This window comes from Kitasatospora sp. NPDC058965 (assembly GCF_042741245.1).
In the GTDB taxonomy this organism is placed as follows: Bacteria; Actinomycetota; Actinomycetes; order Streptomycetales; family Streptomycetaceae; genus Kitasatospora.
In genome coordinates, this window is record NZ_JBHYKG010000024.1 from 1 (window position 1) to 46,512 (window position 46,512).

Here is a 46,512-nt window from a genome sequence, read left to right on the forward strand (position 1 = left end):
CGCCGGGGGGCCCCCCCCGCGCCCGGCCCGCGGGCGGCCCCGACGGGGTGTCACCAGCCGCGCTCGCGCCACTCGGCCAGGTGCGGGCGCTCGGCCCCGAGCGTGGTGTCCTTGCCGTGGCCCGGGTAGACCCAGGACTCGTCCGGCAGCACGTCGAACAGCTTGGTGGTCACGTCGTCCAGCAGACTGGCGAAGGCGGCCGGGTCCTTCCAGGTGTTGCCGACCCCGCCCGGGAACAGGCAGTCGCCGGTGAAGACGTGCGGGTGGCCCTCCGGGTCGTCGTAGACCAGCGCGATCGAGCCGGGGGTGTGGCCGACCAGGTGGCGGGCGGTCAGCCCGACCTCGCCCACCCGGAGGGTGTCGCCGTCGGCCAGCGGCAGGTCGGTGGGGACCGGGATGCCCTCGGCGTCGAACCGCCCGGCCGCGGTGCGGGCGCCGGTGGCCGCCACCACCTCGGCCAGCGCGCCCCAGTGGTCCGGGTGGCGGTGGGTGGTGACCACGGTGGCCAGCCGCTCGCCGACCGTCTCCAGCAGCACCGGGGCGTCGGCGGCCGCGTCGATCAGCAGCTGCTCGTCGGTGGCGCGGCAGCGCAGCAGGTAGGCGTTGTTGTTCATCGGGCCGACCGCGACCTTGGTGATGATCAGATGGGCGAGTTCGCGCACATCGGGCCGGCCGCCGACGTGGACGTCTCCGTGGTAGCTCAAGACCTAACTCCTCACAAGCGGGTGGATACAGCGGAACGGACCGGGGGACACCCGGACATGATCCTCCGTCAGCCCATCGGGGGCAGTGCGGGCAGGGCGGCGCGCGGGTCGGTCAGCAGCCGGCCGTCCCGGTGCACCTGCAGCCCGTCGCCGTCGGCGCGCCCGGAGAGCCAGGCGAGCAGCGCCCGGACCGGGCCCTCCACCCGCAGCTGGAACGGGGCGTCGGCGGCCGCGCCGGTGCCCAGCAGGGCCCGGTCGCCGGTGTCCTCGGCGACCAGCTCGACGGCGGGCAGCCCGTCCAGGGTGGCGAACCGGCCGGCCAGCTTGCGGAACTCCGCGGTGGCGAAGCCGGCCGACCAGTGCGCGGGGGTGTACCCGGCGGCCAGGTCGACGTGGTGGTACTCCAGCTCGGCCAGCCGCTTCCAGGGCAGCTCGCAGGCGGGGAAGGTGTAGCCGTGCCGGTGCTTCAGCTCGGCCGACCAGGCGGCGGCGGGCAGTTCGGCGGCCGCCCCGGCCAGTCGGCCGGCGCTGGCCCGCAGGTCGTCCAGCTGCTCGGCCAGCGGGCGCGCGGCGCCCTGCTGGATGCCGTCCTCGCGGGCCTGCTCGCTGGCGTACTGCGGGACGTCCTCGCCGGTGCGGGCCGACCGGAGCAGGTTGACCAGCGAGTCGGCGTTGCGGGAGAGGTGGGCGAGCAGGTGGCCGCGGGTCCAGCCGGGCAGCGCGCAGGGCTCGGCCAGGGCCGCCGGGTCCAGCGCGGCGACGGTGTGCAGCAGGCGTTCGGTGGCCTCGTCCACCTCGCGCAGGGTGGTGGCGGCGGTCTCGGCGGGGGTGGTCATCAGATGGGCCTCCGGGTGGGCGTTGCCTTGCAGGGCCGGGCTCGTTGGACAGCCGAAGGCTATCGCCGGGCGCGCGGCCGGGCGGGCCCACGGGGGCGGTGCGGGCGGGTCCGGCCGGGGTGGCCGGGGCCGCGGTGGCCCGATTGTCAGTGGCATCCGGTTGACTCGGCGGGGCGTTCACTCGTCCGGGTGAGGTCCGTTGGACAAGCTCGATAATCGAACGCCTGAGCTATACGCTGATCGGCGACACTGGAGAAGCTGTCTTGTTTCCCGATCCCGGAGAAAGGCGCCAGTAGCAGTGGCCGACCGCCTCATCGTCCGCGGTGCTCGCGAGCACAACCTCAAGAACGTCTCGCTCGACCTCCCGCGGGACTCCCTGATCGTTTTCACGGGGCTCTCCGGCTCGGGCAAGTCCTCGCTGGCGTTCGACACGATCTTCGCCGAGGGCCAGCGCCGCTACGTCGAGTCGCTGTCCTCGTACGCCCGCCAGTTCCTCGGCCAGATGGACAAGCCGGACGTGGACTTCATCGAGGGCCTCTCGCCGGCCGTCTCGATCGACCAGAAGTCCACCAACCGCAACCCCCGCTCCACCGTGGGCACCATCACCGAGGTCTACGACTACCTGCGGCTGCTCTTCGCCCGGGTGGGCAAGCCGCACTGCCCGCACTGCGGGCGGCCGATCGCCAAGCAGTCCCCGCAGGCCATCGTCGACCAGGTGCTGAAGCTGACCGAGGGCACCAGGTTCCAGGTGCTCAGCCCGGTGGTGCGCGAGCGCAAGGGCGAGTTCGTCGACCTCTTCGCCGACCTGCAGTCCAAGGGCTACGCCCGGGCCCGGGTGGACGGCGAAACGGTCCAGCTGACCGACCCGCCCAAGCTGAAGAAGCAGGAGAAGCACACCGTCGAGGTGGTGATCGACCGCCTCACCGTGAAGGAGGGCGCCAAGCGCCGGCTGACCGACTCGGTGGAGACGGCGCTGAAGCTCTCCGGCGGCATGGTGGTGCTCGACTTCGTGGACCTCGACGCCGAGGACCCGGAGCGCGAGCGGATGTACTCCGAGCACCTCTACTGCCCGTACGACGACGTCTCCTTCGAGGAGCTGGAGCCGCGCTCGTTCTCCTTCAACTCCCCGTTCGGCGCCTGCCCCGAGTGCACCGGGCTCGGCAGCCGGATGGAGGTGGACCCGGAGCTGGTCGTCCCCGACGAGGAGAAGTCGCTGGACGAGGGGGCGATCCACCCCTGGACCGGCGGCCACATGAAGGAGTACTTCGGCCGGCTGATCGACGCGCTCGCCGGCGAGCTGGGCTTCCGCACCGACATCCCGTGGGCCGGCCTGCCGGCCCGGGCCAAGAAGGCGCTGCTCTACGGCCACAAGGCCAAGGTCGAGGTCCGCTACAACAACCGCTACGGCCGCGAGCGCTCCTACGTCACCGGCTTCGAGGGCGTGATCCCGTTCGTCCAGCGCCGGCACACCGAGGCCGAGACCGACTCGGGCCGGGAGCGGTTCGAGGGCTACATGCGCGAGGTCCCCTGCCCGGCCTGCGAGGGCACCCGGCTCAAGCCGGTGGTGCTCGCGGTCACCGTGCAGGGCAGGTCGATCGCCGAGGTCTCGGGGATGTCGATCAGCGACTGCGCCGACTTCCTGGGCGCGATGAAGCTGACCGCCCGGGACAAGAAGATCGCCGAGCGGGTCCTCAAGGAGGTCAACGAGCGGCTGCGCTTCCTGGTCGACGTCGGTCTGGACTACCTCTCGCTCAACCGTGCGGCCGGCACCCTGTCCGGCGGCGAGGCGCAGCGGATCCGGCTGGCCACCCAGATCGGCTCCGGCCTGGTCGGTGTCCTCTACGTGCTGGACGAGCCCTCGATCGGCCTGCACCAGCGCGACAACCACCGCCTGATCGAGACCCTGGTCCGGCTGCGCGACATCGGCAACACGCTGATCGTGGTCGAGCACGACGAGGACACCATCAAGACCGCGGACTGGGTGGTGGACATCGGCCCCGGCGCCGGCGAGCACGGCGGCACGGTGGTGCACTCCGGCGCGCTCAAGGAACTGCTGGACAACGCCGAATCGCTGACCGGCCAGTACCTCTCCGGCAAGCGCTCGATCCCGATCCCGGCGGTGCGCCGCCCGCGGGACAAGAAGCGCCAGATCACCGTGCACGGCGCCCGCGAGCACAACCTCAGGGACGTCACGGTCGGGTTCCCGCTGGGCACCTTCACCGCGATCACCGGTGTCTCGGGCTCCGGCAAGTCGACCCTGGTCAACGACATCCTCTACACCCACCTGGCCCGCGAGCTGAACGGCGCGCGCAGCGTGCCCGGCCGGCACACCCGGATCACCGGCACCGACCAGGTGGACAAGGTGGTGCACGTGGACCAGTCGCCGATCGGCCGCACCCCGCGCTCCAACCCGGCCACCTACACCGGCGTCTTCGACCACGTCCGCAAGCTCTTCGCGGAGACCACCGAGGCGAAGGTGCGCGGCTACCTGCAGGGCCGGTTCTCGTTCAACGTCAAGGGCGGCCGCTGCGAGAACTGCTCCGGCGACGGCACCATCAAGATCGAGATGAACTTCCTGCCGGACGTCTACGTCCCCTGCGAGGTCTGCCACGGGGCGCGGTACAACCGGGAGACGCTGGAGGTGCACTACAAGGGCAAGTCCATCGCCGAGGTGCTGGACATGCCGATCGAGGAGGCGCTGCACTTCTTCGAGGCGGTGCCCGCCATCGCCCGCCACCTGCGGACGCTGAACGACGTCGGCCTCGGCTACGTCCGGCTCGGCCAGAGCGCGCCCACGCTGTCCGGCGGCGAGGCGCAGCGCGTCAAGCTCGCCTCCGAACTGCAGAAGCGCTCCACCGGCCGGACCGTCTACGTGCTGGACGAGCCCACCACCGGTCTGCACTTCGAGGACATCAGCAAGCTGATCAAGGTGCTCTCCGGGCTGGTCGAGAAGGGCAACACGGTGATCGTCATCGAGCACAACCTCGATGTGATCAAGACCGCCGACTGGGTCGTGGACATGGGCCCGGAGGGCGGCAGCGGCGGCGGCACCGTGGTGGCCGAGGGCACCCCGGAGGAGATCGCCCGGGTGACGGCCAGTCACACCGGCAAGTTCCTGCGGGACATCCTCGGCGACCGGGTCACCGACGAGGCGCCGGTGCCCGCCCCGCGCAACGCGCGCAAGCGGGCCGCGGCCAAGAAGTAGCGGCGTCCGGCGGCCGGGACGGCGCGGATTAGACTGCCGCCGTTCCCAGCCGCCGTCCGTCGAGGAGAGCACACCATGTCCGAGGCCGCCGAGATGTCCACCACCTCCCGCCGCACCCTGCTCTGCTGCGGTGCGGCCGTGCTGGCGGGCGGCTCCGCCCTCGGCGTGGCGGGCTGCTCCTCCAGCTCGTCGGGCAGCACCACCACCGACGGCGCCGGCTCCGCCCCGTCCAAGAGCGCCGCCCCCGTCGAGGTGGGCGCCGCGGCGGACGTGCCGGTCGGCGGCGGCAAGGTCTTCCGCGACCAGCTGGTGGTGGTGACCCAGCCCACCGCCGGCCAGTACAAGGCGTTCAGCGCCCGCTGCACGCACGCCGGCTGCATCGTGGACCAGGTCAAGGACAACCAGATCCAGTGCCCCTGCCACGGCAGCCGGTTCAGCGTCACCGACGGCTCGGTGCAGGACGGTCCGGCCCCCAAGCCGCTGCCCTCCTACCCGGTCAGCGCGGAGAACGGCCGACTGGTGGTCCAGAAGTAGGGTTTCGATTGTCGGCAGCGCAGCACGAGGGGGACCGAAGATGGCTGACCCGTCCACCTACCGACCGGCGCCGGGGGCGATTCCGACCTCCCCCGGGGTCTACCGGTTCCGGGACGAGCACGGCCGGGTGATCTACGTGGGCAAGGCCAAGAGCCTGCGCCCACGGCTCTCCTCCTACTTCCAGGACCTGGCCAACCTGCACCCGCGCACCGCCACCATGGTCACCACGGCGGCCTCGGTGGAGTGGACCGTGGTCGGCACCGAGGTCGAGGCGCTCCAGCTGGAGTACTCCTGGATCAAGGAGTTCGACCCGCGGTTCAACGTCAAGTACCGCGACGACAAGAGCTACCCCGAACTCGCCGTCACGCTGAACGAGGAGTTCCCCCGGGTCCAGGTGATGCGCGGGGCGCACCGCAAGGGCGTGCGCTACTTCGGTCCCTACGGCCACGCCTGGGCGATCCGCGAGACGGTCGACCTGCTGCTGCGGGTCTTCCCGGTGCGCACCTGCTCCAACGGCGTCTTCAAGCGCGCCCAGCAGGTCGGCCGGCCCTGCCTGCTCGGCTACATCGGCAAGTGCGCGGCCCCCTGCGTGGGCCGGGTCTCCGCCGCCGACCACCGCGACCTGGCCGAGGAGTTCTGCGACTTCATGGCCGGCCGGACCGGCAACCACCTGCGGCGGCTGGAGCAGCAGATGCAGGAGGCCGCCGCCGAGCTGGAGTACGAGAAGGCCGCCCGGCTGCGCGACGACATCGAGGCGCTCAAGCGCGCGATGGAGAAGAACGCCGTGGTGCTGGCCGACGGCACCGACGCGGACCTGCTCGCCCTCGCCGAGGACGAGTTGGAGGCCGCGGTGCAGATCTTCCACGTCCGCGGCGGCCGGGTGCGCGGCCAGCGCGGCTGGGTCACCGACAAGGTGGAGGACGTGGACACCGCGGCCCTGGTGGAGCACGCGCTGCAGCAGCTCTACGGCGGCGACACCGCCCCCGTGCCGCGCGAGGTGCTGGTGCCGGCGCTGCCCGACCCGGTGGCCCCGGCCCAGGAGTGGCTCACCGGACTGCGCGGCGCCCAGGTGGACCTGCGGGTGCCGCAGCGCGGCGACAAGAAGGACCTGATGGAGACGGTCGCCCGCAACGCCCAGCAGGCGCTGGCGCTGCACAAGACCAGGCGGGCCTCCGACCTGACCACCCGCAGCCGCGCCCTGCAGGAGATCGCCGACGCGCTGGAGCTGGACTCGGTCCCGCTGCGGATCGAGTGCTTCGACATCTCCCACCTGCAGGGCGAGGACGTGGTCGCCTCCATGGTGGTCTTCGAGGACGGCCTGGCCCGCAAGAGCGAGTACCGCCGGTTCCAGATCAAGGGCTTCAGCGGCCAGGACGACGTCCGCTCGATGCACGAGGTGATCAGCCGCCGGTTCCGCCGCTACCTCCAGGAGCGCGAGCAGACGGGGGAGTGGGCGGTGCCCGAGGCCGAAGGCGAGGAGGACGGCCCGCGCACCGACGACGGCCGCCCCCGGCGGTTCGCCTACCCGCCCCAGCTGCTGGTGGTGGACGGCGGCCAGCCCCAGGTGGCCGCCGCCCGGCGCGCGCTGGACGAGCTGGGCATCGACGACGTCGCGCTGTGCGGCCTGGCCAAGCGGCTGGAGGAGGTCTGGCTGCCCGACCAGGACGACCCGGTGGTGCTGCCGCGCAGCAGCGAGGGCCTCTACCTGCTGCAGCGGGTGCGCGACGAGGCGCACCGGTTCGCCATCACCTACCAGCGTGGCAAGCGGGCCAAGCGGTTGACCGCCGGCGGCCTGGACGCGGTCCCGGGCCTGGGCGAGACCAGGCGCACCGCGCTGCTCAAGCACTTCGGCTCGGTGAAGAAGCTGCGGGCCGCCACGGTCGAGGAGATCTGCGAGGTCCCCGGGATCGGGCGGCGCACCGCGGAGACTGTTGTCGCGGCGTTGGCCTCCCGGACACCCACTGCCTTCGCGGTGAACACCGCGACAGGCGAGATCATGGACGACGACGCAGTGCACCAGGGAACGCAGAACACCGAGAGCGGGGAACCGAAGTGACAGTTTCCGACGAAGGGCGCGCCGCCCGGCCCGAGGCCGGCGACGAGACCGCCCCGGAGCTGGTGATCATCTCAGGAATGTCCGGGGCCGGCCGCAGCACGGCGGCCAAGTGCCTCGAGGACCTCGGCTGGTTCGTGGTCGACAACCTGCCGCCGGCGCTGATCCCGACCATGGTCGACCTGGGCGCCCGCTCCCAGGGCGCGGTGGCCCGGATCGGCGTGGTGATCGACGTCCGCGGCCGCCAGTTCTTCGACGACCTGCGCGCCTCGCTGGAGGAGCTGGACAAGCGCGGCACCCGGATGCGGATCGTCTACCTGGAGTCCAGCGACGACGTGCTGGTCCGCCGGTTCGAGTCGGTGCGCCGCCCGCACCCGCTGCAGGGCGACGCGCGGCTGGTGGACGGCATCGCCCGCGAGCGCGACCTGCTGCGCGAGCTGCGCGGCGAGGCCGACCTGGTGATCGACACCACCGACCTCAACGTGCACCAGCTGCGGGCCAAGCTGGACGCCCAGTTCGCCGACCACGACGAGCCCGAGCTGCGCTGCACCGTGATGAGTTTCGGGTTCAAGTACGGCCTGCCGGTCGACGCCGACCTGGTGGTCGACTGCCGCTTCCTGCCCAACCCGCACTGGGTCCCCGAGCTGCGCGCCAACACCGGCACGGACTCGGCGGTGGCCGACTACGTCTTCGCCCAGCCCGGCGCCCAGGAGTTCCTGGACGGTTACACCGATCTCCTGCGTATTGTCACCGAGGGTTATCGGCGGGAAGGTAAGCGCCACATGACCCTTGCCGTAGGCTGCACCGGTGGCAAGCATCGCAGCGTGGCCATGTCGGAGCGGCTGACGAAGCGTCTGATCGCCGAGGGCGTGGAAACGGTGCTGGTGCACCGCGACATGGGACGGGAGTAGCGGCGGTCCCCCAGCACCGCCGACCGGACAGGAACGTGGGGTAGGTGTGACGGGATACTCGCCAGGGCGGCAGATCCAGCACAAAGCCGCTGAGCGGGGATCCCCCGGCGCATCGAGAGCACCGCGGGGCACCGCGCCCCGGATCACCGCACTGGGCGGCGGCCAGGGGCTGTCCGCCTCGCTCTCGGCGCTGCGCCGGCTCACCTCCGACCTGACCGCGGTGGTCACCGTGGCCGACGACGGCGGCTCCAGCGGTCGGCTGCGCGCCGAGCTCGGCGTGCTGCCGCCCGGCGACCTGCGCAAGGCGCTGGCCGCGCTCTGCGGGGACGACGAGTGGGGCCGCACCTGGTCCGAGGTGATCCAGCAGCGCTTCTCCGGCACCGGCGAGCTCGGCGGCCACGCGGTCGGCAACCTGCTGATCGTGGCGCTGTGGGAGAAGCTCGGCGACCCGGTGCTGGCCCTGCAGTGGGTCGGCCGGCTGCTCAACGTGCAGGGCCGGGTGCTGCCGATGTCGGCAGTCCCGCTGGACATCGAGGCCCAGGTGCGCGGCCACGACCCGGCCCGGCCCGCCGCGGTCTCCGCGGTGCGCGGCCAGGCGAGCGTGGCCGTCACCCCGGGCACCGTGCAGTCGGTGCGGCTGCTGCCCGAGGAGCCGCCGGCGGTGCCGGAGGCGGTGAGCGCGGTGCTGGAGGCGGACTGGGTGGTGCTCGGTCCCGGCTCCTGGTTCACCAGCGTGCTGCCGCACCTGCTGGTGCCGGAGCTGGCCAAGGCCCTGGTGGAGACCAAGGCGCGCCGGCTGCTCTGCCTCAACCTGGCCCCGCAGCCGGGCGAGACCGAGGGCTTCACCCCGCAGCGTCACCTGGAGGTGATCGCCGACCACGCACCGGAGCTGGGCGTGGATGCGATCCTGGTGGACGAGCGAGCGGTCACCGGCGGCGCCTTCGGCGTCGCCGACCTGGCCGGGCTGCGCAGTGCCGCCGAACGGATGGGTGCGGCGCTGGTGCTCGACACGGTGGCCGCCAAGGACGGCAGCCCGCGACACGACCCGGAGCTTCTGGCCGCCGCGTACGACCGGATTTTCCGGACACATGGAAGGATCGGCCCATGGCGATGACGGCAGCGGTGAAGGACGAAATCTCGCGGCTCCCTGTCACCCGGGCCTGCTGTCGCAAGGCTGAGGTGTCGGCGATCCTGCGATTCGCGGGCGGACTGCACATTGTGAGCGGTCGGATCGTGATCGAGGCGGAGCTGGACACCGGCATTGCGGCCCGGCGGCTGCGCAAGGACCTGCTGGAGATCTTCGGCCACGCGTCCGAACTGGTGGTGATGGCCCCGAGCGGGCTGCGGCGCGGCAGCCGGTACGTGGTCCGGGTGATCAAGGACGGTGAGCTGCTGGCCCGGCAGACCGGGCTGGTGGACGGGCGGGGCCGGCCGATCCGGGGCCTGCCCCCGGCGGTGGTGTCCGGTGCGACGTGCGACGCCGAGGCGGCGTGGCGCGGGGCCTTCCTGGCCCACGGCTCGCTCACCGAGCCGGGCCGGTCCTCCTCGCTGGAGATCACCTGCCCCGGCTCCGAGGCGGCGCTGGCCCTGGTCGGTGCGGCCCGCCGGCTCGGCATCCCGGCCAAGGCCCGCGAGGTGCGCGGTGCGGACCGGGTGGTGATCCGGGACGGCGACGCGATCGGCGCGCTGCTCACCCGGCTCGGCGCGCACGAGTCGGTGCTGGCGTGGGAGGAGCGCCGGCTGCGCCGCGAGGTGCGGGCCACCGCCAACCGGCTGGCCAACTTCGACGACGCCAACCTGCGCCGCTCGGCCCGCGCGGCGGTGGCCGCCGGGGCCCGGGTGCAGCGGGCGCTGGAGATCCTGGGCGAGGAGGTGCCCGAGCACCTGGCCGCGGCCGGCCAGCTGCGGATGCAGCACAAGCAGGCCTCGCTGGAGGAGTTGGGCGCGCTCGCCGATCCGCCGCTGACCAAGGACGCGGTGGCCGGCCGGATCCGCCGCCTGCTGGCGATGGCCGACAAGCGCGCGATGGAGCTGGGACTGCCCAACACCGAGGCGAACCTGACGGAGGAAATGGCGCTCAACTGACCTCTGTGCCTGGCGTGGCGGTTGTGCCGCAATGTGGCCTACAACGCCACGCCAGGGGCTTGACCTGAGGGGGTGATGTGCTCTGGAACACCTCCGGGAGGTAGGGTCGTGGGTGGTCGGGGACATCCCATTTCCACCCCGTCGGCATAGCCCGGCGTACCTCAGAGGAGATCGGTAAGTGACGATCCGGGTAGGCATCAACGGATTCGGCCGCATCGGCCGGAATTTCTTCCGTGCGGTCAAGGCTCAGGGCGCGGACATCGAGATCGTGGGTGTCAACGACCTCACCGACACCAAGACCCTGGCTCACCTGCTCAAGTACGACTCCATCCTCGGCACCCTGCAGGCGGAGGTCAGCCACACCGCTGACTCCATCACCGTCGACGGCCACACCTTCAAGGTGATCGCCGAGCGCGACCCGGCCAACCTGCCCTGGGGCGAGCTCGCCGTGGACATCGTGATCGAGTCCACCGGCATCTTCACCAAGGCCGCCGACGCGAAGAAGCACGTCGCCGCCGGCGCCAAGAAGGTCATCATCTCCGCCCCGGCGACCGACGAAGACGTCACCATCGTCATGGGCGTGAACGACGACAAGTACGACGCCGCGAACCACACGGTCATCTCCAACGCCTCCTGCACCACCAACTGCGTGGCGCCGATGGCCAAGGTGCTGAACGAGAACTTCGGCATCGTCAAGGGCCTGATGACGACGGTGCACGCCTACACCAACGACCAGGTCACCCTGGACTTCCCGCACAAGGACCTGCGCCGCGCCCGCGCCGCCGCCCTGAACATCATCCCGACCTCCACCGGTGCCGCCAAGGCCACCGCGCTGGTGCTGCCGGAGCTGAAGGGCAAGCTGGACGGCACCTCGCTGCGCGTCCCGGTCCCGACCGGTTCGATCACCGACCTGGTGGTCACCCTGGAGCGCGACGTCACCATCGAGGAGGTCAACGCGGCCTTCCAGAAGGCGGCCGAGGGCGAGCTCAAGGGCATCCTGCAGTACACCGAGGACCCGATCGTCTCCTCCGACATCGTGAACTCGCCGTTCTCCACCATCTTCGACTCCCAGCTGACCATGGTCCAGGGCAACCAGGTCAAGGTCCTCGGCTGGTACGACAACGAGTGGGGCTACTCGAACCGGCTGGTCAACCTGACCTCCCTGGTCGGCAGCCAGCTCTGACGCAGCGACAGCTGACGTGAAGTGAGGTGTCAGGGCCCGGACGGCGGAACACCCGCCGTCCGGGCCCTGTCCCTGCGCGCACCCTCACCTCGCCCCTTCCCCCCCCCGGCGGCCCGGCGCTGTGCCGCCTGTTCAGCGCCACTCTCTCCCAGGAGACCGTAGACCGTGAAGACCATCGACGACCTCGAGGTGGCAGGCCAGCGGGTGTTCGTCCGCGCCGACCTCAACGTCCCGCTGAGCGGCGACACCATCACCGACGACGGCCGGATCCGCGCCGTCGCGCCGACCATCGCCGCGCTCCTGGAGCGCGGTGCCAAGGTGATCGTCGCCTCCCACCTCGGCCGCCCCAAGGGCGAGCCGGACCCCCAGTACTCGCTCGCGCCGGTCGCCGTGCGGCTGGGCGAGATCCTCGGCACGCCGGTGGCCTTCGCCACCGACACCGTGGGTGACAGCGCGAAGGCCACCGTCGCCGCCCTCGGCGACGGCGAGGTCACGCTGCTGGAGAACCTGCGCTTCAACGCCGGCGAGACCAGCAAGGACGAGGCCGAGCGCGGCGCGTTCGCCGACCGGCTGGCCGAGCTCGCCGACCTGTACGTCGGCGACGGCTTCGGCGCGGTGCACCGCAAGCACGCGTCGGTCTTCGACCTGCCGGCCCGGCTGCCGCACGCGGCCGGCCTGCTGATCGAGAAGGAGCTGGGCGTCCTCAAGCGCCTGACCGAGGACGTGGCGCGCCCCTACGTGGTGGTGCTCGGCGGCTCGAAGGTCTCCGACAAGGTCGGCGTGATCGACAACCTGCTGGGCAAGGCCGACCGGATCCTGATCGGCGGCGGCATGATGTTCACCTTCCTCAAGGCCCAGGGCCACGAGGTGGGCGCCTCGCTGCTGCAGGAGGACCAGATCCCGGTCGCCCAGGAGTACCTGGCGCGGGCCGCGGCCAACGGCGTCGAGTTCGTCATCCCGGTGGACACCGCGGTCAGCGGCGGGTTCCCGGACGTGAAGAACCGGGCGCCGGTCGAGGACTTCGCGGTGGTCGACGCGGACGCGATCCCGGCCGGCGCGCTCGGCCTGGACATCGGCCCGAAGACCGCGCAGCTGTTCGCCGAGAAGCTGGCCGACGCCAGGACCGTCTTCTGGAACGGCCCGATGGGCGTCTTCGAGCACCCGGCCTTCGCCGACGGCACCCGCGCGGTGGCCCAGGCGCTGCTGGACTCGGAGGCCTTCACCGTGGTCGGCGGCGGCGACTCGGCCGCGGCCGTGCGCATCCTCGGCTTCGACGAGACCAAGTTCGGACACATTTCGACCGGCGGCGGCGCGAGCCTGGAGTACCTGGAGGGCAAGACCCTTCCCGGTATCGCCGCACTGGAGGCCTGATCGCATGACTGAGCGTCTCCCGCTGATGGCGGGCAACTGGAAGATGAACCTCAACCACCTCGAGGCCATCCAGCACACCCAGAAGCTGGCGTTCGCGCTGGCCGACAAGGACTACGAGGCGGTCGAGGTCGCGGTGCTGACCCCGTTCACCGACCTGCGCTCGGTGCAGACCCTGGTGGACGGCGACAAGCTGAGGATCAAGTACGGCTCGCAGGACATCTCGGCGCACGACTCCGGTGCCTACACCGGCGAGATCTCCGGCCCGATGCTGTCCAAGCTGAAGTGCACCTACGCGGTGATCGGCCACTCGGAGCGGCGCCAGTACCACGGCGAGAACGAGGAGATCGTCAACGCCAAGGTGAAGGCGGCCTACCGCAGCGGGATCACCCCGATCCTGTGCGTGGGCGAGCCGCTGGAGATCCGCCGGGCCGGCACCCACGTCGAGTACACGCTGGCCCAGCTGGACGGCGCGCTGTCCGGGCTGCCGGCCGCGGACGCCGAGTCGATCGTCGTCGCCTACGAGCCGGTCTGGGCGATCGGCACCGGCGAGGTGGCCACCCCGGAGGACGCGCAGGAGGTCTGCGCCGCGATCCGGGTCCGGCTGGCCGAGCTGTACGACGCCGAGCTGGCCGGCAAGGTCCGCGTGCTGTACGGCGGTTCGATGAAGGCCGGGAACGTGGCCGGGCTGATGGCCAAGGCCGACATCGACGGCGGCCTGATCGGCGGCGCCTCGCTGGACGCCGACGAGTTCGTCAAGATCGTGCGCTACCGCGAGCAGGCGGTAGGCTAACGCGCCCCTGGCAACGTAGTCTTTGGGCCGGACCACCTCCCGGAGGTCCGGCCCTTCGCCTCCTGACCCAAACAGTACGAGAGAGTTGGTCCCGTCGTGGTTCTCGGGTTCTCGATTGCCCTGATCATCTTCAGCCTGCTGATGGTCCTCCTGGTGCTGCTGCACAAGGGTAAGGGCGGCGGTCTGTCCGACATGTTCGGTGGCGGCTCGATGTCCGCCGGCGGCGGTTCGGCGGTGGCCGAGCGCAACCTGGACCGGATCACCGTGATCGTCGGCCTGGGCTGGTTCGCCTGCATCGTCGTCCTCGGCCTGCTCATCAAGGTCAAGGGCTGATCCGGTCTCAGTTCCGCCAGCGGTGCGGACAGATCCTTATCAGCTCCGTACACTAGGACAACTTGCCACTGTCCGCAGCCGGCGGCCGGTTGGCAGCGCCTGGGCACATCCAGGCGGTTCTAAGGGCACGCAGGGAGTCAGACCGTGGCAAGTGGCAACGCCATCCGTGGCAGCAGGGTCGGGGCAGGCCCGATGGGCGAGGCGGAGCGCGGTGAGTCCGCTCCGCGCACCCGGATCTCCTTCTGGTGCGCCAACAAGCACGAGACGCGCCCCAGCTTCGCCGCCGAGGCCGTCATCCCGGACACCTGGGACTGCCCGCGCTGCGGGTTCCCGGCCGGGCAGGACGAGCACAACCCGCCGGCGCCGTCGCGCAACGAGCCGTACAAGACGCACCTGGCGTACGTCCGCGAGCGGCGCAGCGACGCGGACGGCGAGGCGATCCTGGCCGAGGCGCTGGCCAAGCTGCGCGGCGAGATCTGAGCGCGGCTCCGTCCTGAGGAGGTTTATGGGGTGGTGCACCGTTCGGTGCACCACCCCTTCGTGCTGCCGTTGACCGGCCGTCAGGCGGAGGCCGGCGGGTAGAGCTGCGGCGGCAGCTTGGCGGCCGCCGCGCGGTCCAGCAGCCACAGGGTGCGGGCCGTGCCGTAGGCGCCGGAGGCCGGGGCGAGCAGCTCGCCCGGGCCGGACAGCGCCAGCGCCACCGCGTCCGCCTTGTCCTCGCCGGCCGCCAGCAGCCAGACCTCGCGGGCCGCGCGGATGGCCGGCAGGGTCAGCGAGATCCGGGTCGGCGGCGGCTTCGGTGCCCCGCGCACCCCGACCACCGTGCGCGCGCTCTCCCGCACGCCCGGGTGCTCGGGGAAGAGCGAGGCCACGTGGGTGTCCGGTCCGACGCCGAGCAGCAGCACGTCGAAGGCGGGTACGCCGAAGCGGTCCTGCGGCCGTGCGGCCTTGGCCAGCTCCTCGGCGTACCGCTCGGCGGCGGCCTCCACGTCGGCGCCGTCCACCCCGTCCGAGGCGGGCATGAAGTGCACCCGCGCCGGGTCCAGCGGGACCCGCCCGAGCAGCTCGTCGGTGGCCTGCACCGCATTGCGCTCGGGGTCGGCCGACGGGACGAACCGCTCGTCGCCCCACCACAGGTCCAGCCGCGACCAGTCCACCGCGTCCCGGGCCGGGGACGCGGCGATCGCGGCCATCAGGGCGTTGCCGTTGCGCCCGCCGGTGAGCACCACGGAGGCGGTGCCCCGGGCGGCCTGGGCGTCGACGATCCGGGTGATCAGTCGCGCCGCGGCCGCCTGGGCCATCAGCTCCTTGTCGCGGTGCACCACCAGCTGCGGGACCGCGGCGGTCATGCCTTGGTCCGCTTCCGGTTGGCGGTCTTCTTCGGCTCCTCCGCCTGCTCCTGCGGGTCGGCCCCGACCTCGTCGGGGATCCCGGCCGGAGCCGGGGCGGCGGCCCGCTCGACCAGCTTGCTGACACCGGTGCGCACCGCGGCGGCGTAGATGTCGTCCGGGTCGAGCCGGCGCAGCTCCTCGGCGATCAGCTCGGCGGTCTCGCGGCGCTTGAGCGCCACGATCCGGTCCGGCGCGCCGGGGATGGACAGGGTGCCCATCAGTCCGTCCGGCCGGTCCAGCACGATGTCGCCGTCCTTGGTGCGCATCCGCACCGCGGTGATGCCGGGGCCGTCGGTGACCACCCGCTCCACCGGGACCTTGAGCCGGTCGTGCAGCCACAGGCCGAGCAGCTCGACGCTGGGGTTGTACGACTCGCCCTCGACCACCGCGGAGGTCACCTTGGTCGGCCGCTGGTCCAGCGCGGCGGCCAGCATCGAGCGCCAGCCGGTGATCCGGGTCCAGGCCAGGTCGGTGTCACCGGGGTTGTAGCTCTCGGCGCGCACCGCGAGCTGCTCCACCGGCGACTCGGCGGTGACCGCGTCGGTGATCCGGCGCTGGGCGATCGCACCCAGCGGGTCCTGCGCGGCGTGCAGCGGCGCGTTCTCCGGCCACCAGACCACCACCGGGGCGTCCGGCAGCAGCAGCGGCAGCACCACGGACTGCGCGTGCGAGACCAGCTCGCCGTGCATCCGCAGCACCACCGTCTCGCCGGAGCCGGCGTCCGAGCCGACCAGGATCTCGGCGTCCAGCCTGGTCCCGGCGCGGGCCCGGGGGGACCGCCCGGCCCGCTTGACCACCGCGAGGATCCGCGAGGGGTGCTCGCGGGACGCGTCGTTCGCCGCCCGCAGGGCGTCGTAGGCGCTGCCCTCGTCGGTCACGATGACCAGGGTCAGGACCATCCCGGCGGCGGTGGCACCGCTGGCCCGCCGGGCGTCCATCAGGGCGTTGTTGATCTTGCTGGACGTGGTGTTCGTCAGGTCGATCTTCATGGCCGGCGCCAGCTCCTGCCGTCTCGTGCGAGCATCTCGTCCGCCTCGGCCGGGCCCCAGGTGCCGGCCGGGTACTGCGCGGGCTTGCCGTGCTGATCCCAGTACTTCTCGATCGGGTCGAGGATCTCCCAGGAGAGCTCGACCTCCTGGTGGCGCGGGAACAGGTTCGCGTCACCCAGCAGCACGTCCAGGATCAGCCGCTCGTAGGCCTCCGGGCTGGACTCGGTGAACGACTCGCCGTAGGCGAAGTCCATCGTCACGTCCCGCACCTCGAACGAGGTGCCCGGCACCTTGGAGCCGAACCGCACGGTGACGCCCTCGTCCGGCTGCACCCGGATGACCAGGGCGTTCTGCCCCAGCTCCTCGGTCGCGTAGGAGTCGAACGGCAGGTACGGCGCGCGCTGGAAGACCACCGCGATCTCGGTGACCCGGCGGCCCAGCCGCTTGCCGGTGCGCAGGTAGAACGGCACCCCGGCCCAGCGGCGGTTGTTGATCTCCAGCTTGATCGCCGCGTAGGTGTCGGTCTTGGACTCGGGGTTGATGCCGTCCTCGTCCAGGTAGCCGACCACCTCCTCGCCGCCCTGCCAGCCGCTCGCGTACTGGCCGCGGACGGTGTGCTTGCCGAGGTCCTTGGGCAGCTGCACGGCGCTGAGCACCTTGAGCTTCTCCGCCACCAGGGCCTTGGGGTGGAACGAGGCGGGCTCCTCGATGGCGGTCAGCGCCATCAGCTGGAGCAGGTGGTTCTGGATCACGTCACGGGCCGAGCCGATGCCGTCGTAGTACCCGGCCCGGCCGCCGATGCCGATGTCCTCGGCCATGGTGATCTGCACGTGGTCCACGTAGGACCGGTTCCAGATCGGCTCGAACATCTGGTTGGCGAAGCGCAGCGCCAGGATGTTCTGGACCGTCTCCTTGCCCAGGTAGTGGTCGATCCGGAACACCTCGTCCCGGGGGAAGACCTCGTGCACGACCTTGTTCAGCTCCTGGGCGCTGGCCAGGTCGTGGCCGAACGGCTTCTCGATCACCGCGCGGCGCCAGGAGCCCTCCGGCGGGTCGGCCAGGCCGTGCTTCTTCAGCTGCTGGACGACCGTCGGGAAGAACTTCGGCGGCACCGACAGGTAGAAGGCGAAGTTGCCGCTGGTGCCCTGGGCCTTGTCCAGGTCCTCGATGGTCTGGCGCAGGGTCTCGAAGGCCTCGTCGTCGTCGAAGGTGCCCTGGACGAACCGCATGCCCTTGGCGAGCTGCTCCCAGACCTCCTCGCGGAAGGGGGTGCGGGCGTGCTCCTTGACGGCGTCGTGCACCTCCTTCGCGAAGTCCTCGTGCTCCCACTCGCGGCGGGCGAAGCCCACCAGCGAGAAACCCGGCGGCAGCAGACCGCGGTTGGCCAGGTCGTAGATGGCCGGCATCAGCTTCTTGCGGGACAGGTCCCCGGTGACGCCGAAGATGACCAGGCCGGACGGGCCGGCGATGCGCGGCAGTCGGCGGTCGGCCGGGTCGCGCAGCGGGTTGGCCGGGTGCTGCGGGGTCGTGCCCTGCACCTCGGTCCCCTCAAGGTCGGGAAATGCCTGTGGATTGCTCACTGCTGGCTCCGCTTCCAGATCCGTAGAGCAGGGGTCACTTACCGGCGGCGAACGAGGCGAGCGAGGCGGTCACCGTGTCGAGGAGCTCCTGCCAGGAGACCTCGAACTTGCTGACGCCCTCGTCCTCCAGGACCTGCACCACGTCGTCGTAGTCGACGCCCACCGCGGCCAGCGCGTCGAGCACGCCCTGCGCGTCGGCGTAGGCGCCGGTGATGGTGTCGCCGGTCACCGTGCCGTGGTCGCCGGTGGCGTCCAGGGTGGCCTCGGGCATCGTGTTGACGGTGCCGGGCGCGACCAGCTCGGTCACGTACAGGGTGTCCGGCAGGGCCGGGTCCTTGACCCCGGTGGAGGCCCAGAGCGGGCGCTGCGGCTTGGCGCCGGCCGCCTCCAGGGCCTTCCAGCGGTCGGAGGCCGGCGTCTTGCCGTCCACCGAGCCGAAGACCTCCTCGTACGCCTGGTAGGCGAGGCGGGCGTTGGCGAGGGCGGCCTTGGAGCGCAGCGCCTTGGCCTCGTCGGTGCCGATCGCGTCCAGGCGCTTGTCGATCTCGGTGTCCACCCGGGAGACGAAGAACGAGGCGACCGACTCGATCGAGGACAGGTCGATGCCCTTGCCCTTGGCCTGCTCCAGGCCGGTCAGGAAGGCGTCGATGACGGCCTTGTAGCGGTCGAGGGAGAAGATCAGCGTGACGTTGACGCTGATGCCCCGGCCGATCACCTCGCTGATCGCGGGCAGGCCGGCCCTGGTGGCCGGGATCTTGATGAACACGTTGGGGCGGTCGACCAGCCACCACAGCTGCTTGGCCTCGGCCACGGTGGGAGCGGTCTGGTGGGCCAGGCGCGGGTCGACCTCGATCGAGACCCGGCCGTCGCGGCCGTTGCTGGCGTCGTAGACCGGGCGCAGCACGTCGGCCGCGTCCCGCACGTCGGAGGTGGTGATCATGCGGATCGCCTCGTCGGTGGTGACCTGGCGGACCGCCAGGTCGCGCAGCTGGCCGTCGTAGGAGGTGTCGCCGCTGCCGGCGATGGCCTTCTGGAAGATGGTCGGGTTGGTGGTGACCCCGACGACGTGCTTGCTCTGGACGAGCTCGGCCAGGTTGCCGGTGTTCAGCCGGGTCCGGCTCAGGTCGTCCAGCCAGATCGCCACGCCTTCGTCGCTGAGGCGCTTCAGTGCGTCAGTCATGCTCAGTCAGTCCTTCGAATTCTGTCGGTGCTTCGACGGGCGGGCGGGTTCAGCGGGTGACGGCTTCGAGCGAGCGCAGCGACTTGTGCGCGGCGTGCGCCACGGCCTCGGCGGTGATGCCGAACTCGCGGTAGAGCACCTGGTAGTCCGCGGAGGCGCCGAAGTGCTCCAGGCTGACGATCCGGCCGTGGTCGCCGACCAGTTCGCGCCAGCCCTGGGCGATGCCGGCCTCGACCGAGACGCGGGCCTTGACCGCCGGGGGCAGCACCTGGTCGCGGTAGGCCTGGTCCTGCTCGTTGAACCACTCCACCGAGGGCATCGAGACCACGCGGGTGGCGATGCCCTCCGCCTCCAGGGTCTCGCGCGCCTGCATGGCGAGCTGCACCTCGGAGCCGGTGCCGATCAGGATCACCTGCGGCACGCCGTCGGAGGCGTCGGCCAGCACGTAGCCGCCCTTGGCCGCGCCGTCGGCCGAGCCGTAGACCTCGCGGTCCCAGGTCGGCACGCCCTGGCGGGTCAGCGCCAGGCCGACCGGGCCGGGGTGGGTGGTGTGGCGCTCCAGCACGGTGCGCCACACGACGGCGGTCTCGTTGGCGTCGGCCGGGCGGACCACGGACAGGCCCGGGATCGCGCGCAGCGCGGCCAGGTGCTCCACCGGCTGGTGGGTCGGGCCGTCCTCGCCCAGGCCGATCGAGTCGTGCGTCCAGACGTAGGTGACCGGCAGTTTCATCAGCGCGGCCAGGCGCACCGCCGGGCGCATGTAGTCGGAGAAGACCAGGAAGGTGCCGCCGTACACGCGGGTCCGGCCGTGCAGCGCGATGCCGTTCATGGTCGAGCCCATGGCGTGCTCGCGGATGCCGAAGTGGATGGTCCGCCCGTACGGGTGGGCGCCCTTGAGCGCGTTGCCCACCGGCAGGAAGGAGCTCTCCTCGTCGATGGTGGTCAGGTTCGACTCGGCCAGGTCGGCCGAGCCGCCCCACAGCTCGGGGATCGCCGCGCCGAACGCCTTGAGGGTGTCGCCGCTGGCCTTGCGGGTCGCCACGTCCTTGCCGGCCGGGAAGACCGGCAGCAGCTTCTTCCACCCGTTGGGCAGCTCGCCGGCCTGGATCCGGTCGAACTCCGCGGCCCGGGTCGGGTTCGCCTCGCGCCAGGCCAGGTAGGACTTCTCCCACTCGGCACGGGCGGCCTTGCCGCGCTGGATCACCTGGCGGGCGTGCGAGAGGACCTCCTCGCCGACCTCGAAGGTGCGCTCGGGGTCGAAGCCCAGCACCTTCTTGGTGGCGGCGATCTCGGCGGCGCCCAGCGCCGAGCCGTGCGCCTTGGCGGTGTTCTGCGCGTCCGGGGCCGGCCAGGCGATGATGGTGCGCATCGCGATCAGCGACGGGCGCCCGGTCTCGGCCTTGGCGGCGGCCAGCGCGGCGGCCAGCTCCTGCACGTCCACGTCGCCGTTGGGCTTCTGCTCGATCCGCTGCACGTGCCAGCCGTAGGCGGCGTAGCGGGCCAGCACGTCCTCGGAGAACGCGGTCTGGGTGCTGCCCTCGATCGAGATGTGGTTGTCGTCGTAGAGCGCGACCAGGTTGCCCAGCTTCTGGTGGCCGGCCAGCGAGGAGGCCTCGGCGGAGATGCCCTCCTCCAGGTCGCCGTCGGAGACGATCGCCCAGATCGTGTGGTCGAACGGCGAGGCGCCGGCCGGCGCCTCGGGGTCGAACAGGCCGCGCTCGTAGCGGGCCGCCATCGCCATGCCGACCGCGTTCGCGATGCCCTGGCCGAGCGGACCGGTGGTGGTCTCCACGCCCGCGGTGTGGCCGTGCTCGGGGTGGCCCGGGGTGCGGCTGCCGGCCACCCGGAACGACTTCAGGTCGTCCAGCTCCAGGCCGTAGCCGGAGAAGAACAGCTGGGTGTACAGCGTCATGCTGGTGTGCCCCGGGGACAGCACGAAGCGGTCCCGGCCTGCCCAGTTGGGGTCGGTGGGGTCGTGGCGCAGGAAGCGCTGGAAGATCACGTAGGCGGCCGGAGCCAGCGCCATGGCGGTGCCGGGGTGCCCGTTTCCGACCTTCTGCACCGCGTCCATGGCCAGGACTCGTGCGGTGTCCACAGTGCGCTCGTCGAGAGCGGTCCACTCGAATGCGTTCGTCGGCGTCGTGCTCACCCTTCTCAGGGCTCCTTCCGTATTGAGGTATGACCCCGTGAAGGGACCGGGTCCGGCCACGTCGCTGTGGTCCTGACGCTAGATCGTGCCCGGTCACGGAGGGTTGATCCCGCTTCGAGGCCGAGCCTACCGTCAGAGCCGGGGCGCGCCTTCCGTACGGGGACAATCGGGAGTTTCGTCCCCGGTATTCCTTCCGTACTGTGCGGAGTGCGCCGGGCAGGCGCCACCCGCCGTCACGGGCGCCCCCGGTACCCACCTTGGCAAGGTTCGGAGCGGGTCGCTTGTCGGCGAACTGGGCGGTTGACCCAGCGGGGTGCCCGCGGCCCCGTCAGGCCACCCCGGAGCCGATCGGCGGATCGGAACCGTCTAAGGTGGCGTGGTACGCGCAGCGTGAACGGATTCACGAGCTCATCGGAACCGGGACGCCTGCGAAGATTCATCTTCAGTTGGGGTGTTCGTGACCGCCGTCGAATCCCGCCCCGCGGGCGTAGTCGGGTCGACCCCCGGCCGCCGGCCGCTCGGGGCCCGTGTCGGGGCATTCGTCGCACTGACCAAGCCGCGGATCATCGAGCTGCTGCTGATGAGCACGGTGCCGGTGATGTTCCTGGCCCAGCGCGGGGTGCCGAACCTGGTCACGGTGCTGGAGGTGGTGGTCGGCGGCTACCTGTCGGCGGGCGGGGCCAACGCACTCAACATGTACATCGACCGCGACATCGACGCGGTGATGAGCCGCACCGAGCGGCGCCCGCTCGTGACCGGGATGGTCGCGCCGGGCGAGGCGGTCGTCTTCGGCATCGTGCTGGGCGTGGTCTCCACGCTCTGGCTGGGCCTGCTGGTGAACTGGCTGGCCGCCGCACTGGCGCTGGCCGGCTACCTCTTCTACGTCTTCGTCTACACCCTGGGCCTGAAGCGGCGCACCGCCCAGAACATCGTCTGGGGCGGGATCGCCGGCTGCATGCCGGTGCTGGTCGGCTGGGCCGCGGTGAAGGACTCGCTGGACTGGGCACCGTTCGTGCTCTTCCTGGTGGTCTTCTTCTGGACCCCGCCGCACTACTGGCCGCTGTCCATGAAGGTCCGCGAGGACTACGCCAAGGCCGGTGTGCCGATGCTGCCGGTGACCGCGGGGAACCTCGCGGTGGCCCGACAGATCGTCATCTACAGCTGGGTCATGGTGGCCGTCTCGCTCGCGCTGTGGCCGTTGGGGCACACCAGCTGGCTCTACCCGGCGTCGGCGGTGCTGCTGGGCGGGTTCTGGCTCAAGGAGGCGCACGCGCTGCACTCCCGGGCCAAGGCCGGCATCACCGGGGCCAAGCTCAAGGAGATGCGGCTGTTCCACTGGTCGATCACCTACCTGACGCTGCTGATGGTGGCGATCGCGGTGGACCCGTTCATCGGCTGACCACCCGTCAGCGCGGTGCTTCCTGGCTCGGCCCCACCCGGTGGCCGAGCCAGTCCTGCAAGGGGCGGGCGCCGCGCAGGAAGGCGAGCAGCCGGTCGGCCGCCCCGTGGGTGCTCAACCACGGCTCGACCTCCCACTCCTGCCAGGCGATCAGGCCCTTGTGGCGCAGCAGCTCGATCCGCGGGTGGTCCTTCGGGTAGCCGCGCGGCGCGGTCTTCAGCGAGTCCCGGCCGACCACCGGGATGCCGTCCGCGGCCAGCGCGGCGATCACCCGCTCCAGCTCGCGGCCGGTCACCTCCTCGGCCACGGCGGTGCGGTAGCGGGCCAGCTGGTCGGCGGCCAGGTGGTACATGCCCAGGCCCGAGGCCAGTCCGCGGGCGGAGAGCTGGACGTAGCCGCCGTGCTCGAAGAAGAGTCCGAGGTGGGTCTTGTAGGGCGACTTGTCGGCGCTGAACCGCAGGTCGCGGTTGGGGCGGAAGATCTTGCCGTCGCCCAGCTCCGGCTCCAGCTCGGCCAGCAGCAGTTCGGCGGGGGCCAGCACCGCCTCCTCGTAGAGCGCCTTGTGCGCGTTCCAGTACGTGCGGGAGTTGTCGGCCTCGAGGCCCTCGTAGAAGTCCAGCGCCTCGATCGGCCAGCCGTGGAAGGTCATGGGACCAGCCTAGGAGCCGTTGGAGGGCGTGTGGCCCGTGGCACACGCCCCTGCCGTCGCCAGCGTCCGTACCCGTGGGTAGCATGCCGACATGAGCAGCGCAGAGACCCTCGCCCCCGCCGCGGACGCCCGTGCCGAGCGCCGCGCCAAGCGGATCGCCAAGAACCTGACCGCGTTCAGCAAGCAGCACGGCGGCAGCGCCGACGGCGTGGTGGAGTACGTCGGCCGGGCGGCCACCCGCATCGTGCTGGTCGGTGCGGACGGCTCCTGGGGCGACCAGGTGGCGCCCAGCTACGCCGTCGGCAAGCGCGCGGCGGAGCTGGCCGGCGTGACGCTGCACGAGTCCTTCGAGGGCGAGCTGGCGCTGAAGGTGCGCACCGGCCCCTACGAGTGGAAGCGGATGGCCGGCATCCAGATCTGATCGGCCCTCAGCCGCGCCGATCGGTCCCGAGACTGCGAGCGGCCCCGACCCCCGGGTGCGGAGTGGGGTCGGGGCCGCTCGCTGTGCGCACTGCGCGGGGGGTCAGACCGCCGCGGCCTGCGGCTGCTGCTGGGCGGGCACCGCCTGGTCGGACGACTCGTCCGCGCGCACCCGCAGCGCCAGCGGGATCCGCAGCGCGGCGATCCAGGTGAGCGAGGCGCCCAGCATGTGCAGGCCGACCAGCACCTCGGGGACGTCGGTGAAGTACTGGACGTAGCCGATGACGCCCTGCAGCAGCAGCACCAGGAACAGCTCCCGGGCCCGGGCCCGGGCCGCCGGCGGCGCCTTGACCGCGGCCAGCGCGAAGATGACGGCCAGCGACAGGCCGACCGTGACGAACGCGAAGTCCGCGTGGAACTGGGCCAGCCGGTCGTAGTCGATCGGGATCCGGGGCACGTCCGAGGAGTCGCCCGGGTGGTGCCCGGCGCCGGTCACCAGGGTGCCGGCCACCACCAGCGCGCCGGTCACGCCGACCAGCACCTGGCTCAGCCGGCGCAGCGGCTCGGCCACCACCGGCACCGCCGGTCCGTCGCCCTCCTTGGACCGCTCCCAGGTCAGCACCGCGACCCAGACCAGCGCCAGCGCGGCCAGCATGTGGGCGGCCACCACGTACGGGTTGAGGCCGGCCAGCACCGTGATGCCGCCGAGCACCGCGTTGCTCATCACCACCCAGAACTGCGCCCAGCCGAGCCGGGTCAGGCTGCGGCGCCAGGACGGCGCGCAGCGGGCCGCCAGGATCGCCCAGCCGACCGCCGCGCACAGCACGTAGGTCAGCGTCCGGTTGGTGAACTCGATGATCCCGTGCACGCCCATCGCCGGCGTCGGCGTGAGGCTCTCCGCCGTGCAGGTCGGCCAGGTGCTGCAGCCCAGGCCGGATCCGGTCAGGCGGACCGCGCCGCCGGTCACCACGATGACCACGCTCATCGCCAGGGCGGTCAGCGCCGCCACCCGGACCTGGGCGGCGGACGGGTGCCAGCGCTCGGCGAGCAGGGAGAAGGGGGTACGCACGGATTCATCGTAAGGGTCGGTTTGGGCGATCTTGTGACGGGGGCCGGGGTGGCGGACCGGCGGGGGAGGACGGCCGGAAAGCCGGAGGTTCGCGGGCAAGCCGGACATTGGTCTTGACCAATGGGCGAGCCGCGCTGGAGAGTGCGCCCAGACCCACTCGTCCCGCACCCACAGCGGAGTTCCAGTACATGCGCATATCCGTGTCCGCCGCAGCGCTCGCGCTCGGCGGTTCGTTCGTCCTGGGCGCGTTCGCCGCGCCCGCCGCCGTGGCGGCGCCGCAGGACTGCCAGACGCTCGGTGTCGCCGGCCAGTACGGCGAGTTCATCGAGGGGAACGACACCCACTCACCCGACGCCGAGGGAGCGGTCGCGGTGGGGGGCAACGCCGACTTCAGCCACGGCTTCAGCGTCGGCCAGGAGTTGACCGCCGCCGAGGTGCAGGCGCTGCCGGGCGGGAACGCACTGGTGGTGGCCGGGGACATCACCGTCGGCGGCGGCAACACCGAGGTCATGAAGGGCAACGGCGTCTACGGCGGGCGCACGATCGGCGGCGGCCGGCTGGAGGCCCACGCGGGGACGGTGGTGCACGGCGCCTCGCCGATCGACTTCGCGGCCGAGTTCGCCAAGCTGCGCGCGCTCTCCACCGCACTGGCCGCCCAGGGCGCGAGCGCCGGAACCGGCGTCGCGGTGTCCGGAGACACCGTCACGCTGACCGGTACCGACCCGGACCGCGACAGCTTCGTGGTGGACGCGGCCCAGCTGCAGTCGGCCACCACCATCCGGCTCAAGGTGCCGGCCGGGGCCGTCACCGTGGTCAACGTGACCGGCAGCGGCTACGACTCCCGCGCGGCGCGGACCACCTCGATCTGGCTCTGGGACCACACCAAGCAGGCCTACGTCGAGGACGACAAGCTGCAGAGCGCCGACGGCGGCGCGGTGCGGGCCGCGCTGCTGTGGAACTTCCCGACCGCGACCAAGGTGGTCAAGAACAGCCCGCTGGCCTGGGCCGGCAGCATCCTGGCGCCGAACGCCGACTTCGACCTCGGCGACGGCGGGCCGGTCAACGGCTCCGTCATCGCGCACTCGCTCACCGGCAGCGGCGGCGCCGAGACGCACCACTACCCCTTCACGGCCTGCCTGCCGGTGCCGCCGGTCGTCCCGCCGGGCGTCCCGAGCGGCCCCGGCAGCACCCCGAGCGCCCCGACCGGCACCAGCAGCCACCCCGCGGGCGCGACGCCCACCGCCACGCCCACCGCCACGCACTCCGGTCCGGCCGCTCCCGGTCCGAGCACGCCGAGCACCTCCGCAACCCCCGGCACGCCCAGTGCGAGCCCGACCGCCCCGGGGCACGGCGGACTGGCGTTCACCGGCGCGGACGGCATCGTGCCGCTGACCGTCGGCGGCGTGCTGGTGCTCGCGGCCGGTGGCGGGATCGTGCTGGCCACCAAGCGGCGGGCGGCCAAGAAGTCCTGACGTGACCTCGGAAAGCAGCAGGACGGCCCCGGGCGATCGACCGCGATCGCCCGGGGCGGCCGGATCCGGGTCACGGCGGCGGGCCGGGCACCAGATCGGATCCGGTCGTTCTGTTTCCCGGGTGCGCCGCCCCGGTGGGCGGTAGAGTCGCCGGACACCAGGTGTAGCCGGCCGCCTACCGCTCCTCCAACGTCCGTGCTGCACGCGACCCTTGGAAGGGATCACGAGAATGGCGCGACAAGGGCGGATATCGGGCCGGACGTTGGCCGGGGCCACGGTCCTCGCCGTGGTCGGCGTGGGCGTGCTGAGCGGCACGGCCTGGGCCCACAAGCAGGCAGTGACCAGCACCTGCACCTCGGCGACGGTCGACCTCACCGACTACAACGGCGACGTCACCAACACGGTGACCGTGATCATCGACGGCAAGACGCTGGTCGACAAGCAGACCTTCGGCACCACCTTCAAGCAGACCTTCCAGGTCGCGGCACACGACAAGCCGCTGACCGGCGAGGTGGACGTACTGGCCGGGGACGACCTCAAGGGCCACAACGGCTGGACCGGCACCTGGCCGATCACGATCCCGGTCTGCCCGCCGCCGCCCTCGCCGTCCCCCAGCCCGACCCCCACCAAGCCGGCCCCGTCGCCGACGCCGACCCCCACGCCGACGCCGACCACGGCGCCGCCGACCGTCAAGCCCACCAGCAAGGCGCCCAGCCCCTCACCGACCGGTCCGCAGCTCGCCTCCACCGGCGGCGGCAGCAACGCCGGCCTGATCGCCGGGATCGGCGTCGGGGTGCTGGTCGTGGGCGGCGGCCTGGTCTTCGTCAGCCGCCGGCGGCCGAACCGTCACTGACGGAGCGTCACCGGGCGGAAAACCGAGGGGCGCGCACCGATCCGGTACGCGCCCCTCGGCCGCTGCGGGCCGGCTCACTCCCAGCGGAAGAACCGCGCCGCCGCGCCCAGACCCAGGACCGCCCAGGCCGCCAGGATCCCCAGGTCGCCCCACGGCACCCCGGCGCCGGTCTGCAGCACCGCGCGCAGGCCGTCGGAGAGCGCGCTGATCGGCAGCGCCTCCAGCACCGGGCGCACCGCGTCGGGGAACCTGCCCAGCGGTACGACCACGCCGCCGCCGAGCAGCAGCAGGACGAAGACCAGGTTGGCCGCCGCCAGCGTGGCCTCCGCCCTGAGCGTGCCGGCCATCAGCAGCCCGAGTCCGGAGAACGCCGCGGTGCCCAGCACCAGCAGCAGGAGCACCGCCACCGGACTGCCCTGCGGCGACCAGCCCAGCGCCAGCGCGATCACCGAGAGCAGCGCCACCTGCAGCGCCTCGGTGACCAGCACGCAGCCGGTCTTCGCGGTGAGCAGCGCCCAGCGCGGCAGCGGGCTGGCCCCGAGCCGCTTGAGCACGCCGTAGCGGCGCTCGAAGCCGGTGGCGATGGCCTGTCCGGTGAAGGCGGTGGACATCACCGCGAGCGCCAGCAGGCCGGGGGCGAGGAAGTCCACCCGCTTGCCGGGGCCGGCCACCGCGACCACGTCCACCGCGCTGAACAGCACCAGCAGGACGGTCGGGATCACCACGGTGAGCAGCAGCTGCTCGCCGTTGCGCAGCAGCATCCGGGTCTCGAGCGAGGTCTGCGCCAGCAGCATCCGGCCCACGGGGGCGGCGCCCGGCGCGGGGGAGTGGTCCACGGTGGTCACGAGCGCAGCTCCCTGCCGGTCAGTTCGAGGAACACGTCTTCGAGGCCGCGCCGCTGCACGGTCAGCTTCTCGGGCAGCACGCCGACCCCGGCGCACCAGGCGGTGACCGCGGCGACCAGCTGCGGGTCGAGCGGGGTGGCGTCGACCCGGTAGGAGCCGGGGGCGAGTTCGACGGCCGAGCTGCCGTCCGGCAGCACCTTGGTGAGCGCGCCCAGGTCCAGTCCGGCCGGGCCGGTGAAGTGCAGGCTGGACTCGGCGCCGCCGCGGCAGAGCTGCTCGGGGCTGCCCTGGGCGATCACCCTGCCGTGGTCCACGATCGCCACCGCGTCGGCCAGCTGCTCGGCCTCGTCCATGTAGTGGGTGGTGACCACCACGGTCACCCCGGCCCGCCGCAGGTCGCGCACCAGGTCCCAGGTGGCCCGGCGGGCCTGCGGGTCCAGGCCGGCGGTGGGCTCGTCCAGGAAGACCAGCTCGGGGCGGCCCACCACGGCCATCGCCAGGGCGAGCCGCTGCTGCTGGCCGCCGGAGAGCCGACGGTAGGCCGTACGGCCGCAGGAGCCCAGTCCGAGCCGCTCGACCAGCGCGTCCACGTCCAGCGGGTCGGCGTGCAGCTTGGCGGTGTGCCGCAGCATCTCCACGGCGCGCGCGCCGGCGTACACCCCGCCCGACTGGAGCATGACGCCGATCCGGGGGCGCAGCTCGGCCGCCTGGCGCACCGGGTCCAGGCCGAGCACCCGCACGGTGCCGGCGTCCGGGCGCCGGTAGCCCTCGCAGGTCTCGATGGTGGTGGTCTTGCCGGCGCCGTTGGGGCCGAGCACCGCGGTGACGGTGCCGCGGTCGATCCGCAGGTCGAGGCCGTCCACCGCGGTCTTCGCGCCGTAGCGCTTGACCAGCCCGGCGATCTCGACGGCGGGGTGTGCATCCATACCGGCGAGTGTAAGAGTGCGCCACCCGGGCGCCCCGCGGCGGGCCCCGAAGATCGTTCGTGCAGGTCAGGTAAGGCTTACCTTCCGTGATGGAAGCCACCGCTGAGGCGTGGATCACGGCTTGTTCGTCCGGGCGGAATTACGCAACAATGGTGTTGTGAAAAACGTCCGGGAGCAGCTGCCGCAGCAGGAGGCCGAGTCGGCCCCCGGCTGCCCGGTGCCCGAGACCTCGGCCGAGGTCCTGCTGGACGGCCACCGGGCGACCCGTGACCGGGTCGCCCGTTCGATCCTGGACCACGGCCCCTCCTCGGCGGCCGACCTGGCCGGCCGGCTGGGTCTGACCGCCGCGGCGGTCCGCCGCCACCTGGAGGGCCTGGCCGCCGCCGGCCTGGTGGAGTCCCGCGAGCAGCGGGTCTACGGCAGCCGCGGCCGCGGCCGCCCGGCGAAGGTCTTCGCCCTCACCGAGTCCGGCCGGGACGCCTTCTACCAGGCCTACGACCAGCTCGCCGCCGACGCGCTGCGCTGGATCGCCGAGTCGGTGGGCGGCGGCGAGGCCGGCGAGGAGGCGGTCGCCGCCTTCGCCCGGGCCCGGTTCGGCAAGCAGGGCCAGAAGTACCGGGGCGCGGTGCTCGACGCCGCGCCCGAGGAGCGGGCCGAGGCGCTGGCCCAGGCCTTGAGCGCCGACGGGTACGCTGCCACGGTGCGGCGGGTCCCCAGCGCCACGGCCGCCAAGGCGCCGGCCGGAGCCCAGCTCTGCCAGCACCACTGCCCGGTGGCGCACATCGCCGAGCAGTTCCCCCAGCTCTGCGAGGCGGAGACCGAGGTCTTCTCCCAGTTGCTGGGCACCCACGTGCAACGGCTGGCCACCATCGCCCACGGCGACGGGGTCTGCACCACCTATGTGCCGGCACCCGGTGCCGCACCGTCGCCCCGTCCGGGTCCCGGTGCAGCGCCGACTGCCGGTACGTCGACCGAAACACCCGCTACGTCCGCGCGGAGGAGTCCCGCATGACTGACACCGTTTCCCACCCGGAGCTCGAGGGTCTGGGCACCTACGAATACGGCTGGTCGGACTCCGACGAAGCCGGCTCGGTGGCCAAGCGCGGCCTGAGCGAGGAGGTCGTCCGCGACATCTCGGGGAAGAAGTCCGAGTCGGAGTGGATGCTCAACCTGCGGCTCAAGGGCCTGAAGCTGTTCGAGAAGAAGCCCATGCCGACCTGGGGCTCCGACCTCACCGGCATCGACTTCGACAACATCAAGTACTTCGTGCGCTCGACCGAGAAGCAGGCGGAGTCCTGGGAGGACCTGCCCGCCGACATCAAGGCGACCTACGACAAGCTGGGCATCCCGGAGGCCGAGAAGCAGCGCCTGGTGGCCGGCGTCGCGGCGCAGTACGAGTCCGAGGTGGTCTACCACCAGATCCGCGAGGACCTGGAGCAGCAGGGCGTCATCTTCCTGGACACCGACACCGCGCTCAAGGAGCACCCGGAGCTCTTCCACGAGTACTTCGGCACCGTGATCCCGGCCGGCGACAACAAGTTCGCCGCGCTGAACACCGCGGTCTGGTCCGGCGGGTCGTTCATCTACGTGCCGAAGGGCGTGCACGTGGACATCCCGCTGCAGGCCTACTTCCGGATCAACACCGAGAACATGGGCCAGTTCGAGCGGACGCTGATCATCGTCGACGAGGACGCCTACGTCCACTACGTCGAGGGCTGCACCGCGCCGATCTACTCCTCGGACTCGCTGCACAGCGCCGTGGTGGAGATCATCGTGAAGAAGGGCGGCCGCTGCCGCTACACGACCATCCAGAACTGGTCGAACAACGTCTACAACCTGGTCACCAAGCGCGCCGTGGCGTACGAGGGCGCGACCATGGAGTGGGTCGACGGCAACATCGGCTCCAAGGTCACCATGAAGTACCCGGCCGTCTACCTGATGGGCGAGCACGCCAAGGGCGAGACCCTGTCGATCGCCTTCGCGGGCGAGGGCCAGCACCAGGACGCCGGCGCCAAGATGGTGCACCTGGCGCCGAACACCTCCTCCAACATCGTCTCCAAGTCGGTGGCGCGCGGCGGCGGCCGCACCTCCTACCGCGGCCTGATCGAGATCGGCGAGGGCTCCAAGGGCGCCAAGTCCAACGTGCTCTGCGACGCGCTGCTGGTCGACACGATCTCCCGGTCGGACACCTACCCGTACGTGGACGTCCGCGAGGACGACGTCTCGATGGGCCACGAGGCGACCGTCTCCAAGGTCAGCGAGGACCAGCTCTTCTACCTGATGAGCCGCGGCATGACCGAGTTCGAGGCGATGGCGATGATCGTCCGCGGGTTCGTCGAGCCGATCGCCCGCGAGCTGCCGATGGAGTACGCGCTGGAGCTGAACCGGCTGATCGAGCTGCAGATGGAGGGTTCGGTCGGCTGACGCCCAGTCAGCAGTCCGGATCCGCCCACACTTTCAGGAAGAGAGCAACACGAACAGCCATGGCTGAGCAGAACACCTCGGGCTCCACCACCGCCGGGTCGATCGAGGTCGGCACCGCCGGCGCCGGCGCGCAGCTGGCCGGCCCCGGCACCGGCCGGGCCACGGTCCAGCAGCCGATCGACGCCCGCGTCGCGGTCAAGCCCTCGTACGACGTCAACGACTTCCCGGTGCCCACCGGCCGCGAGGAGGACTGGCGGTTCACCCCGCTGCACCGCCTCGCGGGGCTGCACGACGGCACCGCCGTCGCTGCCGAGAAGGGCGAGGACAAGGTCGAGTTCAGCCTGCCGGCCGGCGTCACCGCCGACCTGGTCGGCCGGGACGACGCCCGGATCGGCAAGGCCGGCAAGCCGGTCGACCGGGTCGCCGCGCAGGCGTTCAGCGCCTTCGAGCAGGCGCTGGTGGTCACCGTCCCCAAGGACGCGGTGCTGACCGAGCCGGTCAAGGTCGACGTGCACGGCGAGGGCGGCGTCCGCTTCGCCCACGTGGTGATCGACGTCCAGCCGTTCGCCGAGGCCGTGGTGGTGCTCAACCACACCGGCTCCGGCACCCGGGCGGCCAACGTCGAGCTGCTGGTCGGCGACGGCGCCAAGCTGACCTTCGTCTCGGTCCAGGACTGGGAGCGGGACGCGGTGCACGCCGCGCAGCAGACCGCGCTGGTCGGCCGGGACGCCTCGCTCAAGTCGGTCGTGGTGACCTTCGGCGGCGACCTGGTGCGCATCCACCCGCGGGTCACCTACGCGGCCCCCGGCGGCGAGGCCGAGCTGTTCGGCCTCTACTTCGCCGACGCCGGCCAGCACCTGGAGCACCGCCTGCAGATCGACCACGACACCCCGCACTGCCGGTCCAACGTGGTCTACAAGGGCGCGCTGCAGGGCCAGGACGCGCACGCGGTCTGGGTCGGCGACGTGCTGATCCGCGCCGCCGCCGAGGGCACCGACACCTACGAGCACAACCGCAACCTGGTGCTCACCGACGGCGCCCGGGTGGACTCGATCCCCAACCTGGAGATCGAGACCGGCGAGATCGTCGGCGCCGGCCACGCCTCCGCGACCGGCCGCTTCGACGACGAGCAGCTGTTCTACCTGCAGGCCCGCGGCATCCCGGAGGAGGAGGCCCGCCGCCTGGTGGTGCGCGGCTTCTTCGCCGAGCTGGTCCAGCAGATCGGCGTGGCCGAGATCCACGACCAGCTGATGGAGAAGATCGAGGCCGAACTGGCTGGTGTCGCGTGAGCTTCCTGCGCGTCTGTTCGTTGAGCGAGCTGGCCGAGGACACCCCCAAGCGGGTCACGGTCGACGGCATCGCGGTCTCCGTGGTGCACACCGACGGCGAGGTGTTCGCGATCAACGACACCTGCTCGCACGCGAACGTCTCGCTCTCCGAGGGCGAGGTCGAGGACTGCCGGATCGAGTGCTGGCTGCACGGCTCCAGCTTCGACCTGCGCACCGGGAAGCCCTCCGGACTGCCCGCGACCAAGCCGGTCCCCGTTTACCCCGTAAAGATCGAAGGGGACGACGTGCTCGTCTCCGTCACCCAGGAGTCCTGAGCACCATGGCTACCCTTGAAATCCGTGACCTGCACGTCTCCGTCGAGGCGGAGAACGGCCCGCGCGAGATCCTCCGTGGCGTCGACCTGACGGTCAAGCAGGGCGAGACCCACGCCATCATGGGTCCGAACGGCTCCGGCAAGTCCACCCTGGCCTACTCGCTGGCCGGCCACCCGAAGTACACCGTCACCGGTGGCGAGGTGCTGCTGGACGGCGAGGACGTGCTGGCCATGTCGGTGGACGAGCGCGCCCGCGCCGGCGTCTTCCTGGCCATGCAGTACCCGGTCGAGGTCCCCGGCGTCTCGGTCTCCAACTTCCTGCGCACCGCGGCCACCGCCGTGCGCGGCGAGGCCCCGAAGCTGCGCACCTGGGTGAAGGAGGTCAAGGAGGCCATGGCGGCGCTCCAGATGGACCCGGCCTTCGCCGAGCGCAACGTCAACGAGGGCTTCTCCGGCGGTGAGAAGAAGCGCCACGAGATCCTGCAGCTGGAGCTGCTCAAGCCGAAGATCGCGATCCTCGACGAGACCGACTCCGGCCTCGACGTCGACGCGCTGCGGATCGTCTCCGAGGGCATCAACCGGGTCCGCGCCACCGGCGAGGTGGGCACCCTGCTGGTCACCCACTACACCCGCATCCTGCGGTACATCAAGCCCGACCACGTCCACGTGTTCGCGGCCGGCCGGATCGTCGAGTCCGGCGGTGCCGAGCTGGCCGACAAGCTGGAGAACGAGGGCTACGAGTCCTACGTGAAGGGCGGCGCTTCCGAGTGACGAACCAGACTCTGCCGGGGCTGCTGGACACCGACGCGATCCGCAAGGACTTCCCGGTCCTGCAGCGCCTGCTGCACGGGGACAAGCCCCTGGTCTACCTGGACAACGCGGCGACCTCGCAGAAGCCCCGGCAGGTGCTGGACGCGCTGGCGGCCTACTACGAGCAGCACAACGCCAACGTGCACCGCGGCGTGCACGTGCTCGCCGAGGAGGCCACCGCGCTGTACGAGGGCGCCCGGGACAAGGTGGCGGCCTTCGTCAACGCGCCCAGCCGGGACGAGGTGATCTTCACCAAGAACGCCTCGGAGTCGCTCAACCTCGTGGCCAACATGCTCGGTTGGGCCGACGAGCCGTACAAGGTGGACGCCGACTCGGAGATCGTGATCACCGAGATGGAGCACCACTCCAACATCGTGCCGTGGCAGCTGCTCTCGCAGCGCACCGGCGCGAAGCTCAAGTGGTTCGGGCTGACCGACGAGGGCCGGCTCGACCTGTCCAACATCGACGAGCTGATCACCGAGAAGACGAAGATCGTCTCGTTCACGCTGGTCTCCAACCTGCTGGGCACCGTCAACCCGGTCGAGGCGATCGTCCGCCGCGCCCAGGACGTCGGCGCCCTGGTGCTGATCGACGCCTCCCAGGCGGCCCCGCACATGGTGCTGGACGTGCAGGCGCTGGAGGCCGACTTCGTCGCCTTCACCGGGCACAAGATGCTGGCGCCGACCGGCATCGGCGTGCTCTGGGGCCGGCAGGAGCTGCTGGAGGACCTGCCGCCGTTCCTGGGCGGCGGCGAGATGATCGAGACCGTCACCATGGGCTCGTCCACCTACGCCCCCGCGCCGCACAAGTTCGAGGCCGGCACCCCGCCGATCGCCCAGGCGGTCGGGCTCGGCGCGGCCATCGACTACCTGAGCAACGTGGGCATGGAGCGGATCGCCGCGCACGAGCACGCGATCACCGAGTACGCGGTCAACCGCCTGCAGGAGGTGCCGGACCTGCGGATCATCGGTCCGCGCACCGCCGTGGACCGGGGCGCCGCGATCTCCTTCGTGCTGGGCGACATCCACCCGCACGACGTGGGCCAGGTGCTCGACGAGCAGGGCATCGCCGTCCGGGTCGGCCACCACTGCGCCCGCCCCGTCTGCCTGCGGTACGGAATTCCGGCGACCACCAGAGCGTCGTTCTATCTGTACTCGACGCCGGGCGAGGTCGACTCGTTGATCGACGGGCTGCACCACGTCCGAAACTTCTTCGGCTGAAGGGTGACGGCTCCATGAAGCTCGACTCCATGTACCAGGAGATCATCCTGGACCACTACCGCAACCCGCACGGCAAGGGGCTGCGGGCGGGCGACGCCGAAGTGCACCACGTCAACCCCACCTGCGGCGACGAGATCACCCTGCGGGTGAAGCTCGACGGTGCCGTGGTGGCGGACATCTCGTACGAGTCCCAGGGCTGTTCGATCAGCCAGGCCAGCGCCTCGGTGCTGAACGACCTGGTGGTCGGCAAGACCGTGGGCGACGCCCAGGCGATCCAGGAGGCCTTCCTGGAGCTGATGCAGAGCAAGGGCCAGGCCGAGGGCGACGAGGAGCTGCTGGAGGACGCGGTCGCGTTCGCCGGCGTCTCCAAGTACCCGGCCCGGGTCAAGTGCGCACTGCTCAGCTGGATGGCCTGGAAGGACGCCACCGCCCAGGCGCTGGCCGCGCACCCGGCCTGACCAACGACGGACAAGGAACGGAACCCATGAGTGACACCGAGGCCACCCCGGCCCCCGAGGGACCGGTCGCCATCGTCGGCACCACGGCCGGCACCGTCTCGATCGAGGACCTCACCGAGGCCCTGATGGACGTGGTCGACCCCGAGCTGGGCATCGACGTGGTCAACCTGGGCCTGATCTACGGCATCCACGTCGACGAGGACGACGTGGCCACCGTGGACATGACCCTCACCTCGGCGGCCTGCCCGCTGACCGACGTGATCGAGGACCAGGCCAGGACCGCCACCGACGGCCTGGTCAAGGACCTGCGGATCAACTGGGTCTGGATGCCGCCGTGGGGCCCGGACAAGATCACCGACGACGGCCGCGAGCAGCTGCGCGCGCTCGGCTTCAACGTCTGAGCCGACCGCACCGGCTGAGCCCCCGTCACCACCGCGCTGCCGCGCGACCTCCCCGCCGCGGGGAGGTCGGGCGGCAGTGGCATGCTGTGGGCAGTTCGACGGGGGGAACACACATGCGCACGACGATGTCGGCCGAGGCGGTGCCGGCGGTGGAGCGGTTCGACTGGTTCGCGGACCTGGTCTCGACGACCCTCTCGCCGGCGGAGCTGCACTGCGAGCGGCCCGCGGAGTTCGAGGCCGGGGTGTCCATGCTGGACCTCGGCGAGGGGCAGGTCTCCAGCTTCCACTACTCACCGCTGCGCTCGCGCCGGACCCCGGCACTGATCAGGCGCTGCGACCCGGAGCAGTACCAGCTGGGCCTGGTCACCGGGCACCCGATGTGGATCAGCCAGCACCGCAACGACTCCGGGGCGCTGAGCGGCGACCTGGTGCTCTGGGACACCTCCCGGCCCTACCGCGCGGGTGCCCCGCAGGCGCCGGCCGGCAGCGGCGCGGTGCAGGTGGTGGTGCTGCAACTGCCGCGCGCGGCGCTGCCGCTGCGCTCCGACCGGCTGGACCGGCTGCTGGCCCGCCGGATCCCCGGCGGCACCGGGATGGCCGCGGTGCTGGCCCAGTACCTCGCCTCGCTGAGCGAGCACGCCGGGGACTGCACCGCACAGGAGCGCGAGCGGCTGGGTCGGGTCGCGGTGGACCTGGCCGCCGCCTGCCTGGCCCAGCAGCTGGACGCCTACGCCGAGCTGCCGGTGGCGACCCGCGAGCAGGTGCTGCGGGAGCGGGTGCACGCCTTCATCGAGCACAACCTGGGCGACCCGGGACTGACCCCGCAGGTGATCGCCGACCGGCACCACCTCTCGGTGCGCGGCCTGCACCTGCTCTTCCGGGGCGAGCCGCGCAGCGTCGCGGCCACCGTCCGCGCCCGCCGGCTGGAGCGCTGCCACGCCGACCTCGGCCGGCCCGACCTGCTGGACCGCCCGATCCACGCCGTCGCCGCCCGCTGGGGCTTCACCAGCCCGGCCGTCTTCAGCCGCGCCTTCCGCGAGGCCTACGGCCTGAGCCCGACCGAACTGCGCGAACGCACCCGCCAGCAGCCCTGCCCGGATCGTCAACGACCCCTGCGCCTGGTGCAAAGCCCGCCCGACCGGCCCGCCCTAGGCTCAGTCCCGTTCCGGCCCCGCCCGGAGCACGGCTGAGGCCGGGTGCCCCTGCTTCCCCAAGCCACACGGGGCACCCGGCTCCGTCGTCGTCCCGCCCGGCGGTCAGCGCCGGCGCAGCACCGAGCCGGCCAGGCCCAGGCAGGCGGTGGCGGCGACCAGGGCGAAGCCGCTGACGGCGGGGAGCAGGCCGTAGCCGCGGGCCAGGGCGCCGACCGCGACGATCGGGGCCGAGCTGCCCAGGTAGACGATCACCCAGAGGGTGGACATCTGCGAGGCGCGCAGGGCCGGGTCCATCGCGGCGACGGCGGTGGTGAACAGCGACCGGAAGGCGATGCCCTGGCAGGCGCCGCCGAGCACGCTGCCCAGGAAGAGCAGGGCCGGCAGGTGCGCGTAGGCGGCGACCACCACCAGGGCCAGGCCGAGCGCCAGCCCGGTCATGCCCAGCGCGGTCAGCGCCCGGCTGCGGGTGGGCGGCACCAGCAGCTGGGCGGTGGCCGAGGAGCCGAGCAGCAGCGCCGCGACCACGGCGCCGACCATCGGTGCGCGGGTGTGCAGCAGGGTGGCCGAGAAGGCCGGCGCGAGGCTCAGGTAGACGCCGAAGACCGCGTAGGAGACGAAGCCGGCCCCGGCCGCGCGCAGGAAGTCGCCGCGGCCGCGGGCGGGCAGCACCAGCCGGCGCGGCTTGAGGTGGAACGCGGTGGTGATCCGCGGCGGGGTGCCGGCCGGTCGGTTGGCGCCGGGCATCCGCGGGTGCACCAGGGCCAGCGGGACGCAGAGCGCCAGCAGCGCCAGCGCGTGCGCCAGGAACGGGGTGAGCAGCGGGTGGCCGCCGCCGGCCAGCGCGGCGCCGACGATCGGGCCGAGCGCCACTCCGCCGGCGGAGCAGGCCAGGGTGAGCTTGGCGGCCAGCGTCGGGCGGTCGGGCAGCAGGTCGCCCAACGCGGCGCCCGCCGCGCCGGTGGCCAGCGCCACCGCGACGCCCTGGATCGCCCGGCCGGCGGCCAGCTGGCCGAAGGAGGCGGCGGTGGCGAAGATCGCGTCACCACTGGCGGCCAGTCCGACGGCCGGCAGGATCAGCGCCCGGCGGCCCAGCAGGTCGGACCAGTGCCCGACCGCGGCCAGCACCGGGACCAGCGCGAAGACGTAGACGGTGAAGAGCAGGGTGGTGTCGAAGGCGGTCAGGCCCATGTGCTGCTGGATCAGCGGGTAGACCGGGGTGGCCAGGTTGGCCCCGATCAGCAGCAGCAGCAGGGCGCCGGCCACCAGGCCGACCCGTACGCCGCGCAGCGCGTTCCAGCGACTGACGGCGGCGAGCTGGAGCTGGGCCCGGGGGGCGAGCTCCACGGGGAGCAGGGCCTCCGAGAGCCGGGCACCGGTCAACTGCCGGGTGGGCAGGCCGGAGCCGGCGGGGGAGAGGTCCGCCATGACAGGGGTCTCCTGGTGTGGCCGGGCGCGCTCGGGTGCCGGCGGGGTGGGCCGGTGGCCGGAGGGCGCGGTACGTGCAAGGGGGGCCGGGCTTCGTTGCCCGGGCAGGACCGCGCGCGGGGTGGGCACGGGGTCACCCCAAAGGATAAGGGGTGGTGCACCGACGGCGTGCGCAGGTGGCACGCGCCCCCCGTCGGACGGGCGCCCTGACGGCATCGGCCGATACGCTGACAGCAGTGCTGCCCCGCCCCTTAGAGGAGACCGCCCGCGATGGCCGGACGACGCCGCAAGAACACTGACCGCCCGTCGGCCGACACGCCGGGCGAGCCGGGGTCGGAGAGCCTGCTGCCCGCCGACTTCGAGCTGGCCGACCTGTACGGCGCGCACGGCAGCGACGCGGAGGAGGACCTGGACGACCTGTCGGTGCTGGTCCCGCCGGTCCGACTGCTGCCCGAGGCGGAGCTGGCCGCGGCGGCGCTGGCCGTCCCGCTGCTGCAGCGCGCGATCAGACTGGCCCGGTGGAGCGCCCCGACCCGTCCGGTGGACGAGCTGGGCGACCTGCTGGAGGCCGACCGCGAGGCGGCCGCCCGGTTCCTGGAGCTGGCCCCGGCCACCGGCGAGGTGGCCGAGGAGTCGGTGCTGGAGGCGATGCGGGCCTGGTCGCTCGCCTGCGACCTGGAGCTGGTGGTGCTCGCGCACGACGCCGACGGCAACCGGGCCGGCGGCCCCAGCCAGGAGCTGGCGCCGGTGGAGGCGGGCGAGCCGGAGTCGGTGCTGGAGCTGTGGCTCTCGGCGGCCGACGTGATCGCCGAGCTGGCGGCCGAGATCGAGCCGCTGGACGCCGAGCCGGACGCCGGCGAGCAGGCCGACGAGGAGCGCGCCGAGGAGCTGCTGGCCCAGTACGAGGAGGTCCAGGAGGAGGCCGCCGAGCTGCTGGACGAGGCGTTGCAGGTGCTCTACGAGACCACCGCCTTCGCCGAGCCGGGCCAGGAGACCATGCCGCTGGGCGTGCTGGCCGCGCTGCTGGTGGTGCCCGAGGGCGAGGAGCCGGACGAGGAGATGCTCGGCGACATCACGGACGTGATGGTCGCGCTGGACCCGATGCTGGCCGACCTGGCCGAGATCGGGCTGCTGGAGTACCAGCCGATCGACCCGGAGCTGTTCGACGAGGAGGAGGCCGAGGACGGCGCCGCCCCCGCCGCCCCCGCCGACGAACTGGACGAGGCCGAGGCGGCCCGGTTCGGCCTGGTCCGGCTCACCCCGCTGGGCCAGTACGGCATCCGCCAGTGGCTGCTGGACGACGGCTTCGAGGCCCCGCTGATCGGCGAGTACGCCACCGGCGACGCGGCCGCGCTGCTGCAGGGCGTCGCCGAGGCCGGCAACGTGCTGCCCGAGCAGGAGATCCGGGTCTGGCTGACCGACCGGGAGCCGCTGGGCGCCGCCCGCGAGCTGCTGGCCGCCGCCCGGGGCAGCGACCCCAGCGCGCCGCTGCGCCGGATGCTGGCCCAGCTGGCGCTCGGCGAGCTGGGGCCGCAGGTGGAGCCGGCGGTGCGCGAGGTGCTCACCGACCCGGAACTGGGCGGCGCGGCCCGGGCCTGGCTGGTCGCCCAGGGCGCGGCGGACGTGCCGGCGCCGGAGCGGACGATGGTGCTGTGGACCACGGTGGACACCTTCGCGGCCCAGCTGCTGGACAGCGAGGGCGACGCCGGGGTGCTGCGCCAGCTGATCTCCGAGCTGCCGCTCACCGACAACCCGGCCAGCTTCTTCGGCGAGCTGTGGCGGGTCGACCACCCCTACACCGCGCAGGTGCTGGAGGCGGTCGGCGAGCTGCACCTGGACCGCACCGTGGCCAAGGAGGCCCGCAAGGCCGCCTTCAAGGCCCGCTCGAAGAACTAGTGCCGCGTCAGGCAACCTTCGCCCGTCAAGGAGCGGCGTCCGGTGCGGCGAGAGTGCGTGCCTGGGGGCACCTCCCGGCCGAAGGCTGGGGGCGCGTCGCGACGGGGCGAAGGTTGCCGGACGCACTAGCCGCCGGGGCCCCGGGCCAGCAGTCGGCGCAGCCCGCGCTCGCCGGCACGCATCATCAGCGCGTGGTTGGCCAGGAAGAGCGGCCGCCCGGGCAGCGCCAGCCGGCGCATCAGCGCCTTGCCCGGGCGGACCTCCTCCTCGAAGACCGCCACGGCGGCGCCCGCGCCGGCCGGGTGCACCGTCCACCGGGACCAGCCGACCAAGTCCCCGGTCAGCTCCGCCTCCAGCACCCCGGCCGGGGGCTGGGGGTCCCTCCGGCCGGGGCTGGGGTGGGGGTCCCCCCGGCCGGGGCTGGAGTGGGGGTCCCCCCGGCCGGGGCTGGGGTGGGGGTCCCCCCGGCCGAAGGCTGGGGGCGGGTCCTGGCGCCGCTCGTGCGCGGTGACCAGCAGCTGGTAGGGGAGCAGCGAGCGGATCCGCAGCTGCCCGGTCCGCTCGTCCAGCGGGACCACCTGGCGCACCTGCGGCCACCAGTGCGGGTACCCGGGCACGTCGCGCAGCGTGCGGTAGACCCGCTCCGGCGGCGCGGGCAGTCGCCACGTGCTGGTCAGCCGGTAGTGGTTGGCGTCCACCCGGGAACTATGGCAGGTCCAGCTGCCCCTCGGCGGTGAACGGGAAGAAGGGGTTGTGGGCCAGCTCCCACAGGTGGCCGTCCGGGTCCTCGAAGTACCCGGAGTAGCCGCCCCAGTCGGTGGCGGCCGGCGGCTTGACGATCTCGGCGCCGGCCCGGACCGCCACCGCCAGCGCCGCGTCCACCGCCTCGGGCGACTCCAGGTTGATCGCCAGGGTGACCCCGCGGAAGGCCGGTTCGCCGGCGCCCGGGGGCAGTCCGGCGTCGGCCGCCAACTCGTCGGTCGGGAAGAGCCCGAGCGCGGAGTCGGCGGTGCGGAACCAGACGATCTCCGGACTGGAGGCGGCGGAGCGCTGCCAGCCGAGCGCCGCGTAGAACTCGCTGCTGCGGGCCAGGTCGGTCACGCCGAGGGTGACGATGCTGATCCGGGCGGGCAGTGATGTTTGGGAGGCCCCGTGAAGGTCTGTCATACGCCCCACGGTAGGCAGCCGCACCGACAACGATAGGGCCGACAGGCGGGCGACGGGCCGCAAGCGGCGATCTGCCAACCGTACGAGGGAAGCTGATGGCCCAGCAGGTCCCGCGCCCGTATCGTGGGCGAACGCGGCCCGGCCCCACCCGGCCCCATCCGGTACCCGGCCGCGCTTCGAACGACGGCGAGCCCCGGGGGTGCGGCGAAGGTGACCATCAGCAGCGACAGCTGGGCCGCGGAACCCGAGGACGACTGCCTCGCGGTGGACGAGGGCCGGCTGGAGGACCAGGAGCGGATGATCCGTCAGGTCTTCGCCGACCTGGACTTCGCGGTCTTCGGGGTGGACCGGTCCGGCCGCGGCGCCCGGGGCGTGGCCCCGGTGCCCGGGCGGTCGGGCGCGCGCGGCGGCGGGGTGGACAGTGACGCGCTGGGCGACTACGAGCTGCTCGGCGGCGAACTCTCCTGGTTCGAGGTGCGCTCCGGCGACTGGAGCTCGTTGGACGGCCCCTACGTCACGGTCCGCACCTACCAGCCGGGCATCGAGCGCCAGCTCGCGCTGCCCGAGCTGGAGGAGGTGATCGAGCACGAGCGGGACCGGGTCTACGAGCAGCTCGGGGTGGACGAGGGGCACAGCCCCGGCCGGGTGCGCACGCTGCGCGAGTGGATCACGGTGGACGGCGAGCCGGTGCCGGTGCAGCTGCACGAGGAGCTCGGCGGCGGCCCGGGCAGCCGGACGGTCTGGGCCGGGCGGCTGCTGGTGCACGGCTCGGTGCTGCTGCTCTGCGGCCGCGGGATCGAACCGGCCGACGTGGAGCTGCGGCACCTGAACGGGCGCGACCACGACCGCTTCATCACCGGACGCACCGAGCTGCTGCGCCAGGTGGAGCTGGCCCGGCTGCACCGCCGGGCCCGGGCCCGGCGCGGCCAGGCGGCGCTCACCGGGCTGGACGCGCACCGGCTGCTGGTCGAGGCCAGCGTGGAGCGGGCGCTGGCCGAGCGGGCGCACCGCAGCTCGGCCGGCCGGGTCAAGCTGCCGCGCCGGCTGCGTGCCGGGCAGCCCGAGGAGCAGTGGACGGTGGTGGTCCGCCAGCAGATGCGGTACGCCTCGGAGAGCCGGCCGGAGGCGGCCACCGCGGTGCAGTTGATGGTGGCCCAGCTGTGCCGGCTGGCGGAGCGGGCGGACTGGCTGGTGGGCAGCGCGGACGGGCGGGCCGCGGTGGAGGAGGCGATCCGGTACACGGTCTTCGCCAGCCAGGTGCCCAGCCTGCCCGCCCAGCTGGCCTGGGCCGAGCTGCAGGCCCGGCTCGGCGACCCCGAGGCCGAGCCCGCCGCCGAGGCCCGCTGGCTGGCCGCCTGGGACCACTGGCGCCGGGTCCGCGCCCGGGCGTGACGGCCGGTCAGGCCTCCGCACCCGGCAGCCGCAGCTGGAGCATGGCGAGCAGGCGCTGCTGGGGCTGGGCCAGGTCGATCCCGGTGAGCTGCTCGGCGCGGCGGACCCGGTAGCGCAGGGTGTTGGGGTGGATGTGCAGCGCCTCGGCGGCCACCCGGACCTCGCCGAGCGCGTCCAGCCAGGCGAGCACCGACTCGGCCAGCCGGGTGCCGTGCCGCGCGTCGTAGGCGGTCAGCGCCGACAGTCGCGGGTCGCGCAGCTCGGCCCGCTCCTGGAGCAGCGCCAGCACCTCGCTGACCAGCACCTCCGCCTGCACGTCGAGCAGCGCCGCGACCTCCGGCACCACTCCGCCGCGCCCCATCGCGTCCAGGATCCGGTCGGCCTGGGCCCGGGAGTCCGGCACCGCGGCCAGGCCCGGCACCGTGGCCCCGATCGCCGCCCGCAGCGGCACCCCCAGGTGGTCGCGGGCCGCGTCCACCACCTCCTGGGCCCAGCCCCGCACGGTGGCCGGCGCCAGTCCGGCCGGCAGGTCGGGCAGCAGCACGTAGACGCGCGCGTCGATCGGCGCCAGCAGCGCGCCGCGGTGCCGGGCCGCGGAGTGCACCGAGATCAGCCCGGTCAGTTCGGGGCGGCCCAGCTCGTTGCCCGGCGCCGCGTAGGCCAGCACGGTGGCCGGCCGGTTGGGGCCCAGGCCCAGGTGGGTGGCGAGCGACTGCGGCCCGGTGCTGCGCTCCAGCAGGCCGGTGAGCAGGGTCTGGGTCAGCCGCACGTCCGCCGAGACCTCGCGGCGCCGGCGCACCAGTTGGGCGGCCGCCACCCGGGCCGCGCCGACCAGCGCCTGCTCGGCCTGCGGGGCCAGTGGCTGCGAGCCCTCCTGCACCCAGATGGTGCCGAGCGGCTGCGCCCCGGCCCGGATCCCGATCGCCAGGCGGCGGCGCAGTCCCAGCTCGGGGTGCGGCTCCACCGCGATCACCGTGTCCGAGCTGCGCAGGTGCTGGAAGATGCCCCACTCGCGCAGCTTGGACAGGTACGGCTCGGGACCCTGCCAGCCGAGGATGGAGAGCCGGCGCAGGTCGTCCACCTCGTCCGAGTCGGCCGAGCGGGAGTAGGCCAGCACCCGGCTGGAGGGGTCCTCGATCGAGACGATGCCGCCGGTCAGCACCGCGGTGGTCTGGGCGAGCGAGAAGAGGTCGCCCAGGTCGGTCTCCGCCGCCTCGGGCGCGTCCGGTCCGCCCAGCAGCGCGCGGGCCAGCGCGTCCAGGTGCTCCCAGCGGGTCTCCCGGCGCACCGAGAGCAGCGCCACCCCGGCCTCGGTGGCCGCCTCGCGCAGCGCGTCGGCCTGGCCGGGGGCGTCCAGCTTGACCGCCACCGCGGCGGCCCGGGCCCGCCCGGCGGCGCGCAGCGCGGGCAGCGCGGCCCGGCCGCGGGCGCCGATCGCCAGCACCAGCTCGCCGGGCGCCGCGGTGGCCGGGTCCTCCGGGTCCAGGATCGCCACGTCGGTCACGGGGACGTCCAGGCCGGCCGGTGCGGCCTGCAGCTCGACCAACGGCTCGCCCAGCGACATGAGCAGGCGGCGCAGCGGGAGGCCGGCGGCGGGGTCAGGAGATGCCATGGATCGGCCCCCTTCATCCGTTCAGACAACGCCGTATGGATGACTTTAGCCGCCTGGCCAATAACTCGGCCGGGCGGCTGGATTACCGTTTTCACGGCAAGGGCGGTAGCGACCCCTCACAAGGAGAGCGCGCGCTCGTGACTCCTCCCCTGGCCAGCCAGGGGCTTCTCACTTGGCCGCAGCAGCGGCTTCATGACGGACAAGCCCTGCCCGGGGCCCAATGGGCGCATGCAGAGAGTATCAGGGCGGTAACCCTCCGCGCTGCTGAACGGAAGGCCAGGAGTATCCATGGACGCTGTGACCCAGGTCCCCGCGCCGGTGAACGAGCCGGTCCACAGCTACGCCCCCGGCAGCCCGGAACGGGCCCGCCTGGAGGCCAAGCTGAAGGAGCTGGGGGGCCAGGAGCCCGTCCAGTTGACCATGACGATCAACGGTGAGCGCCGGATGGGTGGCGGCTCCGAGATCCACGTCGTCCAGCCGCACAACCACGCGGCGCGGCTCGGCACCCTGCGCAACGCCACCCGGGCCGACGCGCAGGACGCCGTCGACGCTGCCCTGGCGGCCGCTCCCGCCTGGCAGGCGCTCTCCTTCGACTCGCGCGCCGCGATCTTCCTGCGCGCCGCCGACCTGCTGGCCGGCCCGTGGCGCGAGACGCTGGCCGCGGCCACCATGCTGGGCCAGTCCAAGACCGCGCAGCAGGCGGAGATCGACACCCCCTGCGAGCTGGTCGACTTCCTGCGCTTCAACGTGCACTTCGCCCGGCAGATCATGGCCGAGCAGCCGGTCTCCTCGCCCGGCGTGTGGAACCGCAGCGACCACCGCCCGCTCGAGGGCTTCGTCTACGCGATCACCCCGTTCAACTTCACCGCCATCGCGGGCAACCTGCCCACCGCCCCGGCGCTGATGGGCAACGTGGTGCTCTGGAAGCCGTCGCCCACCCAGCAGTTCTCCGCGCACCTGCTGATGCAGCTGCTGGAGGAGGCGGGCCTGCCCAAGGGCGTCATCAACATGGTGACCGGCGACGGCCTGGCCGTCTCCGAGGTGGCGCTGAAGCACCCGGCGCTGGCCGGCATCCACTTCACCGGCTCCACCGCGACCTTCCAGCACCTGTGGCGCGAGGTCGGCAACAACATCCAGAACTACCGCTCCTACCCGCGGATCGTGGGCGAGACCGGTGGCAAGGACTTCCTGGTCGCCCACCCGTCGGCCGACCCGGCGGTGCTCCGGACCGCGATGACCCGCGGCGCCTTCGAGTTCCAGGGACAGAAGTGCTCGGCGCTCTCCCGCGCCTACGTCCCGGCCTCGATCTGGGCCTCGATCAAGGACGAGTTCCGCGACGAGGTCGAGGGCCTGACCATGGGCGACGTCACCGACCTGGCGAACTTCATGAGCGCCGTGATCGACGACCGCGCCTTCGCCAAGAACAAGGCCGCCATCGACCGGGCGCACGCCGACGCGACCGTCGAGGTGCTGGCCGGCGGGACCTACGACGACTCGGTGGGCTACTTCGTCCGCCCGACCGTGCTGGTCTGCCAGGACCCGGCCTCGGAGTACTTCAAGGACGAGTACTTCGGCCCGGTGCTCGCCGTGCACGTGTACCAGGACGACGAGTACGAGCAGATGCTGGCCCAGATGGAGTCGGTCTCCAGCTACGGCCTGACCGGCTCGATCATCGCCCAGGACCGGGCCGCCGCCCAGGACGCGATGGCCAAGCTGCGGTTCGCGGCCGGCAACTTCTACATCAACGACAAGCCGACCGGCGCGGTCGTCGGCCAGCAGCCGTTCGGCGGCGGCCGGGCCTCCGGGACCAACGACAAGGCGGGCGCCAAGCAGAACCTGGCCCGCTGGACCTCGACCCGGTCCATCAAGGAGACCTTCGTCCCGCCGACCGACTACCGCTACCCGCACATGGGCTGACCCGCGCCCGGTGCCCTCCCGTCGCCCGGCGCCGCCCCACGCGGGCGCGCGCCGCGCGACACCCCGTGGGGGCGGCGGCCACCCTCGCCACGCTACCCGGCCGCCCC

At 72.5% G+C, this 46,512-nt stretch carries 42 protein-coding genes; 27 read left to right on the forward strand and 15 right to left on the reverse strand.

Annotation, left to right across the window (positions count from 1 at the left end; translation table 11 throughout):
- Positions 1 to 50: 50 nt before the first annotated feature.
- Both ACFW1A_RS06725 and ACFW1A_RS06730 read right to left on the reverse strand, forming a co-directional pair.
- Complete coding sequence (locus tag ACFW1A_RS06725; RefSeq protein ID WP_380405299.1) at positions 51 to 704, reverse strand: MBL fold metallo-hydrolase; 654 nt, start codon at positions 702 to 704, stop codon at positions 51 to 53.
- 68 nt (positions 705 to 772) lie between these two features.
- Complete coding sequence (locus ACFW1A_RS06730; RefSeq protein WP_380405302.1) at positions 773 to 1,540, reverse strand: maleylpyruvate isomerase family mycothiol-dependent enzyme; 768 nt, start codon at positions 1,538 to 1,540, stop codon at positions 773 to 775.
- Positions 1,541 to 1,838: 298 nt separating this feature from the next.
- On the opposite strand from ACFW1A_RS06730, the gene uvrA reads away from it, so the two are divergent.
- The 11 genes from uvrA to ACFW1A_RS06785 all read left to right on the forward strand — a co-directional run bounded on the left by uvrA (position 1,839) and on the right by ACFW1A_RS06785 (position 14,485).
- On the forward strand, positions 1,839 to 4,745 hold the full coding sequence (uvrA, locus tag ACFW1A_RS06735) for an excinuclease ABC subunit UvrA (RefSeq protein WP_380405305.1): 2,907 nt from the start codon (positions 1,839 to 1,841) through the stop codon (positions 4,743 to 4,745).
- Positions 4,746 to 4,820: 75 nt separating this feature from the next.
- A complete protein-coding gene (locus tag ACFW1A_RS06740) occupies positions 4,821 to 5,279 on the forward strand; it encodes a Rieske (2Fe-2S) protein (RefSeq protein ID WP_380405308.1) in 459 nt (152 codons plus the stop codon).
- A 40-nt stretch (positions 5,280 to 5,319) separates the two neighbouring features.
- A complete protein-coding gene (gene uvrC / locus ACFW1A_RS06745) occupies positions 5,320 to 7,335 on the forward strand; it encodes an excinuclease ABC subunit UvrC (protein ID WP_380405311.1) in 2,016 nt (671 codons plus the stop codon).
- Positions 7,332 to 8,243: an RNase adapter RapZ gene (rapZ, locus tag ACFW1A_RS06750; protein WP_380405314.1), complete on the forward strand. Its 912-nt coding sequence runs from the start codon at positions 7,332 to 7,334 to the stop codon at positions 8,241 to 8,243. The genes uvrC and rapZ overlap by 4 nt, the downstream gene beginning before the upstream one ends.
- 73 nt (positions 8,244 to 8,316) lie before the next feature.
- Positions 8,317 to 9,357 carry a uridine diphosphate-N-acetylglucosamine-binding protein YvcK gene (yvcK, locus tag ACFW1A_RS06755; protein ID WP_380405420.1) on the forward strand — a complete coding sequence of 347 codons (1,041 nt, stop codon included), beginning with the start codon at positions 8,317 to 8,319 and terminating at the stop codon, positions 9,355 to 9,357.
- A complete protein-coding gene (whiA, locus tag ACFW1A_RS06760; RefSeq protein ID WP_380405317.1) occupies positions 9,348 to 10,328 on the forward strand; it encodes a DNA-binding protein WhiA in 981 nt (326 codons plus the stop codon). Before yvcK ends, whiA begins: the two co-directional genes overlap by 10 nt.
- Positions 10,329 to 10,506: 178 nt before the next feature.
- Positions 10,507 to 11,511 (forward strand): type I glyceraldehyde-3-phosphate dehydrogenase, encoded by a 1,005-nt coding sequence (gap, locus tag ACFW1A_RS06765; protein ID WP_380405320.1) that lies wholly within the window; start codon positions 10,507 to 10,509, stop codon positions 11,509 to 11,511.
- 165 nt (positions 11,512 to 11,676) lie between these two features.
- On the forward strand, positions 11,677 to 12,882 hold the full coding sequence (locus tag ACFW1A_RS06770; RefSeq protein ID WP_380405322.1) for a phosphoglycerate kinase: 1,206 nt from the start codon (positions 11,677 to 11,679) through the stop codon (positions 12,880 to 12,882).
- A 4-nt stretch (positions 12,883 to 12,886) separates the two neighbouring features.
- Positions 12,887 to 13,672, forward strand: coding sequence for a triose-phosphate isomerase (gene tpiA, locus ACFW1A_RS06775; protein WP_380405325.1), 786 nt, complete (start codon positions 12,887 to 12,889; stop codon positions 13,670 to 13,672).
- A 96-nt stretch (positions 13,673 to 13,768) separates the two neighbouring features.
- Entirely contained in the window at positions 13,769 to 14,005 is a 237-nt protein-coding gene (gene secG, locus ACFW1A_RS06780) for a preprotein translocase subunit SecG (RefSeq protein ID WP_380405328.1), read from the forward strand.
- 144 nt (positions 14,006 to 14,149) lie between these two features.
- On the forward strand, positions 14,150 to 14,485 hold the full coding sequence (locus ACFW1A_RS06785) for an RNA polymerase-binding protein RbpA (RefSeq protein WP_380405331.1): 336 nt from the start codon (positions 14,150 to 14,152) through the stop codon (positions 14,483 to 14,485).
- Between the two features lie 80 nt (positions 14,486 to 14,565).
- On the opposite strand, the gene pgl is transcribed toward ACFW1A_RS06785, so the two are convergent.
- The 5 genes from pgl to tkt all read right to left on the reverse strand — a co-directional run bounded on the left by pgl (position 14,566) and on the right by tkt (position 21,294).
- Entirely contained in the window at positions 14,566 to 15,354 is a 789-nt protein-coding gene (gene pgl / locus ACFW1A_RS06790; RefSeq protein ID WP_380405333.1) for a 6-phosphogluconolactonase, read from the reverse strand.
- The gene (gene opcA, locus ACFW1A_RS06795) at positions 15,351 to 16,385 is read right to left on the reverse strand and encodes a glucose-6-phosphate dehydrogenase assembly protein OpcA (protein WP_380405336.1); all 1,035 of its coding nucleotides are present in this window, start codon (positions 16,383 to 16,385) and stop codon (positions 15,351 to 15,353) included. The genes pgl and opcA overlap by 4 nt, the downstream gene beginning before the upstream one ends.
- Positions 16,382 to 17,923 (reverse strand): glucose-6-phosphate dehydrogenase, encoded by a 1,542-nt coding sequence (zwf, locus tag ACFW1A_RS06800; protein WP_380405423.1) that lies wholly within the window; start codon positions 17,921 to 17,923, stop codon positions 16,382 to 16,384. The genes opcA and zwf overlap by 4 nt, the downstream gene beginning before the upstream one ends.
- A 76-nt stretch (positions 17,924 to 17,999) precedes the next feature.
- Positions 18,000 to 19,145, reverse strand: coding sequence for a transaldolase (gene tal, locus ACFW1A_RS06805; protein ID WP_380405339.1), 1,146 nt, complete (start codon positions 19,143 to 19,145; stop codon positions 18,000 to 18,002).
- A gap of 49 nt (positions 19,146 to 19,194) precedes the next feature.
- Positions 19,195 to 21,294: a transketolase gene (gene tkt / locus ACFW1A_RS06810; RefSeq protein ID WP_380405342.1), complete on the reverse strand. Its 2,100-nt coding sequence runs from the start codon at positions 21,292 to 21,294 to the stop codon at positions 19,195 to 19,197.
- A 457-nt stretch (positions 21,295 to 21,751) separates the two neighbouring features.
- Here tkt and ACFW1A_RS06815 point away from each other — a divergent pair, with 457 nt between their 5' ends.
- Entirely contained in the window at positions 21,752 to 22,693 is a 942-nt protein-coding gene (locus tag ACFW1A_RS06815) for a heme o synthase (protein WP_380405345.1), read from the forward strand.
- A gap of 7 nt (positions 22,694 to 22,700) precedes the next feature.
- On the opposite strand, the gene ACFW1A_RS06820 is transcribed toward ACFW1A_RS06815, so the two are convergent.
- On the reverse strand, positions 22,701 to 23,342 hold the full coding sequence (locus tag ACFW1A_RS06820; RefSeq protein ID WP_380405348.1) for a DUF2461 domain-containing protein: 642 nt from the start codon (positions 23,340 to 23,342) through the stop codon (positions 22,701 to 22,703).
- A gap of 91 nt (positions 23,343 to 23,433) precedes the next feature.
- On the opposite strand from ACFW1A_RS06820, the gene ACFW1A_RS06825 reads away from it, so the two are divergent.
- Complete coding sequence (locus ACFW1A_RS06825; protein WP_380405351.1) at positions 23,434 to 23,763, forward strand: hypothetical protein; 330 nt, start codon at positions 23,434 to 23,436, stop codon at positions 23,761 to 23,763.
- 102 nt (positions 23,764 to 23,865) lie between these two features.
- Here the strand turns inward: ACFW1A_RS06825 and ACFW1A_RS06830 are convergent, their stop codons facing one another.
- Positions 23,866 to 24,831 (reverse strand): heme A synthase, encoded by a 966-nt coding sequence (locus ACFW1A_RS06830; protein WP_380405354.1) that lies wholly within the window; start codon positions 24,829 to 24,831, stop codon positions 23,866 to 23,868.
- 188 nt (positions 24,832 to 25,019) lie between these two features.
- Here ACFW1A_RS06830 and ACFW1A_RS06835 point away from each other — a divergent pair, with 188 nt between their 5' ends.
- Together ACFW1A_RS06835 and ACFW1A_RS06840 are read left to right on the forward strand one after the other, a co-directional pair.
- The gene (locus ACFW1A_RS06835; RefSeq protein ID WP_380405357.1) at positions 25,020 to 26,303 is read left to right on the forward strand and encodes a choice-of-anchor A family protein; all 1,284 of its coding nucleotides are present in this window, start codon (positions 25,020 to 25,022) and stop codon (positions 26,301 to 26,303) included.
- A gap of 229 nt (positions 26,304 to 26,532) precedes the next feature.
- Positions 26,533 to 27,156 (forward strand): LAETG motif-containing sortase-dependent surface protein, encoded by a 624-nt coding sequence (locus tag ACFW1A_RS06840; protein WP_380405362.1) that lies wholly within the window; start codon positions 26,533 to 26,535, stop codon positions 27,154 to 27,156.
- A gap of 74 nt (positions 27,157 to 27,230) precedes the next feature.
- On the opposite strand, the gene ACFW1A_RS06845 is transcribed toward ACFW1A_RS06840, so the two are convergent.
- Both ACFW1A_RS06845 and ACFW1A_RS06850 read right to left on the reverse strand, forming a co-directional pair.
- Positions 27,231 to 27,950 (reverse strand): ABC transporter permease, encoded by a 720-nt coding sequence (locus ACFW1A_RS06845; protein WP_380405426.1) that lies wholly within the window; start codon positions 27,948 to 27,950, stop codon positions 27,231 to 27,233.
- Between the two features lie 47 nt (positions 27,951 to 27,997).
- On the reverse strand, positions 27,998 to 28,927 hold the full coding sequence (locus tag ACFW1A_RS06850; RefSeq protein WP_380405367.1) for an ABC transporter ATP-binding protein: 930 nt from the start codon (positions 28,925 to 28,927) through the stop codon (positions 27,998 to 28,000).
- Positions 28,928 to 29,084: 157 nt separating this feature from the next.
- On the opposite strand from ACFW1A_RS06850, the gene ACFW1A_RS06855 reads away from it, so the two are divergent.
- The 9 genes from ACFW1A_RS06855 to ACFW1A_RS06895 all read left to right on the forward strand — a co-directional run bounded on the left by ACFW1A_RS06855 (position 29,085) and on the right by ACFW1A_RS06895 (position 37,032).
- Positions 29,085 to 29,939 (forward strand): helix-turn-helix transcriptional regulator, encoded by an 855-nt coding sequence (locus ACFW1A_RS06855; protein ID WP_380405369.1) that lies wholly within the window; start codon positions 29,085 to 29,087, stop codon positions 29,937 to 29,939.
- A complete protein-coding gene (gene sufB / locus ACFW1A_RS06860; protein ID WP_380405373.1) occupies positions 29,936 to 31,351 on the forward strand; it encodes a Fe-S cluster assembly protein SufB in 1,416 nt (471 codons plus the stop codon). Before ACFW1A_RS06855 ends, sufB begins: the two co-directional genes overlap by 4 nt.
- Positions 31,352 to 31,410: 59 nt before the next feature.
- Positions 31,411 to 32,640 carry a Fe-S cluster assembly protein SufD gene (gene sufD / locus ACFW1A_RS06865; RefSeq protein ID WP_380405376.1) on the forward strand — a complete coding sequence of 410 codons (1,230 nt, stop codon included), beginning with the start codon at positions 31,411 to 31,413 and terminating at the stop codon, positions 32,638 to 32,640.
- The gene (locus tag ACFW1A_RS06870) at positions 32,637 to 32,954 is read left to right on the forward strand and encodes a bifunctional 3-phenylpropionate/cinnamic acid dioxygenase ferredoxin subunit (RefSeq protein WP_380405381.1); all 318 of its coding nucleotides are present in this window, start codon (positions 32,637 to 32,639) and stop codon (positions 32,952 to 32,954) included. The genes sufD and ACFW1A_RS06870 overlap by 4 nt, the downstream gene beginning before the upstream one ends.
- Before the next feature lie 5 nt (positions 32,955 to 32,959).
- Positions 32,960 to 33,724, forward strand: a complete 765-nt coding sequence (sufC, locus tag ACFW1A_RS06875) for a Fe-S cluster assembly ATPase SufC (RefSeq protein WP_380405386.1) — start codon at positions 32,960 to 32,962, stop codon at positions 33,722 to 33,724.
- Positions 33,721 to 34,983 (forward strand): cysteine desulfurase, encoded by a 1,263-nt coding sequence (locus ACFW1A_RS06880; RefSeq protein WP_380405389.1) that lies wholly within the window; start codon positions 33,721 to 33,723, stop codon positions 34,981 to 34,983. Before sufC ends, ACFW1A_RS06880 begins: the two co-directional genes overlap by 4 nt.
- 14 nt (positions 34,984 to 34,997) lie before the next feature.
- Complete coding sequence (gene sufU, locus ACFW1A_RS06885; protein ID WP_380405392.1) at positions 34,998 to 35,441, forward strand: Fe-S cluster assembly sulfur transfer protein SufU; 444 nt, start codon at positions 34,998 to 35,000, stop codon at positions 35,439 to 35,441.
- 26 nt (positions 35,442 to 35,467) lie between these two features.
- Positions 35,468 to 35,842 (forward strand): metal-sulfur cluster assembly factor, encoded by a 375-nt coding sequence (locus tag ACFW1A_RS06890; protein WP_380405395.1) that lies wholly within the window; start codon positions 35,468 to 35,470, stop codon positions 35,840 to 35,842.
- Positions 35,843 to 35,955: 113 nt separating this feature from the next.
- Positions 35,956 to 37,032: a helix-turn-helix domain-containing protein gene (locus ACFW1A_RS06895; RefSeq protein ID WP_380405398.1), complete on the forward strand. Its 1,077-nt coding sequence runs from the start codon at positions 35,956 to 35,958 to the stop codon at positions 37,030 to 37,032.
- 66 nt (positions 37,033 to 37,098) lie between these two features.
- Here ACFW1A_RS06895 and ACFW1A_RS06900 read toward each other — a convergent pair whose 3' ends face one another.
- Complete coding sequence (locus tag ACFW1A_RS06900) at positions 37,099 to 38,421, reverse strand: MFS transporter (protein WP_380405401.1); 1,323 nt, start codon at positions 38,419 to 38,421, stop codon at positions 37,099 to 37,101.
- Between the two features lie 270 nt (positions 38,422 to 38,691).
- Between ACFW1A_RS06900 and ACFW1A_RS06905 the strand changes: the two genes are divergently transcribed.
- Positions 38,692 to 40,317, forward strand: a complete 1,626-nt coding sequence (locus tag ACFW1A_RS06905; protein WP_380405403.1) for a hypothetical protein — start codon at positions 38,692 to 38,694, stop codon at positions 40,315 to 40,317.
- Positions 40,318 to 40,442: 125 nt separating this feature from the next.
- On the opposite strand, the gene ACFW1A_RS06910 is transcribed toward ACFW1A_RS06905, so the two are convergent.
- Both ACFW1A_RS06910 and ACFW1A_RS06915 read right to left on the reverse strand, forming a co-directional pair.
- On the reverse strand, positions 40,443 to 41,015 hold the full coding sequence (locus ACFW1A_RS06910; protein WP_380405406.1) for an SRPBCC family protein: 573 nt from the start codon (positions 41,013 to 41,015) through the stop codon (positions 40,443 to 40,445).
- Between the two features lie 7 nt (positions 41,016 to 41,022).
- A complete protein-coding gene (locus ACFW1A_RS06915; protein WP_380405409.1) occupies positions 41,023 to 41,484 on the reverse strand; it encodes a VOC family protein in 462 nt (153 codons plus the stop codon).
- A gap of 210 nt (positions 41,485 to 41,694) precedes the next feature.
- Here ACFW1A_RS06915 and ACFW1A_RS06920 point away from each other — a divergent pair, with 210 nt between their 5' ends.
- On the forward strand, positions 41,695 to 42,876 hold the full coding sequence (locus tag ACFW1A_RS06920) for a hypothetical protein (protein ID WP_380405412.1): 1,182 nt from the start codon (positions 41,695 to 41,697) through the stop codon (positions 42,874 to 42,876).
- A 7-nt stretch (positions 42,877 to 42,883) separates the two neighbouring features.
- On the opposite strand, the gene ACFW1A_RS06925 is transcribed toward ACFW1A_RS06920, so the two are convergent.
- Positions 42,884 to 44,488 (reverse strand): PucR family transcriptional regulator, encoded by a 1,605-nt coding sequence (locus ACFW1A_RS06925; RefSeq protein ID WP_380405415.1) that lies wholly within the window; start codon positions 44,486 to 44,488, stop codon positions 42,884 to 42,886.
- 288 nt (positions 44,489 to 44,776) lie between these two features.
- Between ACFW1A_RS06925 and pruA the strand changes: the two genes are divergently transcribed.
- On the forward strand, positions 44,777 to 46,405 hold the full coding sequence (gene pruA / locus ACFW1A_RS06930) for an L-glutamate gamma-semialdehyde dehydrogenase (protein ID WP_380405417.1): 1,629 nt from the start codon (positions 44,777 to 44,779) through the stop codon (positions 46,403 to 46,405).
- The last annotated feature ends 107 nt before the right edge of the window (positions 46,406 to 46,512 follow it).

Bases quoted from the DNA above. Each gene is read 5' to 3' on its own strand.
- ACFW1A_RS06730 (WP_380405302.1), bottom strand. From the start codon at position 1,540: ATGACCACCCCCGCCGAGACCGCCGCCACCACCCTGCGCGAGGTGGAC.
- ACFW1A_RS06740 (WP_380405308.1), top strand. From the start codon at position 4,821: ATGTCCGAGGCCGCCGAGATGTCCACCACCTCCCGCCGCACCCTGCTC.
- uvrC (WP_380405311.1), top strand. From the start codon at position 5,320: ATGGCTGACCCGTCCACCTACCGACCGGCGCCGGGGGCGATTCCGACC.
- whiA (WP_380405317.1), top strand. From the start codon at position 9,348: ATGGCGATGACGGCAGCGGTGAAGGACGAAATCTCGCGGCTCCCTGTC.
- tpiA (WP_380405325.1), top strand. From the start codon at position 12,887: ATGACTGAGCGTCTCCCGCTGATGGCGGGCAACTGGAAGATGAACCTC.
- pgl (WP_380405333.1), bottom strand. From the start codon at position 15,354: ATGACCGCCGCGGTCCCGCAGCTGGTGGTGCACCGCGACAAGGAGCTG.
- opcA (WP_380405336.1), bottom strand. From the start codon at position 16,385: ATGAAGATCGACCTGACGAACACCACGTCCAGCAAGATCAACAACGCC.
- tal (WP_380405339.1), bottom strand. From the start codon at position 19,145: ATGACTGACGCACTGAAGCGCCTCAGCGACGAAGGCGTGGCGATCTGG.
- ACFW1A_RS06820 (WP_380405348.1), bottom strand. From the start codon at position 23,342: ATGACCTTCCACGGCTGGCCGATCGAGGCGCTGGACTTCTACGAGGGC.
- ACFW1A_RS06825 (WP_380405351.1), top strand. From the start codon at position 23,434: ATGAGCAGCGCAGAGACCCTCGCCCCCGCCGCGGACGCCCGTGCCGAG.
- ACFW1A_RS06835 (WP_380405357.1), top strand. From the start codon at position 25,020: ATGCGCATATCCGTGTCCGCCGCAGCGCTCGCGCTCGGCGGTTCGTTC.
- ACFW1A_RS06840 (WP_380405362.1), top strand. From the start codon at position 26,533: ATGGCGCGACAAGGGCGGATATCGGGCCGGACGTTGGCCGGGGCCACG.
- ACFW1A_RS06845 (WP_380405426.1), bottom strand. From the start codon at position 27,950: ATGCTGCTGGCGCAGACCTCGCTCGAGACCCGGATGCTGCTGCGCAAC.
- ACFW1A_RS06850 (WP_380405367.1), bottom strand. From the start codon at position 28,927: ATGGATGCACACCCCGCCGTCGAGATCGCCGGGCTGGTCAAGCGCTAC.
- sufB (WP_380405373.1), top strand. From the start codon at position 29,936: ATGACTGACACCGTTTCCCACCCGGAGCTCGAGGGTCTGGGCACCTAC.
- sufD (WP_380405376.1), top strand. From the start codon at position 31,411: ATGGCTGAGCAGAACACCTCGGGCTCCACCACCGCCGGGTCGATCGAG.
- sufC (WP_380405386.1), top strand. From the start codon at position 32,960: ATGGCTACCCTTGAAATCCGTGACCTGCACGTCTCCGTCGAGGCGGAG.
- sufU (WP_380405392.1), top strand. From the start codon at position 34,998: ATGAAGCTCGACTCCATGTACCAGGAGATCATCCTGGACCACTACCGC.
- ACFW1A_RS06890 (WP_380405395.1), top strand. From the start codon at position 35,468: ATGAGTGACACCGAGGCCACCCCGGCCCCCGAGGGACCGGTCGCCATC.
- ACFW1A_RS06895 (WP_380405398.1), top strand. From the start codon at position 35,956: ATGCGCACGACGATGTCGGCCGAGGCGGTGCCGGCGGTGGAGCGGTTC.
- ACFW1A_RS06900 (WP_380405401.1), bottom strand. From the start codon at position 38,421: ATGGCGGACCTCTCCCCCGCCGGCTCCGGCCTGCCCACCCGGCAGTTG.
- ACFW1A_RS06905 (WP_380405403.1), top strand. From the start codon at position 38,692: ATGGCCGGACGACGCCGCAAGAACACTGACCGCCCGTCGGCCGACACG.
- ACFW1A_RS06915 (WP_380405409.1), bottom strand. From the start codon at position 41,484: ATGACAGACCTTCACGGGGCCTCCCAAACATCACTGCCCGCCCGGATC.
- ACFW1A_RS06925 (WP_380405415.1), bottom strand. From the start codon at position 44,488: ATGGCATCTCCTGACCCCGCCGCCGGCCTCCCGCTGCGCCGCCTGCTC.
- pruA (WP_380405417.1), top strand. From the start codon at position 44,777: ATGGACGCTGTGACCCAGGTCCCCGCGCCGGTGAACGAGCCGGTCCAC.